Below are 57,671 nucleotides of genomic sequence, written 5' to 3' on the forward strand. Positions count from 1 at the left end.
TAGGTGGTTCTCCAGTCTTTATTAAGTCTGCTAAAGGTCCTTACTTACATGATGTAGATGGTAACACCTATTTGGATTTAATTGGCTCATGGGGACCGATGTTATTCGGTCATGCTCATCCCGTGATTGAAAATGCCTTAAGAGATGCTTTACCCAATAGTTTTTCTTTTGGGGCTCCTACTTACAATGAAATATTAATAGCAGAAAAAATCATTTCAATGGTTCCTTCCATTGAAAAGGTTCGATTGGTAAATTCAGGAACTGAGGCAACCATGGCGGCTATTCGATTAGCCCGTGCTTTTACTCAAAAAGATAAAATCATCAAATTTGAAGGTTGTTATCATGGTCATGGCGATTCATTTTTAATCGCTGCAGGATCGGGCGTAGCAACTTTAGGAACTCCAGATAGTCCAGGAGTCACAAAATCAACAGCGAACGATACGTTAACTGCGGTCTACAATAGTAATGACTCACTGAATCATTTATTCGAATCAAATCCTAATCAAATTGCCGCTGTCATTGTAGAACCAGTGGTAGGAAATATGGGTTTGGTATTGCCTACTGAAGGTTTTTTAGAGGCTGTTCAACAATTATGCAAAAAACACTCTGCCTTATTGATTTTTGATGAGGTAATGACAGGTTTTAGACTTTCTTCAGCTGGATATCAAGGACTAACTAAGGTACAGCCAGATCTTACCACTTTAGGCAAGATCATTGGTGGTGGTTTGCCGGTAGGTGCCTATGGCGGTAAAGAAGAAATCATGAATATGATTGCCCCTAGTGGACCTGTATATCAGGCTGGAACTTTATCTGGTAATCCCTTGGCAACAACAGCAGGTTTGGCTATGTTAAATTTAATCACAGACCATCCTGAAATATATGCTGAATTAGAGAGAAAAGGAAAGTATTTAAAAGTTGAAATAGAAAAACAATTGAATGAATTAGGATTACATTTTCAAGTAAATCAAATTGGTTCTATGTTCACCCTATTTTTTACCGATAAAAAAGTAGAGAATTTTTCGGATGCCAAAACTTCGAACACAGAATTGTTTGGCAAATACTTTCATTCGATGTTAAAACAAGGCATCTACTTACCTCCTTCTCAATATGAATCTTGGTTTTTATCAACTGCTCTAGAAGATATTCATTTAGATCAAATTTTAGAGGCCAGCCGAAATTCTTTAAAATCGATTTTATAGCCTGTGAATATGAAGTCTATATTTTTTAGTGTCATTATTCCCGTTTATAATCGCCCTGATGAATTAGATGAATTACTTCATTGTTTAACCCACCAAAATTATTCGAATTTCGAAATAGTGATTATTGAAGATGGCTCAAAACTTGATTCAAAGCACGTTATCGAAAAATATCAGCAAAAATTATCCATACAGTATTTTGTCAAAGAAAACGAAGGTCAAGGATTTGCTAGAAATGATGCATTTAAATTAGCTAAGGGAGATTTCTTTATTATACTTGATTCAGACGCTTTAATAGAGTCCAATTATTTAGAGACAGTCAATGCTGGTATTCAACAGCAAAACCTAGATTTGTTTGGAGGACCAGATAAGGATCATCCCAGTTTTACCTACATACAAAAAGCGATTAGTTTTAGTATGACAAGCTTTTTTACCACAGGTGGAATCAGAGGTAAAAAGAATAATTTAGGAGGACAATTTCATCCTAGAAGTTTTAATATGGGAATTTCTAGAAAAGTTTGGGAAGCGACCAATGGATTTAAAATAACGAGAATGGGTGAAGATATTGAATTTAGTATTCGTTGTATTTCACTTGGATTCAAATCTGGATTATTATCCGAGGCATTTATTTATCACAAACGCCGGACTTCTTTTATTCAATTCTACAAACAATTGCATTTCTTTGGCCGTGCTAGAATCAATATTAGTAGATTTTACCCTAAAGAATTGAAATTGGTTCACTACATCCCATTAGCATATTTTATATTCTTTTGGAATACAATTCTAATGAATATATTGTTTATAGATTTGGGTATCTATTTGAGTGGTATCCTAATATTCTATTGGTTACTCATCTTCATAGATGGATTGTTTCAATCTAAAAATTTGATTGTAGCATTTTTGGGAATAATCGCCGCTAATATACAATTACTCGCCTATGGTAAAGGTTTTTTGGAAGAAGGTATTCAGAAAATTACCAATACAAATTCTTAGCTAAATAATTTTGCACATAATCTTTCACCCCGTCTTCTAAAGAATAAAACTCTTTGGTATAACCAATACTGCGTAATTTATCCATATTAGCTTGAGTGTAATATTGATATTTATCACGAATATCTATAGGAGTGTCAATATATGTTATATTTGGTACCTTATTCAAGGCATTAAATGTAGAATTGGCTAATGCATTAAAAGAACGAGCTTTGCCTGTACCTAAATTATAAATACCAGAATTTTTTCGATGTTCCATTAAGAATATACATACATCGATCAAATCTTTTACATAAATAAAATCTCTTAATTGCTCACCATCTTTATAATCGGGATTATGAGAACGGAATAAATTGATACTTCCCTTTTCATTGATTTGACGAAAAGCATGAATAATCACAGAGGCCATTCTGCCCTTGTGGTACTCATTTGGACCATACACATTAAAAAACTTTAAACCTGCCCAAAAGAAAGGTTTTTCATCTTGTTGCAATGCCCAAATATCAAAATCATTCTTAGAATCTCCATATGGATTCAAGGGTTTTAATTGGGGAATCAAGGCCTCATTATCATCGTATCCTAACTCGCCTAAACCATAGGTAGCGGCAGAAGACGCATATACCAATGGAATTTGATATTCCACACACTTCTTCCAAACCGTTTTAGAATAATTAACATTTAACTCATCAAAAATTGATTTATCAAATTCGGTGGTATCTGTTCTAGCGCCTATATGAAAGAAAAACTCAACTTCGCGATAATTGTTATCTAACCAATCAAAAAATACGTTTCTTTCAACTTTTTCTTTGATTTTTTTACCTACAAGGTTTTTATTTTTTTCCTCATTGGAGAAATCATCTACAGCAATGATATAATTAAAATTTAATTCATTTAATTTTTGAATCAAACAACTTCCAATGAAGCCAGCAGCACCTGTAACAATTATCATAGTATAACGATATTAAGAATGCAAATTTAATGAGAATACCGATAGCTTTAGCTAACTTTGCAAAATTAAAGAAACTCTGCTAATGTTTTCCCAGAGATTCCATCACTTTTAAACTGAAAACAATGGTTTACGTTATCCGAAAGGAACATTTTAATGCGGCGCACCGCTTGTACAATCCAAATTGGTCTGAAGAAAAAAATGAAGAGGTTTTTGGTCCTTGTGCGAATAAAAATTGGCATGGTCATAATTTTGAATTAATCGTTACCGTTAAAGGTATCCCTGATTCTGAAACGGGTTTTGTGTACGATTTAAAAGATTTGGGAGATTTAATTAAAAGAGAAATTATCAATAAAGTCGATCATAAAAATTTAAATTTAGATGTGGATTTTATGATTGGTAAATTAGCTAGTTGCGAAATTTTAGTCATGGAATTTTGGAAAATTCTAGAGCCTATCATAAAAAAATCATCGCAAACTGCAACGCTCCACAAAATTCATTTGATAGAGACAAATAAAAATTCTGTTGAATATTACGGAGAATAATTCATGAAGTATTTCATCTTAGCTGGCGAAAAATCAGGCGATTTACATGGTTCTAATCTTATTAAGGAAATACTTAAAATAGATTCGAATGCAATCATTAAATCTTGGGGAGGAGATGAAATGCAGCGTGCAGGTGCTGATGTGCTCGTCCACCATACTGAATTGTCCATCATGGGTATTTTAGGAGTTCTTCAAAATATGAGTAAACTCAAAAATTTATTCAAGAAATTTAAAACAACCATTACTGATTTTAATCCCGATACAATCATATTTATTGATTATGGTGGGTTTAATTTGAAAGCTGCAAAAATCGCCAAATTACAAGGCTTTCATACGCAGTTTTATATAGCACCAAAAGTGTGGGCTTGGAATAAAAATCGTATTCATACGATAAAAAAATGGATTGATGAATTGTATGTTATCTTTCCTTTTGAAGAAAAGTTATTTCAAAATGAAAAAATATCTACCCATTACATAGGTAATCCATTAAATGATGCCATTAAACAATTTGAAAAAAATGAGTCATTTTTAATCGCCAATAACATTCAACAACCCTATATTGCATTATTGCCCGGTAGTCGTAAACAGGAAATCCTTTCTGCAATGCCGATATTTAGAGCTTTAATATTATTGAATCCAAAATATCGATTTATTATAAGTGGTTTGACCGAATTTAAAGAATTGTACCAAGGTTTTGATGTCATCTATGACGATACCTATAATCTCCTCTCAAATGCGAGATGTGCAGTTGTTACATCCGGTACCGCTACTTTAGAAACAGCTTTATTCGGGATTCCTCAAATTGTTGTTTACAAAACAGATTGGCTATTTTATTCTTTGGCCAAAATGGTCATAAAAATCAAATATATTTCTTTAGTCAATATTATTTTAGATAAGTTAGCTGTCCCTGAACTAATTCAAGGTGATTTTAATGCCCTACAAATTTCTGTTAAACTAGATGATTTAATGTTAGATTCGCTAGAAAGAAATCAACAATTAGAGAATTATCAATTGTTGAAAAATTTGATTGGAGAAGATGGGGCTTCTAAAAAAGCAGCTACATTAATTGTAAAAAGTGCAAAGGCTTATGCTAAATAATTTTTGATCCAAGACTTTTGAACGCCTGGAATACCCTCAAAAAATTTGGCAATAATCTTTTTATCTACTTCAAAATCGCCACTTGGCATAAATGGTTCATTCACGATAATTCTCTTATTGACATAGTCGAAGCCAACCATAATGATGGGAATATGCGCTTGTACAGCAATGTAATAAAATCCTGTTTTTAGTTCTTGTACATCCTTTCTAGTGCCTTCAGGAGCCAATACAGCATGAAATGAAGATTTTGAATTGTAAATATCAACGATTGATGAAACGAGGTTAGTATTTTTAGAACGGTCAACAGGGTATCCTCCTAATTTTTTGAACAACCAACCAAAACTTCCTTTGAAGAGCTCTTGTTTCCCCCAAAAATATATTTTCTTTTTTAATAAAGACCTAGCTCCTAGTCCAACTGGAAAATCGACCCAACTTGCATGAGGACAAACAATAACTATACTTTTCTGCAAATGATGAGGTATATTTCCTACTAACTTCCAGCCAGTTATTTTAAAAATAAAATTGAATATAGGATTGAACATTAACATAGTTTTTCGAGTATTTGATCGATCTGTATCAAGGATTGTGAAGGATCTGTTATTTGAAAAGCATGAATTCCAAGCTTTTGTGCAGCTTGAATATTATAGGCATTATCGTCAAAAAATATTAAATCTTGAGCAGACAATTCTAATTTATTCAAAACCAGTTGATAGATATTTTCATCAGGTTTAGTCAAGCCAAGTTCAAAAGAGTAAAAAATTTCAGAAAATAAGTGAAATAGACTCTCACCATTAGGACCTAAGGGAATCTTAGTAAAAATATTTGCATGAATTTCACTGGTATTACTTAATAAATGTATTGGGTAATTTTCAGAAACACTTTGTAACCAAGTATAGGTGTTTTGAGGAAAATCTAATAATAAAGCAGAAAATGCAGCATCGAATACAGAATCTGTACATTCAAGAAATAACTCTCCTCTTAGATAATCTCTAAATTCATTGTTGGATTGTAATCCTGCTTCATATTTTTGCCAAAGCGACTTTTCTTGCGTCAATATCTTTATTTGATCTGCATTGAACTCTGTAGATAAATCAGCAAAAGCTTGATAGGTTTTATCTAAGTCAATGGGTAATAACACATTACCTAAATCAAATAATAAAGATTTCTTTGACATCTTATTTATTCAATCACCACTCCCATTTTTCCAAATTTCTCAATTCTATTTAAGATTCGAGTTTGCGGATCAATAGTTGATAGAAGTTGTAATTCTTTCTTTAAAATATCTTTAATAATATTTGCGGCACCATCCATATCAAGATGTGCACCACCTAAAGGCTCTGGAATAATTCCATCAATCAATCCATTGCCTAGCATGTCATTGGCTGTTAATTTTAAGGCTTCGGCAGCTTGTTCTTTGTAGTTCCAACTTCTCCATAAAATAGAGGAACATGATTCAGGCGAAATAACAGAATACCAAGTGTTTTCCATCATTAATACTTTATCACCCACCGCAATTCCTAAAGCACCACCTGATGCTCCTTCACCAATAATAATACAAATCACAGGAACCTTTAACATAAACATATCTCTGATATTCCTTGCAATTGCTTCTCCTTGACCTCTTTCCTCAGCTTCTAAGCCTGGAAATGCGCCTGGTGTATCGATCAAACAAACGATTGGTTTATTGAATTTTTCAGCCATTTTCATCAATCGAAGGGCTTTTCTATAACCTTCTGGATTTGGCATTCCGAAATTTCTGTATTGACGTTGTTTGGTATTTCTTCCTTTTTGCTGCCCAATGAACATGACAGAAAATTCATCATCAATATTTCCAAAACCACCTACCATAGCTTTATCATCTGCTACCGAACGATCACCATGAATTTCTATAAATTCAGTACACATTTTTTCAATGTAATCAAATGTATAAGGTCTATCTGGATGTCTAGACAATTGAACACGCTGCCAGCGAGTTAAATTGGAAAATGTTTCCTGCTTCAATTCTAATATTTTTTCTGTTAAAGATTTAACAGCTTCAGTTACATCTACATTATTCTCAATCGCCAATTTACGCATTTCAATTAATTTGTCCTCTAATTCGGCAATTGGCTTTTCAAATTCTAATAATGTTTTCATATGTTTTATCAATTCTTTGCAAAAATAAAATTAAAGTACGAAACTTTCGTTCTTTGAAGGCAAAATTACATCCTTGAAACCTAATTGGTTCAAATCATCACTAAATTCCAACATACTTTCTTCTTCACCATGCGATAAAAAGATGTTTTTGATGTTTTTAGGATCTTGACTCTTAACAAAATCCAATAATCCATTTTTATCGGCGTGGCCAGAAAACACATCTATTTTACGAATATTTGCATTGACTCTATATTCTTTATCGCGTACTCGTATTAAGTTAGATCCTGCCAATAATTCTCTACCTAGTGTTCCTTCAGCTGCATAACCAATCAACAAAATAGTACAATAAGAATTACTAATATTATCTGCAATATGTTGCTCTACCCTACCACCAGAAATCATTCCTGAAGAAGAAATGATGATACATGGTTCATGGTAATTTTTAATGGCACGACTTTCTTTATCTGTTTGTAAAAACTTTAAATTTTCAAAATCGAACAAATCATCATATTCTTTATGAAATTCTCTAGCTTCTGAATTCAGATAACTTAGATATTTCGAATAAATCTTTGTAGAACTTTTACCCATTGGACTATCTGTAAATACACGAATAGCTGGGAAATTTCTTTCTTCAATCAATCGATTAAGTGTATAAAGCACAGCTTGCGTTCTACCCACAGAGAATGCTGGAATAATTAACCTACCTGGCATATCAATGCACGTTTCTTTAATTATTCTAGCTAATGCGTCAATAGGTTCTTCTTTATCCTCATGTATTCGATTCCCATAAGTTGTTTCACAAACTAAATAATCACAATGTGGAATGGGTTGTGGATCGATATGAAGCGGGTAATTTTTACGTCCCACGTCTCCACTAAAACAGATTGATTTTTTAACGCCGTTTTCTTCAACAGTAAAAAAAGCATGTGCTGCTCCCAATAAATGTCCAGCTGGATAAAAAGTAAGATCTAAACCTGGAATAATGGTGAATTTCTTATTGAAGGCTAAGGTGACAAAATGTTGAACAGAATTTTCAACATCTTTTTCTAAATATAAATCGCCTTTTTTCAAAAGTCGATCCATTTGTTTATGTTTTTTACGACTTTCACCTTGTGCAGCTTTAAGTCTCCTTAAATGCAAATGAGCAGAATCAATCAATAATAATTCAGCTAATTCAGCAGTTGGTGAAGTACATAAAACTTGTCCTTCAAAACCTTCCCTGTATAACATGGGTATATTTCCAGAATGATCAATGTGAGCGTGCGTTAATACAACTACGTTGATTAAAGAGGCATCAAAAGGAAAGAATGATTTATTTTCAAGTGGTTCAGAATAGTCAATATCCCTCTCCATATCAGTTCCGCAATCAATTAATACTTTATAATCATCAAGTTCTAGTAAATACATACTACCAGTAACTTGACGCGCGGCACCTAAAAAATGTAATTTCATATAAGCAAATAATTAGGGGCTCAAACGAGCCCCTGATAGCTTACAAAAATACAAGATATTTCTTTAATTACGAATTATTTAACATTCTTCGCGAAGTCAGATTGAAAAGAATCTAGTTCTTCTTTACTTAAATTTCGGTCAGCAATTAATGTTCTATAACGGAAAGTAACACTTTCTCCCTTTTTTAAAGTCAAGTTTCTTTCATCCTTTCCATTACTAAAGACTTTGGCTCCCAAAGGGTTAACAGCAAATAAGCCATAGCCTCTTGCATGCCAATAACTTGGATAACTCACATTAGAGGGATGGTCAAGAATAGCAATGTTAATCGGATGATTATCCATTTGTCCTGTTAAATTCATCCATTTAGCTCGAGTACTCCAAACAGCTTCTCCTTTAATACCTTCACTACTGATATAATTCCCACTAACGCCCGTATTATCCATTACGGGTACTTTGGTTTCTACTCCATGTGCATCTGTAAATACATCAGGTTTGTTAGAAGGTATTTCCAACTGGCGAGCCACGCGAATCGCAAACATGCCATCTTTTACATCTTTGAACAATACATTATCGGCAACAGCAGTCAATGTAGTAATTCGATCAATCGTTCTTAAATCTTTTGTGCCTGAAAAAACATAAGTCGTTTTTTCAACTAAAACTTTTGAACCTCTTCCATCATTATCAATCCAATTAGCACTAACTACTAATTCACCTGATTTACTACCATTTTTCATTGAAAGAACCTTTTCATGGACAATGGTTCCCATTTTATGGTTTTGGAGCGAGGAGACAATATTGTTCGAATTATTCCAATAATCAAATCCATTGACATCTTCATAATTTAACCACATTCCCACATGATGTGGATGATCGACGCGTTCACCTGCACGAGGTGCAATAGGATATCCACGAGTGATGGTTGTTCCTTGAGCTGAATTAATCGGAAAAAGAGAAGCTTTTTTCAATACAGCTTGGCCCGGTGCATAGTAGGAAGTGAAATATTTTCCTCCAACCAATACATCAATTTTCTTTTCTCCATCTACTTTTACAAAATTTACTTTTTGATCTTGAGCAAAAGTAGAAAAATGCGCCAAGATAAGTAATACAACGATTTTTTTCATAAAAACAGGTTTAAAGTAAAATTCCGAAGAAAAGCTCCCTCGGAATTTTACAAATTACAGAAATCAATTTAATATTAGTATCCTGAGTTTTGTGGAAAACCACCATTCTCAGATAAATCTACTTGTTTTTGAGGAATTGGACGAACATAATGCTTGTCTGTAATGGTAGTTGCTGCATCAGAGTTATATTGCTTCACTCTCTCAATCAAGTTACCCCAACGTTTTAAATCCATCCAACGTGTTTGCTCTCCCGCTAATTCACGAGCTCTTTCTTCCATGATTAAATTCATATCTACTTCAGATACTTTCATGTTTTCTTCTTTTCCTTTAGCAGCAGCACGCACACGTACCATGTTAATAGCAGCTACAGCTTCAGCTTGTTTTCCTAATTTGAATTGAGCTTCTGCTAACATTAAATAAGTATCAGCTAAACGATGTACAAAATAATCACGCGATCCATTTTCATAAGTCATATCCGGACGAAGTGGATCAAAGAATTTTTGTAAAGTTGGAAACAAAGCATAATTGTATAAACTTGGAACCAACACTTGATACTTCTTAGCAGCTCTTTCTGCTAATGGCATCTCATAACCTGGAATATAAATAGTAGTATCACCAGCTTTATAAGTTACGGTATTTTTAGACCCGTCAAAAGTTGTATTATACGTACCTGGCTTATTTGAATACCATGTATCTTTGAATGATTTTTTATAACGAGTATCATTCACACGATCAGCAAAAACTGTATTCAACAAATAAGGAGTTGGCTTTAGACGCTTAAATGGACGACCATTGTTCACATCACGTTGCATTCCAGGTTGTACATCATATTGCATTCCAAAATACAAGTGTAATTTATTACCTTGATTATCCACAACACCATTGGTTAACGGATCATTGGTATATTGAACAGCAAAAATTACTTCATCATTGATTTGGTTTCCTTGATCAAATACAGAAGCAAAATCAGTTAATAATTTAAATCCATAATTATTGATTACATTATTACATAAAGTTGCAGCATTTGCATAATCTGTCGACTCTGCGAATTTAGAAGATGCTCTAGTTAAATAAACTTTCGCTAACAAATTTTCTGCTGCCGCTTTGGTTGCACGACCATAATCAGATGATGCCTTTTTGTTCTCTAAAGCAGGAATAGCATCTAACAAATCTTTTACGATTTGAGCATAAACATCCTTTTCAGGAGTACGAATAGCAGTCTTTGTAGGTCCAGTTGTTTCCTTTAAACGCAAATCCAAAGGACCAAACTGTTGTACTAAGATAAAATAGTAATGAGCACGTAAATATTTCATTTCAGCAACTCTTTGAGCCTTTACTGCATCAGATAAACCTGTTACTGAAGGTGCTCTATCAATCACTGCATTGATTGTATTAATTCCTTTGTAGGTTTCATCCCACAATTGAGCCAAAATATCTACAGAAGAAGTTAATTGAGAATCATAAAAATGAAATCCTTTGTAAGATCCATCTGCACCGGCACTATAAATATCAGTACCATACTCAGACATCGTCAAACCTCTTTCAGTTGCATAAAATGAACGTAGAGGTGTGTATGCTGCATTTGTAGCTGCTACAAATCCTGGAGTTGTAGCGATATAGTCATTACTAATATTAGATACTACTGTCTCTTTTAGCAAATCGCTACAAGAAGCAGTGCCCAACATAATGGCTGAGGCAAGACCTAATGTTTTTAATGTATTTTTCATATATAAACTTTTCATTATTCGATCGATTAAAATTTAATATTTAAACCAAATGTTGTTACGCTTGTAGCTGGAGTAACGTTATTGTCAACATTTCCATTAGCTGTTTCAGGGTCAACACCATTCCATTTTGAACGATATTCAGAGAAGATAAATGGTTGTTGAATACTAGCATAAACTCTTAAAGACGACAAACCTAATTTCGCAGCAGTTTTTGCTGGGAAAGTATAACCCACATTGATGTTACGTACTTTGATAAATGAACCATCAAAATATGAAATTGCAGTATTATAAGCTGGGAACTCTTGGTTAAAGTTCGGACGAGGATAATATGCATTCGGATTATTTGGAGTCCAATAATCAACTTTAATTTGGTTATAACGACCTTGTAAGTAGTTTGAATTTTGGTGGTATTTAGACATAATCATTTGACCTTGTCTTGTAAAGATGAAGAATGACAAATCAAATCCTTTGTAAGAAAAACGATTGGTAATACCTCCAGTCCAAGATGGAACATCTGAACCTAATAAAATACGATCATCTGCCGTGATTTTACCATCACCATTTGAATCGGCTACTTTAATTTGACCTACAGTAAAGCCCATTGCTTTAGCCTGTGCAGCTTCAGCTGTTTGCCAAATACCAGCATACTTGTAATCATAGTATGAATTCAATGGTTGTCCAATGAACCAACGGTTACCTACGTCATCTTTAGCTCCATTGTATAATGACAAAATCGCTTCCGTATTCTTGTAGAAAGTGAAATCGGTAGTCCATTTAAACCCACTTTCCGAATCAACGTTTACTGTTGATAAAGAAACCTCAACACCTTTATTTTGAGTTTCTCCAACGTTACGAGTAACAGCAGCAAAACCAGTAGAAGTAGGTAATTGATCTGATAATAACAAATCGGTTGTATTTGTTTGGTAATATTCAATCGATCCAGCTACACGACCTCTTAAGATAGAGAAATCAGCACCAATATTTTTTGAAGTAGACGTTTCCCATTTCAAATCGGCATTACCAATTGTGTTTGGACGATATCCATAAGCAGCATTGTTATTCCATGCATAAGAAGTTCTACCTTCTAAACCTTGTGTTTGATAAGGTGAAAGTCCTTGGTTACCAACTTGCGCAAAAGAAGCACGAATTTTCAATTCATCTAACCAAGTTAAATCCTTCATGAAATCTTCTTGATGTAAATTCCAACCTAAAGCTACCCCTGGAAAATTACCCCACTTTGAATTTTCACCAAAACGAGATGAACCGTCACGACGAATAGTTGCTGTTAACAAATATTTACCTTTGTAATCATAATTCACACGAGCCATGTAAGAAGAGATCGTCCATTGAATTAAATTAGACCCCACTCCTTGAATAGAAGAAGCATTGGCTAAATTATAAAACTGTTGAGTTTCTACTGGAACACCTAAAACGCTCTGAGTGTATTGCTCAAAGTTATCTCGTTGCATAGATTGTAATAAGGTAACTCCCAAATTATGGTTTTTAAATTGCTTATTGTAAGTCAAGATATTTTCCAATGTATAATTGAATCCAAAACGATTATCTGTAGATGCCGTTGGATTACCACCTTTAATATCATTTGTCAAAGCACCATTAAAACGACCATTTCTTGAGATAGTAAAGTCAGGACCAAAGTTCAAACGATATTTAAACCCTTCTGCAATTTGATATTCTGCATAAATACTATTAAAAATACGGTATTTTTTTGTTTCATCCACCTTTGCACCAGGAACAATCTCATTCAATGGATTAGTTAATAATGCATCATCTGTTTGTTGGAAAATTAAATTTCCAGCATCATCATAAGCTCTTGCTAATGGATTTTGAGAAGATAAATATCCATAAGGATTCAAATTAGCTCCATTTGTATTTGCGTACATAAAATAAGATGACGCACCAATTTTTAAGTTTTTATTTACTTGGTGATCAACACTCACACGTAAAGAATAACGTGAAAAATCTAAACCTTCAATAATACCTTTATCTTGGAAATAACCTGCATTAATTGAGAACTGAGTTTTATCATTACCACCTTGAATACCTAAAGCATGGTTTTGTTGAAACCCTTTCTTAACCATCATATCTTGATAGTTAGTAGTTCTGTTCAATTTGATACCTTCCAATTCAACCGCAGTAAATAATTTTGAATCTGCAAATGCATCAATAACACCCGTTGGAACTAAGTTACCATTTGTGTCTTTATATGTACCAATTGTACGACGTGATTCACGCTTCATTTCTGCATATTCAGCTCCAGTAAATAAATTAATTTTATCTAAAGTTTGAGTTGAACCTACATAAGTATCATAAGAAATAACCGTTTTACCGTCTTTAGCACCACGTTTAGTCGTAATTAAAACCACACCATTCGCACCACGTGCACCATAAATAGCCGTTGCAGTTGCATCTTTTAAGATTTCCATAGATGCCACATCATTCGGATTCATATCTTCGTAACCACCAGCTAATGGAATACCATCTACTACATATAAAGGATCATTACCTGCATTAAATGAACGACGACCACGAATTAAGACTTTAGGAACAGTACCAGGCTTACTTCCTGACTGTGCAACGTCCACACCAGCTACCCTACCTTGCATTGCTTGGCCTAAGTTCGTAATTGGCATTTCAGTGATTTGCTTAGATGTTACTGAAGAAATAGCTCCTGTTGTTTGGCTTTTCTTTTGAGTACCATAACCTACAACCACTACCTCTGTCAAATCTTTGGTATCAGAAGCTAATGAAATGTTAATTTGAGTTTTTGAACCAACTGAAACTTCTTGAGGATTGAACCCAACAGAAGAAAATACCAAAACTGCAGATTGACCTACAGAAATCTTGTAATTACCATTGGCATCTGAAGATGTTCCTTTAGATGTACCTTTAACTGAAATTGTAGCACCAGGAATACCTGATCCATCATCTGATGCTGTTACTCGTCCCGTAACCATACGGTCCTGAGCAAAAATCTGAAAGCCTATCAGCATAAAAAACATACTTGATAGAACCTTTGAAAGTAATTGTTTTTTCATAGGGTGTTAAAAAATTAGTTAAATGATTGCAAAGATTTTTTAATTTTTTCCCATAATTCTTCGCTTTCAAAATGGGATAGCTGGTTAAATTCTACTTTCTTCCTACACCAGTACTTGGAAGAAAACTTTTCAAAAAGCTGAAAAACATCCTTTTTAAGTGATTTATCAACAAAAAATTTCCGTTTTTCAAGCATTTCAGTCAGTTCTACTTTATCTAATAACCTATAAAGCAGTACAGATTCTTTTTATACTCAAAAAAATACTCCAAAAAATACCATTAAAAGACCATTGATTCTTTTGAGAGATTAGATTTTAGTATTCTCAAGGCTCCAAAAATTAAATTGTAGACCGACTGATGATTAATTTTCATATAATCACTAATTTGTTCAGTGTCCATGTTTTGATAATATTTTAAAGAAATAGCTTCTCTTTGACGTTTGCTTAATTTAGACAAACTGCCATTTAACAAACGATGGGTACAATGCTCGTCCTCTGCTTTAATTAAATGAATCTCTTGAGAGTGATAATTTTCTACATTTTCAATACTATAATTCGTATAATGATTTAATGATCTTAATTGTCCATCTAATTGGCGAATCAATTTTCTTTTAATAGATGCCATCAAATAAAATTTAACACTTGTAGTAGGACCTAAATTGGCATGATTTTTCCAAAGCTCAACAAATAGATCATGAAGACAATCTTTGATTAACTCTTTATCATTGGTTATTCCCATGGAATAAGAATACAGCGGTTGCACAAAATTTTGATAAATTTCAGAAAATGCTCTTTCGTCCCCAGTCCTAAATTTTTCCCAAGCTAAAATTTCATTAAAATTCTTTTTCATATTTCTTATCAAGTGAAATTGTATTATTTAATAATTTGTTAAAAGCATTTATTTTTTTCTGCTTATTATTTGACTAAATATAAAGAGGTACAATATTAAAATTCAAAGAAATTCTTGAATTTATTTCCGTAAACGTTTACGGAAACGTTTACAATTTTTATTTTTTTTAATTACTGTCTAAAAACACCAAAAAAATGTCTAATCTTTAAATATTAATAGAAAAAATCAACAAATTTAAAAATTGTCTAATTTCAAGAATCCAATATAAAATGAATAAAAAATTATCCACATTAGATGCGACCCTATTAGTCATGGGGTCAATGATAGGTTCTGGTATATTTTTAGTTAGTAGTGAAGTTGGTAGATCAATCAATTCTGGATTTTGGTGGCTATCTACTTGGTTATTAACAAGTTTGTTGACAATTACAGGAGCCTATGCTTATGGTAAGTTATCTAGTATATTCCCAAAAACAGGTGGTCAGTATATCTATTTAAAAGAAGCTTACTCCCCTATGATCGGTTTTCTTTTTGGATGGTCTACCTTTTTAGTTATTCAAACGGGTACTATCGCCGCTGTAGCTGTAGCTTTTGCAAAATATACAAGCTTATTAATTCCGAATTGGATCAACGAAAATCCTCTTATCGGGAATTACATAGATACACAACAACTTTTAGCGGCATTTTTAATCATGTTGCTTACCTGGTTTAACTTAAGAGGCATTCAGTTTGCTTCTTTTATTCAGAACTTGTTTACGTTTACTAAAATCGGAGCGATTGTCATTTTAATTCTTATAGGCTTATATGTTGGTTTTCAGAATGATTGGATTCATTTTGAGCATTTTTTTAAAAGTCCAAAAAATTACAATCCCAATAGTAATAGTTTCGATTCATTAACAATGATTGGATTTGCTAGCATTTTTGGTGCCTCGTTAATTGGACCATTATTTTCATCTTCTGCATGGAATAATGTTACGTTCGCATCTAGTGATTTTCAAGATCCTCAAAAAACAATCGCTAAAGGTTTAGTATTTGGCTCAGCATTGGTTTGTTTACTCTATATTTTAACGAATATTTCCTATTTGGGCATTTTGCCATTGGAAGGCCATATAAATGGTGCTACAGCTTATGAACGGGGTATAATGTTCGCATCTCAAGATCGTTTGGGATCTGCTGCATTAGAAACAGTATTAGGAGGTATTGGAGCTAGCATTATGGCAGTATTGATTATGATATCAACTTTTGGTTGCAATAATGGAATAATATTAGCTGGTGGACGATTATTTGAGGCAATGGCAAAAGATCAATTGTTTTTTAGTAAAGCGGCTCAATTAAATAAAGTTGGTGTTCCAGCTAACTCACTTCTAATTCAAGGTTTTTGGGCAATTATTTTATGTTTTTCGGGTTCATATAGTGTTCTATTGGACTTCACCGTTTTTGCTATCCTCCTCTTTTATTTTCTAACTGTATTAGCATTGTTTAATAAAAAAATCAATACTCATAAATTACCTTGGACAGATAAATCCTTATTTATCGTTTATCTTATACTTTTAGCATTGATTTGTATCAACCTATTAATTGTTAAACCTGGTTCTTCATTGACAGGTTTATTCATTGTTCTATTAGGAATACCTTTTTATTATTTTATGAAATGGAAGAAAATTAAAGAATAGCTTGACTTTTAAACCATTCCGTTAAACTTTTAAACCAATCATCTTTAGTCGTTTTATTATTCAAACCGAAGCCATGACCTCCATTTGCAAAAACATGTAAATCTACTTTTACGTTATTATTAACTAAATTTTCAGCGTAGATTAAAGAATTTTTCAATGGTACTGCTTTATCATCTGATGCATGAACGATAAATGCTTGCGGAGTTTTAGCATTAATTTGTTCTTCATTTGAAAATAAATGCAATAAATCCTCTGGTGCATCTTTACCTACTAAATTGGTACGACTACCAGAATGAGTAAAATCTCTAAATGAGATAACAGGATATAACAAAATTTGAAAATCGGGTCTTAAATTGATTTGATCATTTATTCCTGTATAATCTTTATCAAAATGGGTTGCCGCACTAGATGCTAAATGTCCACCAGCAGAAAATCCCATGATTCCTACTTTGTTACTATCAATTCCCCAAATTTGAGCATTTTTTCTCACCAAACGAATGGCTTGTTGTGCATCTTGAAGAGGAGCTATTTTTTTATCCACTTGATTCGCAACGTTTGGAATTCGATAATATAAAACGAGAGCATGAATACCTATTTCGTTTAATTTTTGTGCAATATCAGAACCTTCATGAGAGGCAGCTAAAATACCGTAGCCCCCACCAGGACAAATAATGACACAAGGACGATTGTTTGCATTTCCTGAATTAGAAGGATAAAAATGATAGGTAGGTTTGCTAACTTTTGATATTCGTAAAATTCCATTCGTTACTTGACTCGTTTGTTCATTGGGTGCATCAATATAGTTGGGAATAGGACCGTCATATAGAGGGTTAAACTGCTGAGCCATTGATTTAGAGAAAGTTAACAAGGATAAAATTGCAACAAGCGTAAGGGAGAATTTCATAGGTTTAGACTTTTGATTTATCAGTTGTAATTAAAACAACTGCCAATAGTATAAAAAAACTTGCTAAAAGTAAAATAGAATGCAAAGTTTCATTTAAAATAATATTTCCTAATATCAATGCCAATACTGGATTAACATAGGTATAAGTAGCCACTAAAGTAGCATCACATACTTTTGATAAATATCCAAAAATAGAAAAACCCAACATGCTACCAACCAATGCTAAATAAATAAAAACAGCATAAGCTTTGAAAGGCAAAGAAGAAAAAATGATGGAATGGTGATCTTCTATCAAATAACTTACAATGAAGGCCAATAAAGAACCCGTAAGCATTTGTATCGAGCAAACTTGGGTGAAATGATATTTATTAGCTCCAGAATGTTGAATAGTAAAAACCCCTAAATTCCAGCATAAAACAGCTACACTTAAAAAAGCGATACCCTTCCAAAATTCAAATTCTTTACCGGGAATAGCTAAGTTTTTCTGAGATGCTAAAATAATGATACCTATTAAGCCCATAATTGTACCGAAAAACTTTCGCTTACTTGGCTTTTTCCCTACCATCCAAAAAAACACAACCAATAATAAGGGCCCTAAAGCCATGAATACAGAGGAAAAACCACTTGGAACGATGGAACCAGCCAAAGACATAAAACCATTGCCAAAGAATATCAGTAAAATACCCGCAAAAAAATGAATTTTCAGGTCATGAAAAGGCATTTTTATCCAATGTTTCCCGGCAATTGCCCAAATCAATAAAAGAGAACCAGCAACAAGATTTCGAGAAAATGTAATAAAAAGTGGGGGTAAATAGCCCAATAATATTCGAACGCTTAAGAAAGTAGAGCTCCATATTAAATACAAAGCACCTAGAGAAATAATTACTTTTAACGAAAGCGCATTTTTTTCTTTCATTATTTTAATAAATCAGGCCTTCTTTTTTTTGTACGTTCGATGGATTGCTCATATCTCCAAGCATCGATTTTTTTTTCATGACCAGAAAGCAATATCTCAGGAACATCCATTCCATCAAACGAGGCAGGACGAGTGTAAACAGGTGGTGCTAATAAACCGTCTTGAAAAGAATCCGTTAAAGCAGAGCTCTCATCTCCGATGGCACCCGGTATTAATCGAATGATGGAATCTGCACAAACAGCAGCTGCTAATTCACCTCCAGAAAGTACATAATCTCCAATAGATATTTCTAAAGTAACATACTTCTCTCTAATACGCTCATCTATTCCTTTGTAATGCCCACAAATGAACATCATATTATTTTTAAGACTTAATTGGTTAGATAGACCTTGGTTTAATACTTTTCCATCTGGACTAAAATAGATGATCTCATCATAAGAACGTTCATTTGTTAAAGATTTGATACAATTGGCTAATGGCTCAATGGCGATAACCATTCCCGCTCCCCCACCAAATTGATAATCGTCCACTTGACGAAATTTTTTAGTAGAATAATCATGAAGATCATGCAAATGAATTTCAACTAGTCCTGCATTAGCTGCACGCTTGCAAATAGAATGTTCAAAAAAACTATTCATTAAAGCAGGAACTACTGAAATAATATCAATTCTCATCATCTAAATACACTTCTAATAAACCTTCCGGTAAACAACTATGAACAATTTTATTTTTTTTATCCACTTTAGGAATAATTTCATCTGTAAGAGGAATTAATACCTCTTTGAATTTATAATTCATTACAATGACATCTTGAGCGCCAGTTGAATAAATTTCTTTTACTTCCCCTAAATCGCCGTATTTTTCATCCTTCACTTGATATCCAACTACTTCATGATAATAGAATTGATCATCTTTTAATTTTGGCAAAAAACTTAGGGGTAAAAACAATTTGTGTCCAACTAATTCTTTCGCAGCATCGATTGAATCAATACCTTCCAAGCTGATTAAGTTCAGATTCGTTTTCACTTGTAAATCATCTACAAAATAAGGTACCAATTCATTACCTATTTGTACGAAAACTGATTTTAAACCTTCGTATTCAAAAGGGTCATCCACATCTAGGTAAACATGTAGAGTTCCTTTTATACCATGTGGTTTAGAAAGAGTGCCTAATTCAAAATATTCTTGCTTTGCCATATATACAAAAAAAAATCATACAAATTTGATAAACAAATCTGTATGATTTTTCAAAATAAATAAAAATTATTCTGCTGCTGGTTCTTCAGCTGGAGCCTCTGGAGTAGCTTCTTCAACTGCTGGAGCTTCAGGAGCCGCTTCCTCAACTACGGGAGCTTCAGCAACTTCAGCTGCAACTTCTGTTGTTTCTTCTACTTCAACACCAGTAGCTTCTTCTTCCGCTTCATTGATAGCATCTACTACGCTAGCAACAATTGCTTCATCTTCTACTTTGTTTTTAGCAGCAATGGCCTCAGCTCTCGCAGCAGAAACTTTCGCTTCAGCAGCTAAAACTGCAGCTCTAGAAGCATCTTTAGATTTTTGTAAGCCAGTTGACTTAGTTTGAATCTTCACTTCTTTCTCTGCTTTCCAAGCCTCAAATTTCGCATCTGCTTGCTCTTGTGTAATTGCACCTTTGATAACACCTACTTGTAAATGTTTTTTGTACAAAATACCCTTGTAAGATAAAATAGCTTTTGCTGTATCTGTAGGTTGAGCACCATTCATAACCCATTTTAATGCATTTGCCTCATTCAATGTAATTGAAGCAGGATTTGTATTTGGGTTATAAGTTCCAATTTTCTCAATAAAACGACCATCACGTGGTGCACGTGCGTCTGATACTACTACATCGAAAATTGCTAATTTCTTGCGTCCACGACGCGCTAGTCTGATTTTAACAGCCATTTGAAATGGGTTTATGAAGGATCACGTCCTTCGGGTTTATAAAATGTCTGCAAAAATACATGAAATTGTACAAATTTGCAAACATAAAAAAAGAGAAAATAAATCTATAAGCCGAATTCTGTAAGTGTAAACACCCTCTTATCATTTATCTTGGATTTGCATCACTACAAACCTCTAGCAATCTACCCACTGACATCGGACGAGCAGCCCTTTTGTCTTTCGACAGTCAGCCTATTTGATCTTGCAACTCGTGAGGTTTACCTATGCCAAATTTGTCGCCAAATTTGCGGTGGGCTCTTACCCCACCTTTTCACCCTTACCCGAAGGCGGTAATTTTCTGTGGCACTATCTGTCAAACTTTACAGTTTTCCTTCCCGTTAGGAAGCACGATGCTCTATGTTGTTCGGACTTTCCTCTTTAAAAAAGCGATAAGACGATTTATTTTCTCGTTGCAAATTTACATTTATTTTTTAAGACTATACCGCCCTTCTACAACTCCTGCTAAATTAATCGACTGTTTATTCCAAGAAATAGTATTTAATTTCAATTGATAACCTTGATTCTCCACCAATTGATTACTAGCCAATAATGCTTCAATTTTCGAATTGATATCATATTCAAATAAATTCAATTGCTTGAAGATTCTTTTTTTAGCTGACTTTTTTAATAATGATGTAGGAAATGAAAAATCTTTTAGCTGTATAACTTGAGGCTGAACACCTAATTTACCCACAGATTTTATGGTAGGTACCCACTTTACTTGAAGAAGCGACTTCTCTCCTTTTATACCTGCCACCTCACACATTACGCCACTTGAATCAATCGTTCTAAAGTCGAAATTAATTTTTGATGATTTGTATTCAGCTTTCAAATTCTCAGCAATAATCTTTTTGATATACTCAAAACTGACATTTAAATTAAAATCAATTTTTGATATCGTATCTTCATTCAACTTCTCCAATCGAATATTTTGAGGCAAATTATAAGCTAGTACATTCAATTTATCAGTTAATTCAATGTGGGATTTGATGCGAATAGTTCCATTTAAACCTGAATTATTCAAGGCTAAATGACTTAAATCGACAGATGTATTGTAATTATGAAAAACAATATCTTGAAAAACAATGGGTTTCAAAAGCTCCGTAATCGATTTTTCCCATTGATTAAACTGTAATACACCATTGGAATAGTTATTGATATTATCAATAATCATTGATTTCTTAGATTTAATTAGTTGGTCTATTAATCCAGTAACATTTACTCCGAATCCCATCACTTTTATGTTCGGTTTTTCCAACCATTGATATTCCAATTCAGTTTCTTTTACATTCATTTGCTGAAAATTAGATAAATCAATTTGGGACTTTATTTGCAACTGCATTTTACCTCGAACAATACCAGCAGAAAACCCAGAAAGACTAGGTTCTGCTTCCCATGAAATAGGCACACTTAATTGAATTTTATTCCCAACAACTGAAACAACTCTAAATGGACCTTCTTGAATCAATTTCAAAGGAAATGCAGCATTTTTATCCAATTTTGAATTATACAATTCTTTCCCTTTTCCAAGCCCTATCCATTTAAATAAGGTGTCATAACTGATGCTAAAATCAACAATACTAGTCCCTAGAGAATGATGTGGAATGTTGGTTTGAAAAGTTCCTTCTGAGATTGTTGTATTTTCCAGTTTTTTACAAGAAAAAATACCAAACACCACAAACAAGAACCAAACATATTTTTTCATAGTAGATTAATTTTCTTTCTAAAAAACCACTCAGTAAACAATAAAACAAGTGTTATGATCCAAAATGCAGGAAATTCTATTACTGAAATATTTTTACTTTTTTGTACCATCTTAGTATCTGAAAAAGCATTTTTTACAGGATTTTGCAAAATTTTATCCATTTCAATCACCTCAATATTGTTAGATGAAACCATCCGATTAATAGTAATCATATTCCTCCCAACGTTTGATTCAGGAGAATATTTTCCTACAATAACTTGATCTAATTTCTTCAAAGCCTTCTTATCCTTTGAACGGACATATACTTGGTAAAGTCCCTCTGTTAATCCTTTTATGGAAAATTGATTAAACGCTTCAATCAAATTAAATTGATACATTTTATTCAACTTTGAATCTTTCTCATTGACAAATATTAAATCAATGATCGATTGGTTATCCATTGAGTATCTTTCTGCGTGAAAAATTAAATCTTCTTTTTCGTTTACCTGATTATTTTCAAAATAATACAAATCCTCTTCTTGGCTATTTTTCAAAAATGCCTCCGTCAACCAAGTCCTAACAATGGAATCTAGCTTCGTAGTTCGACCCAATTCAACATTTTCATTCATCTGTAATTTCCATAAATCATATTCGTTATGTTGAAATGGTGCTACATTTTTCTCCTTCGATGTATTAATTTCCAACAAACGAAAGTTATTTTGAGGATTTAACTTTTGTCCAAAATTTCCGTATAATAAAATATTTTTTCCTGTAAAATTTGGCTTATTCGTAAAGTTCCAATTTAAAGTAATATGCATTGATTTAGCAATTCTATTAATTACACCTAAATCAGGGTGTGGTGATGATGCATACGCATTGACAACTGCTTTTTCCTTCACAACTAGCCAAGAAATATTTTTAAATTGTTGGCCCGAAGGATTTTTGACAATAATTTGCACTTGATGTAAGCCCAATTTATTACTCTTAACAGAAAAGTGAAGGTTTTGATAAGGTTCCTTACTGTTTATATTTGTTTTTATGGTTGAGGTTAATTTTTTATCAATATAAATTTCACTCATAATTCCCTGTTGATTGAATGCATCACCCATCCCCAATGAAAGTGGTATCTGTATTTCCTCATTGGGAACACTAATAATTGTTTTTCTGGGAACATCTACTTCTAATTGCTTTTTAGCTTCTATTTTACCAAATGGTATCAAAACGATATGATACGGAGCATTCAATATATCCTCAATGTTTTCCAATTGAGCATCTGAAAAGAGGTAAATTGAAGCTAATGAGGATTTTTGAGAAATATTAAATATTATCTTTGAAACATTTGAAACCGTGGATTGAGCTTCATCAAAATTGATATTTTCTTCAAGAAGTAATTTCCCTGATAAAGAATAAATCAATATGTTTTGATTGGGATGCTTCTGCTTTATGATTTGAATTAAATCTTGAAATTCTCTTTTAGCCTTTTCAATTCCACCTGTTCGCATAGAAGTGGAATTATCAATGAGCAATAAAACTGACTCATTTAATTTAGGAGATGAACCCCAAAAAGCACCACCAAGAGCTGCATATACCAAAGATGTAATCAATAGACTACGTAAAAGAGAAACAAAAACTATTAGTAACTTACTTTTAGTTACCGAAAATTTCGTTTTATTAGTATATAATGTAAATAGTAAAGAGGTGATAAAAACAAACCCCAATGAAAGTAAAACTGACATTGAGGTTTGTTCAAAAAATTCCAAAACTGTATGATACATTAGGTCAATAAACCTCCATCTACTTGAATAACTTGGCCAGTTACATAAGACGACAAATGCGAACCTAAAAACAAGCAAACATTTGCTACTTCTTCAGCTTCTCCTCCTCTTTTTAAAGGAATAGATTTTTTCCATTCTTCAACCGTGGCCTCATTTAACTCACCCGTCATCTCCGTTTCTATGAAACCAGGCGCAATTGCATTACAACGTATATTTCGAGAACCTAATTCTAAAGCAACAGATTTAGTAAAACCAATAATTCCTGCTTTTGACGCCGAATAATTTGCTTGGCCCGCATTTCCTTTAATCCCTACAATTGACGTCAAATTAATGATAGAACCAGATTTAGCCTTCATCATTGGTTTGATACAAGCTTTCGTTAGATTAAATACCGACTTTAAATTGATTTGAATAACTTCGTCCCATTGCTCCTCACTCATTCTCATTAATAAACCATCGCGAGTAATTCCTGCGTTGTTGATCAATATATCAATTTTTCCAAAATCCGCTAGAACTGAATTAACCAATTCCTCTGATTCTGCAAATTTTGAAGCATCAGATCTGTAACCTTTAGCAATAATCCCATAGGTAGACAATTCTTTTTCTAAGGCTTGTCCTTTTTCTACAGATGATAAATAAGTAAAAGCAACATTTGCTCCAGCTTTCGCAAAAGAAGTTGCAATAGCTCTACCAATTCCTCTAGAGGCTCCAGTAACTAATACAACCTGATTTTGAACTAATTCCATGATATATTTTAAATTAATTATTTGATTTTTTTACGTGAAATGGATAATTCCTCTGCTCCATCTACAAAGTCTGCTTCAATTACCTCATTTTCTTTTAATTCTCCTTTTAAAATTTCTTCGGCCAAAGGATCTTCCAAATATCGCTGAATAGCTCTATTCAACGGTCTTGCACCGTATTGAGGATCATACCCTTTGTCAGCGATGAAATCTTTCGCTTTATCAGTTAACTGTACTTCATAGCCTAAGGAAACTAATCTGTTTTTCAATTTCACTAACATTAAATCAATGATTTGATGCAAATCGGTTCTTTCCAAACTATTAAAGACAATTATATCATCTAATCGATTAATAAATTCAGGTGCAAAAGCTTTTTTCAAAGCATTTTGTATGGTTGCCTTTGCTTGTTCATCTAAATTATCAACTTTAGATTTTGTTGAAAAACCAATTCCTGAACCAAAATCTTTTAAATCACGAGCACCAATGTTAGATGTCATAATGATAATCGTATTTCTAAAATCTACTCTTCTACCTAAGCCATCAGTCAAAATACCATCATCAAGAACTTGTAATAACAAATTAAATACATCTGGATGGGCTTTTTCAATTTCATCCAATAAAACTACTGAATAAGGTTTTCTTCGAACTTTTTCGGTTAGTTGTCCACCTTCTTCATAACCCACATATCCTGGAGGCGCTCCTACCAATCTAGAAACACTAAATTTCTCCATGTACTCACTCATATCTATTCTTACCAAAGCGTCTTCTTTGTCGAACAAATACGTAGCCAGCACCTTGGCCATTTCTGTTTTTCCCACACCCGTAGGGCCTAAGAAAATAAATGAACCAATGGGTTTTTTCGGATCTTTTAAACCTACACGTGTTCTCTGAATCGCTTTAACTAATTTCTTAATGGCATCGTTTTGTCCAATGACACTTTTTTGCAATTCTTGCTCCATTAAAAGCAATTTCTCACCTTCTTTGGTGGCAACTCTGTTAACTGGAATACCGGTCATTTGAGCAATCACTTCAGCAACACTCTCCTCATTAACCGTAAATTTCTGTTTTTTGGATTCCTCTTCCCAAATTACTTTTGCTTTCTCTAATTCATCTATCAATCGTTTTTCACGATCTCTCAACTGAGCTGCCTCTTCATATTTTTGAGATTTAACAACTTGATTCTTTTCTTTTTTGACCAATTCAATTTGTCCTTCCAATGCAACGATATCCTCAGGAACATTGATGTTCGAAATATGAACTCTAGCACCAACCTCATCCATCACATCGATGGCTTTATCTGGCAAGAAACGATCAGAAATATATCTATCTGACAATTTTACAGCAGCAATTATTGACTCGGCTGTATAATTGACATGATGATGTTCTTCGTATTTATCTTTGATATTATTTAAAATCTCGATGGTTTCATCCACTGTGGTCGCATCTACCATAACTGTTTGGAAACGTCTAGCTAATGCACCATCCTTTTCAATGTATTGACGATATTCATCTAAAGTTGTTGCTCCAATAACTTGTATATCACCCCTCGCTAAAGCGGGTTTAAACATATTAGAAGCATCCAACGAACCTGAAGCACCACCAGCACCCACAATCGTATGTAACTCATCAATGAATAGAATGACGTCTGTCGACTTTTCTAATTCATTCATAACCGCCTTCATTCTTTCTTCGAATTGACCTCTATATTTAGTTCCAGCTACCAAAGAGGCTATATCTAAAGTAACTACTCTTTTGCCAAATAATACTCTTGAAACCTTCTTTTGAACAATTCTAAGTGCCAAACCTTCTGCAATGGCAGTTTTACCCACACCTGGCTCACCGATCAAAATCGGATTGTTTTTCTTTCTACGAGATAAAATTTGAGCCACACGCTCAATTTCTTTTTCTCTTCCTACAATTGGGTCTAATTTACCATTTTCGGCAATTTTGGTTAAATCTCTTCCAAAATTATCTAAAACAGGAGTTTTACTTTTGTCTGCACTTTTTACATTTGAACTAGAACCGGAAGAACCGCTGGAAGAACCTCCAGAATACAAGCGGCTATCATCATCTGAATCATCCGTATCTGAGGAAGCTTTGGGATTAACATCTTGACCATTTCCAGATTGAAACTCAACCATTTCTTTGATCAAATCATAATAAACCTGGTATTTTTCCAAAATTTGAGTAGCCACATTATCTTCATCTCTTAAGATAGCCATCAACAAATGATCCGTTTCAACTAAATTAGTCTTAAAATACTTAGCTTCTAAATAAGTTAATCGAAGAACTTTTTCAGCTTGTTTGGTTAACGGAATATTTAATAAACTTTCACGGTCAAAACTTGATTTACTTGTAGATGAAGTTGAATGTTCAATGCTTTGACGCAATTGATCCAAAGAAACACCTGAACGCACTAATAAATTAATACCAGGCCCCTCTCCATCTCGTATCATACCCAACATCAAATGTTCTGTTCCAATGTAATCGTGGCCTAATCTAAGCGCTTCTTCCCTTGCCAATGAAATGACATCTTTTACTTTGTTTGAAAACTTCGCCTCCATATCTTAATAATTTTTATCACAAAACAAGCTTAATCTACTAATTGTTCAATTTACGAAAACTTTGGTCTAAAATGTCATTCATTTCTCTACCATAATTCATAAATAAATCTACTACAGACAAATTAGGTACAAATTCTGTGCCAAAAACTTGCCTATACGGACACTCTACATAATAAGCTCTTTCTTTCCAAGCAATTTTAGGACTCAAATGATTATAAAAAGATTCACTTTTCGATTCAATAAAGGTCTCAGTAAAAGAATAGTTCAACTTTCTCCCGGAAATTCTTTCAATCAATTTTAAGAAATCAATATTTAAATCTACTAAAAATTTATTTTTTTTCGCAAATATAGATGAAATTAAAGGTTCAAAATGTTCAAAATAAGGCGCTTTTCCATAAGCCGCATTGATACCACCTTTGTGCCTTCGAATCCAATCTTGAGAATAATCAATCTGAACATCTTTCATCTGCTGCTTTTTACCACTCAAATGAATAATTGGAACAGTCAGACTTTCCACCCCATTCGCGCCTAAAATCAATGTTCGATTTCGGAAAGATTGTTTGATGAAATTTTCTTCAACTTCAAATTCTATCGAATCGGAAGAATAAAGTAATGACATATATTCTAGACTGGGTAAATAATGTAATTCAATGTGCATTCCCAAAAATAAATAGGATATTTGCAAAACTAAAGGATTACAAAAAATAAATCAGAATTTGAAAATGATATTTTACCGATTGATTGGCAGATTACCCTTTTTTATTTTGTACGGAATTTCCAATTTTATTCAATTCCTTTTTTACTATGTTATTTCCTATCGTAAAAAAGTTATTACTACAAACTTGAAAAATTCTTTTCCTGATTTGAATACGAAAGAAATTAATCATCTATGTTATCAATTTTATGGTTATATGACCGATTTGTTAGTTGAATTTTTTAAAGGTTCAGCTATTTCGAAAGAGGAAATTTTAAAAAGAATTAATATCGTTAATCCGGAAGTCGTTCAAAACTATCTTGATCAAAACATTCCAGTGGTTTTAGTAGCAGGCCACCAAGGAAACTGGGAATGGGCCATACATCGTTTGGCATTAACAAAAAACATCAACGATGTCGTATATCAGAAGTTGAATAATCCAACATTTAATGAGTTCTCAAAACAGGTTCGATCTAGATTTGGGAATATTGTATTGATGGAAAAGAGAGAATCTATTTTATTAACCAAAGAACGTAAAAACATTCCAAGAACCATTTGTCTAGCGGCAGACCAAGCACCTCAAAAACCTGAATCGGCCTATTGGACACAATTTTTAAATCAAGACACAGCTTTTTTTACTGGAATGGAAAGATTTGCGAGAGAATACAATTACCCTGTCGTTTTTTGTGAATTGATTCGAACAAAAAGAGGTTATTACCAAATGACTTATCAAACAATTGCAGAAGCTCCTTTCGAAAACTTAGAAAAAGGTGAAATCATCCGACAATTTGCTTTAAATCTTGAAAAAGCGATTACTAAATATCCAGAACAATATTTATGGTCACATCGAAGATGGAAACACACGAAACCTGAAACGATTTCGATTAAGTGGAATTAAGAAAAATCAGCAATATCGCCTGCTCCTTCTCTAATAATTTCAAATTGATCATTTTCATCAATTTGAATAACACTGGAAGGATCAATAGCACCGTATCCTCCATCCAAAATCATATCAACTTGGTTTTTATATCGGTCAAATATTAAACTTGGATCCGTGTATTCTTCTAAAGCTAAATCGAGCGTAGGCAAAGAAGTTGTCAATAAGGGAACTCCTAATTCCTTGACAATTTCCAAAATGGGTAAATATTCCGGAATGCGGACTCCGACCGTTTTTTTTCCTTGCACCAAAATAGAAGGAACTTTAGAGCTTGCTGGTAAAATAAACGTATAAGGTCCTGGTAAATATCTTTTCAAGGTTTTAAATGCAAAATCACTTACCTTGGCATAGTTGGAAATCGCACTTAAATCATTACAAATAAAGGAAAATCTATTTTTGTTTGATTGAATATTTTTTATTTCACAAATACGATTAATGGCTTGTACAGAGTTAATGGAACAACCAAGGGCATACATGGTATCTGTGGGATAAATGATTACTCCATTTTTATTCAACACATTAACCACATTGGAAATGGTAACGAATGAGTTATTTTTATCATATAATTTAACTAATTGTGCTTCCATTATTTTTCAATATGTTTGATTTGAAAAAAATCTTCTTCCTCCACCTCTAATTCTTCTTCTGTTTTCACTTGATCTATTGTTGCGTTTATTTCAAAACCAACTAACAAAATCAATGCGATAAAATATAGCCATGCCATGAGCGCAATCAAAGAACCAATTGAACCATAAACTTTATTGTAAGTAGCGAAATTCACCAAATAATATGAGAAAAGATTAGAAACTAAAATGGTTAAAACGGAAGCTGTTATGGATCCAATATTGACAAATTTCCATCGTTTATGTATTGCTGGGGCATAATAATAAATAATAGAAATAGTAAAAAAGAAGACCGAAAATGTACTAAAATAGGTCAAGGTTTTAATTAGATAAAAGGTAAAATCATAATTCAACAGACCTTTACCTTGCAAATAATTCACGATTAAATTCCCTATAATAAAAACACTAAAAGCTATGATAAGCACAAATGTCAAAAGAAAATTTAGCGCTACGGCAATTAATCTTTCTTTGAAATAACCTCTATTTTCGTTGGTTTTGTAGGTCAAATTAAATGATCTAATTAAAGCCATAATTCCGCTTGTAGAAGCATACAAAGCAAAAATAAAACCGAATGATAAAAGCCCCCCACGTTTTTTATGGATAATTTCTAATAATAATTCTGTTAAGTCTTTTTGCAAATTTTTAGGAACATTTACCTTCAAAAAACTAATCATTTTCATATCAAAATTATCAATCGGCATATAAGCCAATAGGGAAAATAAAAAAATGATCGTTGGAAAAACGGCCAAGGTGAAATTATAAGCTACCGCCGCTGCTCGAACATCAATATCAAACAAAAAGATTTTTTTGTAGAGAATACGTAATATTTTGGCAAGAATATAATGTTCTTCCAATTGTTCCCAAAAAAGTTGAATTTCTTTTAAAATCCTTTTCCTTTTCATTTAAAAACAGATTTTAAAGCGGATGATATTGTTTCTGGAACACGAATGATTTTTTTATCTACCAAATTCATAAAGACCAATGTGGTTCTCCCCTCATTGATTAATTTACCTTCCTGATTCAAGATTTGATAATTAAAAATTATTCTTGCAGAAGGTAATTCATCTATTCGACAATTGACAGTCAATAAGTCATCATAAAGCGCAGGTGCATGAAATTTAGAATAATTGTCATATACCGGTAAACCAATCCCTATATCTTCTAAACTTTTGTAACTAACACCTAAACTTCTTAACATCTCTACTCGAGCTATTTCATAAAGCCTAGCATAGTTACCATAATACATATACCCCATTTGATCTGTATCTGCATAACAAACTCGATAAGTAGTAGAATGGCTATACATCTTATTTAATATTCAATTGATCCAATGCTTTTTGGTAGTTTGCGGCATTAACTAAATGTGCTGGATAACTTTCGGCAAATGAATGATAACCTGAAAAATCTTCTTTGGCACAAAAATATAAATACTTATGTTTTTCAAGATTCAATACTTTATCTATCACACTTGTGGAGGGTATCGAAATAGGCCCTGGAGGTAAACCCGTTACTCGATAAGTGTTGTAAGGGGAATTAATTGCAGTGTATTTTCCGGTTACACGCTTAATCGTAAAATCCTTCCAAGCAAAAACAATAGTTGGATCAGCTTGTAGAGGCATCTTTTGCTGCAAACGATTCCAATAAACCCCAGCAATTCTAGATTGCTCATCCGATTTTTTACTCTCCCCTTCGACAATTGAGGCTAAAATACTTACTTCTGTAGTGGTTAAACCTAATTCAGCAGCTTTCTTTTGACGATCGGAATTCCAAAACTTGGAAGATTGTTTACTCATTTTAGCCATAAAGTCTTCAAACGATGAAGTCCAAAATACTTCATACGTATTAGGTAAAAAGATGGCTGGAATAGTTTCTTTCGTAAATGAATATTTTGCAACAAAATCGGAAGAATCAAGCATTTTAAAGATATATACCGAATCAAAAGGTAATGTTTTACTCAATTTCCCTGCAATATCTTCTTTCAATCTCCAATTGTTTATTACCACTTTCAAGGCATCTTGTCGACCATTGCGTAATTTTCGTAAAACCTCCCAATTACCAGAAGTAGAATATATCAAATAACGACCTGCTTTAATCCTTTCCGGATATTTTAACACCTTTGTCAAAAATCGAAAACTTAACTGATCCCTTACAATATCATGCTTTTTTAAAGTATCCAAAACACTGTTAAAACTGGCATTTTTAGGTATTAAAAGTTCAAACTCCTTTCCTTCCTTCACATTAAAATTAGGAGTTTTGAACACTTGCCATGCATAATAAGAAAACATGGCTGTTACCAAGGAAAAAACTAAAATAAAAATCTTAAAACGCTTATTTTGTACCATAACTAAATAATATCAAATGATAGATTAAATCGATCTGCTAACACTTTTAAATCCTTCAAAACTGGGTCTATCAATGGAATTCCTTCATTTTTACGAATATTTTCCAACTCTCTTTCTGGATCACCAGGAATAATAACTTTTTGGCCTTCTACTGCATCTGCACTTCTAAATCTTTGAATCCATTTATCCATGTCTTTTTGAAAATCCAAAGCGGGTCTAAATGCATCAATACGCATAGCTCCTAAAAAATGCCCCGTTCCCACACCCACCGATTCAGTCGCGCTCATAAAACCTGCTGTTGCAAAGGGAGGAACCCAAGGTCCAAAATTTGCTCCGGAAAGAACTCCAGATAAAATATCAACAATGGCACCCAAGGCATACCCTTTGTGAGAACCATGTTCCCTATCGCCTCCTAATGGAAGTAAAGCTCCTCCATTTTTGATGGCGAAAGCATCATTACAAGGTTCCCCATTTTTATCTTGAACCCAACCTGATGGAGTATCTAGTCCTTTTCTTTGTAAAATTTCCAATTTCCCATAAGCAACTGCAGTCGATGCAAAATCAGCAACAAAAGCTGGCTCATTGAGAGCAGGAATAGCTACTGCAATGGGATTCGTTCCTAATAACTTTTCCTTCGAAAAAGTCGGAGTTACCAAAGGTGCAGCGTGAGTCATGGCCCAACCGATCATATTTTGATCCAAAGCCTTCATAGCATGATATCCAGCTATTCCAAAATGATTCGAATTTTGTACTGCCACCCAACCTGTACCAGCAATTGCGGCTTTTTCTTTAGCAATTTCCATAGCAAATGGAGCAACAACTAAACCTAATCCCCTATCACCATCAATCAAAGCTGTGGAAGGAGATTCATGTAAAATTTTAATCTTTGGATTTGGATTTAAACGGCCATGATCATACAAACGGACATATCCGGCCAAACGAGCCACACCATGTGAATCAATACCACGTGCATCGGCAGAAACCAAAACATCTGTTGCCAATTCAGCGTCTTGCTTACTACATCCTAGCGATTCAAAAACAGAGCAAACAAAAGATTGAAGTTTTAAATAGTCAACCATAAATTAATTTTCAAGCCACAAAGATAAACATTAGAATTAGGAATAAAATTTATAACTTAATTAACCGTTGTTAGTTTTAATAAAATCAACGCTAAAAAAATGAATACAATCGTTAATTCACTATTCCATTCCATTTGGTTTTGGATTTCTTTGATTATCCTACTTGTCATTATCCGAGATATTTTTTTACAAAAACGACATACAATTACCCACAATTTCCCCATAGTTGGACATTTTAGATATTGGCTAGAACAAATAGGACCTGAACTTAGACAATACATAGTTGCCAATAATAGAGAAGAGTTGCCATTTAATCGCCAGGAAAGATCGTGGATTTATGCTTCATCCAAAAACGAAAATAATTTACAAGGTTTTGGGTCTGATCAAGACTTTAACGCACCTGGCTATATATTTATCAAAAATGCAATGATGGGCTTTAATCCGCCAGCCAATCATGTATTCCGAAAGAATCCAGGAATTTTACCTGCCGCAAAGGTCATTGGTTTATATCATCAACGTAGAAGACCGTACAGACCCTATTCAATTGTCAATATCTCTGGAATGAGTTTCGGATCACTTTCAGCGGCAGCCATTGAAGCATTAAATAAAGGTGCTTTGCTATCAGGTTGTTATCACAATACAGGCGAAGGTTCCTTATCTCCATACCATCAATTTGGTTCAGATTTAATCCTTAATATTGGAACAGCATATTTTGGAGTTCGCGATTTGGATGGAAAATTTTCCATGGATAAATTGATCGAAAAGGTTGAGCAAAACCCTAATTTAAGAGCAATCGAAGTTAAGTTGTCGCAAGGAGCAAAACCTGGAAAAGGGGGAATGCTACCTGCTTCCAAAATAAATAAAGAAATTGCCACGATTAGAAATATCCCAATGGGGAAAGATGCAGTTTCACCTGCCTTTCATTCTGAATTTAATTCTATTGCACAACTAATTGATTTTGTTGAAAATATCGCTGATAATACAGGACTCCCTGTTGGAATTAAATCGGCGATAGGGAAATTAGAACAATGGGAAGAATTGGCTGCACTTATGGCAAAAACGGGTAAAGGACCCGATTTTATTACCATTGATGGTGGAGAAGGAGGTACTGGAGCGGCACCACATGCTTTTGCGGATCATGTATCCATGCCATTTACATTTGCATTTGCCAAAGTTTATCAGATATTTCAACGATATGATTTAAGTGATAAAATCTTTTTTATCGCCTCTGGCAAGTTGGGATTTCCTGAAAAGGCTTTAATGGCATTTGCTATGGGTGCAGATAGTATCAATATTGCACGTGAGGCCATGATGTCGATTGGTTGTATTCAAGCTCAAAAATGCCATACCAATCATTGCCCAACAGGTATTGCTACATCAAACAAATGGTTACAATCAGGGATCGATGTCACTTTAAAGAGTGAAAGATTTTACAAGTACCATCATACTTTGGTGAAAGAAATTGCTGAAATCACACATGCGGTTGGATATGAGCACCCTTGCCAATTAGGAATGGATGACATTGAGTTTTCAATGGGCGATAATAATAGAACCATTTCAATGGCTAAATCATTGGGATATCATAAAACACCGATCGTTTTTAATTCTTTTGATGATTTAATCCATTGTGCATACACAGGAGGGCAAGGAGCAAGAAATCGTTTATGATGAATTTAAATTGAGATTTTTTGAATTATCGATTATCTTTGTAGAATGCTTTCTATATCAAATTTAAATTTTTACTTCGGGAGTCGCGCACTTTACGAAAACGCCAATTTACATATCAAACCAAAAACCAAAATTGGGCTCGTTGGCGCAAATGGAACTGGAAAATCAACTTTACTTCGATTAATTTCGGGAGAATATTCACCAGATGGAGGTACTATTTCTAAATCTGGAGAATGTACCATTGGATTTTTAAATCAAGATCTCCTATCCTATCAAACAGATGAAAGCATTTTGCATGTGGCAATGCAAGCATTTGAACGTCAATTAGAACTTCAAAAGCAAATTGATATCGTTCTTCATAAAATGGAAACAAATTATGAAGACAAGGATGTCGATGAACTTTCAAAATACCAAGAGGAATTCGAACGATTAGATGGATATACCATACAATCAAGAACCGAAGAAATTTTAGAAGGCTTAGGATTTACAACCGATGATTTGGATAAGCCATTGCGTTTATTTTCTGGAGGTTGGAGAATGCGCGTTATGTTAGCAAAATTATTGTTACAAAAACCTGCCCTTTTATTATTAGATGAGCCTACCAACCACTTGGACTTACCTTCTATCGAATGGGTTGAAAAATATATCCATGATTATGAAGGTTCTATTGTGGTAGTTTCTCACGATCGATATTTTTTAGATCGAACCATCAATAATATCGCGGAAGTTTCGAATCAAAAAATCACATTGTACCCAGGTAATTATTCTTTTTATGTGGAAGAAAAAGCCTTAAGAAATGAAATTCAAAAAGGGGCGTATGAAAACCAACAAGCTCAGATAAGACAAACCGAACGTTTCATAGAACGTTTTAAAGCGAAGGCATCTAAAGCTAGACAAGTTCAATCGAGGGTGAAAGCTTTAGACCGCTTGGATGTGGTAGATGAAGTAATTGATGAAAAAGCTAAAGTGAATTTTAAATTCAATTTTGGAACTCAACCAGGTCGATTTATTTTGTTTTTGGAACATATTTCAAAAGCATTTGGTGAAAAAATAATATTAAAAAACACTTCTGCTACCATTAACCGCGGAGATAAAATTGCATTGATTGGAGCAAATGGAAAAGGTAAATCTACTTTATTAAGAATCATATCAGGTTCCGAAACAATTGAAGGTGAACGAAGAACAGGACATAATGTAATCGAATCATTTTTTGCTCAACATCAATTAGAAAGTTTACAAGTAGAAAACAGTTTATTAGAAGAATTAAAAGCAACTGGAACGGCGAAGACTGAAATGGAATTAAGAAGCATTTTAGGTTGCTTTTTGTTTTCTGGCGAAGAAGTGTTTAAAAAGATCAAGGTACTTTCAGGAGGAGAAAAATCTAGAGTTGCATTGGCCAAAGTATTAATTTCACAAGCCAACTTTTTGTTGCTGGATGAGCCAACCAACCACTTGGATATGCAATCCGTTAATATTTTAATTCAAGCTCTTCAACAATACGAAGGTACTTATGTAGTGGTTTCTCACGATAGATATTTTGTATCAAATATTGCCAATAAAATTTGGTATATAGAAGATTATGAAATCAAAGAATATCATGGAACCTTTGATGAATATGAAGTTTGGCAAGAAAGCAGAAAAGGAAGTCAAACACAAAAACCCCAAGAAAGTCAAAAATTAAGTGCTCCTGAAAAGGTAAAAAATACCACGGAAAAAGTGGTAGCAAAACCTTTAAATAATCAAAAGCAAATTGAAAAAATAGAACAGCAGATTTTTGAACTTGAAAATAAAAAATCTGACATTGAAAATAAAATGGCTGAAAAAGCTCAAAACAGCGATTTTGATGAATTGAAGAAATTAGAATTGGATTTAAAATCAGTTCAAGTTGAATTAAACAAAATAACAGAAGAGTGGGAAGCATTGATTGAATAAAATGAAATATAAAACATCCCTCTTATGGGTATTTTTTTCATTTTTGAACATGTCATTACATGCTCAAATTTACAATGCTATTCAAAAGGATTATATTCACAGTGCCTATTTAGTTAAAAATAAGCCCAAAGAAATCATTCAAGATAATCCTATCATTGAGATAAATCATCAAGGTGAATATGTACTTTCGTTTGATGATTTATCCCTTAAATATGCCAATTACCAATTAAGAATTATTCATTGTCAGGCCAATTGGGTTCCTTCCAACCTAAATGAAATCGAATACCTAAGCGACTTTAATGACATCCCCATTAGAGAAAATGCCAATTCCTTTGGAACAAAAATACCTTATCTGCATTATCAGATTTCCTTACCCAAAGTTAGAATTTCAGGAAATTATATTGCTCAAGTTTATCTCAACCGAAACAAAAAAGATACTGTTTTAACAAAAAGATTCTCTGTTGTTGAAAATGAATTAATCGTTGCTGGAAAAATTACTTTTGCCAAAAGAAATGAATTTAGACTAAGTCATCAAGCAATAGAACTTAATCTCTCCTACCCTGAAAATTTATTATTATCCGGCGATGAAAATTTAAAAATAATCGTTCAACGAAATTCAAATTCAGACAATTTACTTCCTCATTTACCACAACCTAGCATCAATGCATTTGATCGTAAAATTTCTTATTTATTTTTCGATAATGAAAATAATATCCCAGGAAGTAATGAATATCGAATGATAGATTTAAGAAGCACACAGCAAAAGCTAAATTTTGTGGCTAATATTCAAGCGTTGGAAAATTACACACAAATTACGACCTATCCTGAAACTCCTCAAGGTAACTATTCATACACACAAAAAATGGATATGAATGGTGCAATCGTAATAGAAAACTATGAAAATCCTGACAATAATTTACAAGCAGATTATGTTTGGTGCAATTTTATCTTAAAAAGCAGAAAGTGGGAGGACGAAGGTATATATGTGGGTATGTTACCTAACTCTTATCAATTAAAACCTGCATTTAAAATGGATTATGATGATTCCAATGGTATTTACACGAAAAAAATATTGCTTAAACAAGGTATTTATAATTACCATTATTTAAGCAATAATTTATCGAATACAAGCCTAGAAGGAAATTATTCTCAAACCGAAAATCAATATGAAATATTGGTTTATTTTAGAAAACCAGGTCAACGATATGATTCATTGATTGGTTACCAGAGAATTATTTATCCTTAAACGTTGAAACGGAAGTGCATGATATCGCCATCATGAACGATATAGTCCTTGCCTTCCACATTCATTTTCCCTGCCTCTTTGCAAGCTAATTCACTTTTATAAGTTTGATAATCGGCAAATTTGATTACCTCTGCGCGAATAAAACCACGTTCAAAATCGGTATGAATAACTCCAGCAGCTTGTGGGGCTTTCCAACCTTTTTGGATTGTCCAAGCACGAACCTCTTGTACGCCCGCTGTGAAATAAGTAATAAGATTTAATAAATAATAAGAACTACGAATTAACTTACTTAAACCCGACTCCTTTAATCCATATTCTTCTAAAAACATCATGCGCTCATCCAAATCTTCGATTTCAGAAATTTGTGCTTCTAGTGCTGCACAAACAACTATTACCTCCGCATTTTCCGCCTTAACATTTTCTTTTAACTGGTCTACAAATTGATTACCTCCGGCTGTTAGTGAAGCTTCATCAACATTTGCTACATAAATGACGGGTTTATCAGTCAATAAACACAACTCGCCAATAGCAGCCTCCCTTAAATCAGCATCCATTTCAACAGTTCTAGCCGACTTTCCTGCCTCTAACGTAGATTTAAATTGCAATAAAGCAGCCAATTCTTGTTTAGCTTTTGCATCACCTGCCTTTGCCGCGCGTTCTAATTTGGAAATCTTTTTGTCAACTGATTCAAGATCTTTTAATTGTAATTCCATATCAATGATTTCTTTATCACTGATTGGATTTACGCGACCTTCCACGTGAATAATATTTTCATCTTCAAAACATCTAACCACGTGAATAATAGCATCTACCTCACGAATATTAGCTAAGAATTTATTTCCTAATCCTGCTCCTTGCGAAGCACCTTTAACCAATCCTGCAATATCTGTAAATTCAATTACCGTAGGTAAGATTCTTTGAGGCTTAACAAATTCAGCTAATATATTTAAACGTTCATCAGGTACTGTAACAATACCAACATTAGGTTCAATTGTACAAAAAGGATAATTCGCCGCTTCTGCTTTGTTAGAAGAAATAGCACTAAATAAAGTTGATTTTCCAACATTTGGTAAACCTACAATTCCACAAGTTAATCCCATTATAATTTTGTCTGATTTTTAATGAAGTGCAAAAGTACGTATAAAATGAAAAAGCCTCTGTATAAACAGAGGCTTTTAAACTATTTTTTTTACAATTTATTCCCACTTTAAATCAGAATTACCACCAAACTCCTCATCATCACGATTAAACTGTGTAAAATCTACATCAGGCATCAATTCAGTCTTCACATGGTCAACTGCCTCCTTTAAACCTTCCATAAATTTATCGAAATCTTCTTTGTATAGAAACATCTTATGTTTTTCATAAACGAATCCATCTTCTTTTTGATGACGACGACTTTCTGTGATTGTAATGTAATAATCTTGTGAGCGTGTTGACTTTACATCAAAAAAATAAGTTCTTTTACCTGCTCTAATTCGTTTTGAAAATAATTCTTCTCTTTCTCTATCTTCCACTTTTAATAAAATTTTAAGTTATTAATTGCGTAAAGCTACTATATAATCTTAATCACTCAAAAAAAATAGACAAATTTTAAACAAACTTTTTATCAATTTATAGGATTATCTAATTAAAATATTAAATTCTATCCATAATGCTTAATAACAAAAACTTCTAGTAATTTTGTCTTATGCACAACTATTTCAAAACATTGACTTTTTTATTGGTTTTCCTATGCCAATTAGGTTATGGTCAAGATTTAGGGGAAGAAAGTTATGGGATTGCTTCATTTTATTCCAACGCATTTTATAATAAAAAAACGGCTAATCAGGAATTACTGAATAGAAAAGAACTAACCGCAGCCCATCGTTTATTACCATTTAATACACTTGTTGAAGTAACCAATATTTATAACAAAAGATCAATCATTGTTAGAATCAATGACAGAGGCCCATATAAATCTGGTAGAATTATTGATTTAACTGAAATTGGTGCCAAAAAACTAAATATTCGAAAAGTAGGATTGAGTAAAGTAAAATTAAAAATTATTGGTTTTGAAAATGAACAAATGTTGATTCCTTATCAACATTTAGAAATGGAAACAACTCCAAAGTTTAGTAAAAAGTTTTACCAAAAAACCCGACTTAAATACAAGAAAAAATACCGCTTAAAACGAAAAATTAAAAACAAAAAATACTTAAAGAAAGGAAAGAAAAAGTCGGTTCGAAAAAAGAAAAATGTTAGAAAAAAAAGTTCAAAGCGTAGAAAATAATCTTTTCGAAATTAATGCGGATTATATCGTCGATTGCCTTATTCATGGTAAACACAAAGGATCTTCCAAAGGATTTTCATCTGAATTCAAAGAATACAAAACATTTCAAACAGGCGAAAACATAAGAAGTATTGATTGGAAAATTTTTGGCAAAACAGACAAACTTTATACCAAGCATTTTTACAATGACGCATCAATGAATGTCTATTTCATATTGGATGCGTCATCTTCCATGTTTTACCCTTCTGTCGAACATTCAAAATTAAAAAGAGGGCTTGAAATAATTGCCGTTTTATGTAAGTTGCTTCATCAACAAAATGATGCTTTTTCTGTCATTGTAATATCGGACAAACTAGAAATAAACTCTCCTTTATCATCCTCTCTTGCGAATTTAAAATCCATTTATTCAAAATTGGAATTCTTTTATCAACATTCAGAAAATCAAATCGAAACTAAATACATCCAATGTATAGATGAAATCATTCCATCCATTAAACGAAAAAGTAAACTATTTTTCTTAACTGATCTAATGCTTTCTGGAGAAGATGCTGAACGAATGATTCATCAATTAGCCGAATTAAAATCATTGTCGCATGATGTTCAGTTATTACATATACATCACGATTCAGAAATAACCCAAAACGATGAAATTCAAATAGCTGAATTAATTGACTTAGAAAGTAGGATTACCTATCAGATCAATCCTAATGACTGGTCTCAATTTTTAGGTAAATTGAATGATTTTAAAAACAACGAAATTATTATCCCATTGTTGGAAAAAGGGATAAAAGTAAAATCAATCTTAACTAACAATTCTCTTTTAGAAAATATCCGGTCTATTTTTTAATTGAACTTAGGCTATACGATGCCATTTTTTTCTCATAAAACTCGAGATATTCTTTAATCTTGTCTACTGGTATTCTTTTGCCAATGATGCGTTTTGCTTTATCAACAATGTAAACAGTTGGAGTGGAATATACATCAAAACTATTACGAAAATCTGTGTAATATTCCTCTTTTCCATTATTGGGATTTTTATGAATATCAATTCCATTATAAAAAGATGCAATCTTAAATTCTGAAATAAAATTCAGCCATTTAGCTTTATCTCTCTCCATGGAAACAGCTAACACACTTACATTTTTTGACTTAAAAAAGTCATTTAATGCTAATAATTTGGGAGTCTCTTCTTTGCAATGATTACATTCCGGATCATAAATAAATATAACAGAATAGTTACCTGTAAGATTAGCAATGGTAAACTCCTTCCCTTCTGGATTTGTCAAGTACATTTCTGGAATTCTTTTACCATTTACCAAAGGTTTGATAATTTTAATTCTTTCCTTCATTCTTCTGACGGTAGAAGTATCCCAAAGTGCTGGTTCTCCGATATAATATTTCTCTGCTAAATATACAAAGGCTCCATCTGTCCCGACAATATTACTATTTTCATAAGTAGAAGCAATTTTATATACTACATATCTACGCATATCAGTAGATTTGATTTTTGATAATAAACGATCTGCTTCTTTGGTGATTGAATCTGATTCTTGTACAACTAAATCTTCAAAATATTTTTCAATTTTCTTTTGTAAAAATGGTGAGCGTAAAAAGCGATCATCATTCAAATTGAAATTGTCGAAATAATGCGCCTTATAATAATTGAACTGGTACTTATTGAAATCGCTACTATCTTTGGCAGTTTTTATTGCTTTTGTATAGGCTGGAATTTCAGGTTCCATCGTTGCTTTAATAAATTGGGCCGTTAATAAAGATTTATTCTTTTCTAACCATGCACTTTGATATGATTTAATGGAATTCCTTAGTTCATTAAGTTCTTTGGGAGCTAATTTAGAAGGGTCTGCCGTTTTTATTTTAGCCACTTTTTCAGACATCTCCTTTTGAAAAAGATAGAATTGACTATTATTTAACGAATTGCTAATTTTCATTGAGCCTATTAAATCCAAAGTATCCGTTTCAAATGAAAATTGTTTTTCGCCAATGATAAAATCTAAATATTTATTTTTCAAGAAAGAAATTAAATACAAACCTTCAGGCAAATCCTCTTTTCCTTTGAAAACAAAATGTCCTTTTTCATCTGCTACGACTGTATCTTTAATAACTTGTTGACTAGCACCAAAGTAATGCGCTAAAAACACTTCCGATTTACCGAGACCTTTAATTGTCCCAGCTATTTGATATCCATCAGATTTTGAAACCTTATTAACAGTGGTTTGACCTAAAAGATTAAATAAAGTACTTAAAAATAAAATTTGAATTAAAACTACTTTCATATTAAAGGCATATTTTTGTTAAAATTAAATAAAAATACAATGTTTTTTTCGCTATCTAAAATAATTGATTTTCTACTTTTACCAATTTGTTGGATTTTATTTTTTCTCATTTTTGCATACTTTCAAAAAGACCTTAAAAAGGTTAAAATCGGGATTTTATCCACTTTATTTTTATTGATTTTATTTACGAACGGATTCTTTACCAATCTATTGTATTCGAATTGGGAATTAGAAAAACCAAAAAATCTACCTAAAGGTGTATATATCTGGGGAATTGTATTGGGAGGAGGAATTATTCGTAATACTGGGCAAATAACCGAGGATTACACTTTTGCAGAATCTTCTGATCGATTGATGCAAACCATTTTATTACATAAAAAAGGAATAATCAAAAAAATATTAATTACGGGAGGAAATACAACTATTGGAGTTCTCATGAAAGATATGGCCAAGGAAAGTTATCAATCTAAGCAATTCATGATACAAATGGGAGTTCCATCCAAAGATATATTTATTGAAGAATTTGCTAAAAACACTTTTGAAAATGCCGTAAATTCTAAATTAGCTCTAAGAAAATACATTAAAAGTGATTCAATGCTTGTCATTACGTCTGCTTATCATAGCAGAAGAGCAAAAGCATGTTTTGAAAAGCAAGGCTTTCGATTCTCCATCTATCCAGTGGATCAATTACGGAAAGATGGAAATACGGGACTTTTACATCAAATCGTACCTGAAGAAAAAAACCTGTATCTATGCTCTAAAATTATTAGAGAGATAACAGGTTTTATCATTTATAAAATAATGGGTTATTGCTAATACTAGCTCGATAAAATTTCTACCATTCGGATTAAATCTTCTGAAACTGGTTTTTTCTTGGTAATAGTATCATGAAAAGGAGTGTAAACCAATTGGTTGTTAACTACACCGGCCATCACATTTTTCTCTCCTCTTAAAAGTCCTTCCAATGCTCCTAAACCTAATCGGCTAGCTAAAATTCGGTCATAAGCAGTTGGAACACCACCACGTTGAATATGTCCTAAAGTGGTTACTCTGATATCCATTTCAGTTGACATCAAACCTTTGATTTTTTGTGCCACTTTCTGTGCATTGCCTTCTTCATCACCTTCAGCAACAACTACAATAGAAGACGATTTAGCCTTTGCGATTCCTTTCTCAAGAATGCTAACAATTTCACTAACTGGAGTTAAATTCTCCGGAATCATGACAGCTTCAGCACCACCTGCAATACCACATTGAATGGCAATATAACCTGAATCACGACCCATTACCTCAATAAAAAAAACACGATCGTGAGAATCAGCAGTATCTCTAATTTTATCAATTGCATCCAATGCTGTATTCACTGCAGTATCGAATCCAATGGTATAGTCTGTTCCGTATAAATCATTATCAATAGTACCAGGAGCACCTACAGTTGGGATTTTATATTCGTTATAAAAAATCTCAGCACCGGTAAATGTACCATTCCCTCCTATTGCAATTAAACCTTCGATTCCTCTTTCTTGTAATTGCTTGTATGCTTTCGAACGTCCTTCTGTTGTGGTAAATTCCTTCGATCTAGCAGATTTAAGAATGGTACCCCCTCTTTGAATTATATTACTAACTGATTGTGAATTAAGAGGAATAATATCCCCTTTAATCATACCATTATAACCTCTTACTATTCCAAATACTTCAACTCCGTGGTAGGTAGCGCCTCTCACAATTGAACGAATACAAGAATTCATTCCTGGAGCATCACCACCTGATGTAAATACAGCTATTTTCTTCATCAAATATAATTTTAATAATCACTTGCTTTAAAAGCCTTCAAAAATACTACCTAAATTGTATAAAACCACAAAATTAAGTTTAAAATTGAAGCAAAAAAGATTAATTTATTTTTTTCCTAATAAAAAGATAATTTAAAGACAGCTTATTAACTTGCATCTTAAATAAAATTGAAAGAAATGGCAGATAAAGCAAATGAATTTTTATACAAGTATCTTAATAATGCATCCCCTACTGGATTTGAAGCTTCCGGACAGCAAATTTGGTTGGATTATTTAAAACCCTATTTAGATGAAAAAATAATTGATGTTTATGGAACAGCTGTGGCTGTCATAAACCCAGGACAAAAATACAAAGTAGTCATTGAAGCTCATGCGGATGAAATTTCTTGGTTTGTAAATTATATTGATGAGAACGGTTATTTATTCTTACGTAGAAATGGCGGATCTGACGCTTTAATCGCACCTTCTATGCGAGCAAATATCCATACAAAAGATAAAATTATTAAAGGTGTTTTTGGATGGCCGGCCATTCATGTTAGAGATATCACCAAAGATAAAGCACCAGGAATTTCTGATATTTTTATCGATTGTGGAGCTGCCAATAAACAAGAAGTGGAAGAAATGGGAATTCACGTAGGAACAGTGGTTACTTTCGAAGATGGCTTAATGGAATTAAACAATAAATATCTTGTGGGAAGGGCCTTGGATAATCGTATAGGTGGATATATGATTGCAGAAGTTGCTAGAAGATTAAAAGAAAATAATATTCAGTTACCATATACACTCTATGTTGTCAATTCAGTTCAGGAAGAAATTGGATTACGTGGTGCAGAAATGATTGTTAAACGCCTAAAACCTGATTTAGCATTTATTACAGATGTAACTCACGATACACAATCGCCTATGTATAACAAAAAAACACAAGGTGATATGGCTTGTGGAAAAGGACCCGTTATATGTTATGGTCCAGCAGTTCAGAATAACGTTAGAGACTTTATTATTGATGTCGCAAAAGAAAAGAGCATAGCATTCCAAAGACAAGCTGTTTCTAGGTCGACGGGTACAGATACTGACTCGTTTGCTTATGCAACAGAAGGAGTTGCATCAGCTTTGATTTCATTACCTTTAAAATATATGCATACGACCGTTGAAACAATTGCCAAAACAGATATGGAAGCGGTAATTGATTTAATTTATGAATGTTTGTTGAAAATTAATGGAGATGAGGATTTTAGATATTTCTCTTAATCTCTAGAAATAAAAAAGTCCTAGCCTTTAAAAGCTAGGACTTTTTATTTTATTCAAAATGAATCAATTATATCAATTTCAAAATTTCTTCACCAATTGCATCTGTTCCTAAAATCATAGAAGGATCTGTCGTCGAATCAGCAATATCTCTTGTTCTGAAACCTTTTTTCAAAACTTGATCAACAGCATTAATAACTACTTCCGACTCCTCTTTTAACCCGAAAGAAATATCTAATAATAAAGCAGCAGATAAAACTGAAGCCATTGGATTGGCTAATCCTTTTCCAGTGATATCGTGCGCAGAACCATGAATAGGCTCATAAACGCCCGTTCCATCTCCTATAGATGCTGATGCCAACATACCCATAGAACCAGCAATTTGAGAAGCTTCGTCTGTCAAAATATCACCAAATAAATTAGCTGTTACTACTACATCAAAGCGTTTTGGATCTTTGATTAATAACATAGCTGTAGCATCTACAAATTGGTATTCAACTTCTACATCTGGGTATTCTAAAGCTAACTTTTGAATTTCTTCTCTCCATAAACGCGAAGATTCCAAAACATTTGCCTTATCAACCGAAACTAATTTTTTATTACGTGTTCTTGCTGCCTCAAAAGCTTTACGTCCAATTCTTTCTACTTCATAACGGCTATATTCAGCCACATCATAAGCTGTATCTCCATTATTCTTTCTTCCTTTCTCTCCAAAATAAATATCACCAGTCAGTTCACGGAAGAACAAAATATCTGCTCCTTTTAAAATTTCAGGTTTGATACTAGAAGCACTTAACAACTCATCAAATAATTTAATCGGTCTTAAATTAGCATAAAGGCCTAATTCTTTACGCATTTTTAACAAACCTTGCTCAGGACGTACTTTCGCAGATGGATCATTGTCATATTTTGGATGCCCTACAGCACCAAATAAAACAGCATCCGAATTCTTCATTTTTTCCAAGGATTCAGCAGGAAGAGGATCACCTGTTGCTTCAATAGCCACGTGTCCGATTAATGCCTCATCATAGGTAAAATCATGATTAAATCGAGCAGCGATTTTATCTAATACCTTCTTACCAACTGCTGTTACTTCTTGTCCAATTCCGTCACCAGGGACGATTAAAATATGCTTTTTTGCCATTATATTATATGTATTTACTAAATCAAATTCAACATTTTCTGCGTCGCCTTAATAGCTGAAACAGTTTGATCACAATCTAAACCTCTTGTGATTAATTCTTTAGTGCCTGTATGCCAAGTAATAATTGTTTCACAAAGTGCATCCGATTCTCCTCCAGGAGGAATACGAACAGCATAATCTTTCAATTGAGGTAAAACTTTACCATTTTTTTGAAAAACAATTTGTAGTGCTTTCATAAAAGCATCATATTGACCGTCACCTTGAGCGTGTTCTTCAAAGGTTTCTCCATCTATGGAAATCTTTAACGTTACAGAAGGACGTAATTCTTTGGAGTGAGTCAAAACATAATTGATTACCTGTACTCTTTCGTTGATGGCATTACTGTCTAGCACATCTGAAATAATATAAGGTAAATCATTGGGAGTAACGACCTCTTTTTTATCGCCTAATTCAATGATTCTTTGAGTCACTTTTTTCAAATCCTCATCTGAAAGTTGAATTCCTAATTGCAATAAATTATTTTCAATATTTGCTTTACCACTCGTTTTGCCTAAGGCATATTTACGCTCGCGGCCAAATCGCTCTGGCATCAAATCGTTGTGGTATAAATTATTCTTTTTATCTCCATCTGCATGAATACCTGCAGTTTGAGTAAATACATTTTCTCCAACAACGGGTTTATTCACTGGGATTCTAAAACCAGAGAATGTTTCAACTAATTTACTAACAGTATAAAGAGATTTTTCTACTACATTGGTTTGCACATTTTTCATGTAATCATTTAAAACCGCAATAACACTAGCCAAAGGAGCATTTCCCGCTCTTTCGCCCATTCCGTTAATAGTTAAATGTAGACCATGACAACCACTTGCCACAGCTTCAATGGCATTGGCAGTTCCTAAATCATAATCATTGTGTGCATGAAAATCGAAATGAACACCCGGATAAAGTGCTACTAATTCAGTAATAAATTCGCGAACCTCTGAAGGAATTAAAACGCCTAATGTATCCGGCAATAAAACTCTTTTAATGGGTTGATCTTTTAGAAAATTCAAGTAATCAATCACATATTCCTTGCTATTTCGCATGCCATTGGACCAATCTTCCAAGTACACATTAACTTCTAAACCTTTCGATTTAGCAAGCTCTATGGTTTCTTTAATTTCCTTAAAATGTTGCTCAGGTGATTTCTTCAACTGATGTTTCAAATGATTGAGAGAACCTTTGGTTAAAAGATTCATCACTTTCGCACCAGCATCTAACATCCATTGAACAGATGTACCTCCATCAACAAATGTTAAAACTTCTACTTGATCTAAATACCCGTTTAATGAAGCCCATTCGGTTATTTTCTTCACTGCCAAAAATTCTCCTTCAGAAACACGAGCAGAGGCAATTTCAATCCGATCAACTTTCAATTCAGTTAACAATAATTGCGCAATGGTTAATTTTTCTGAGGCAGAAAAAGACACTCCGCTGGTTTGTTCACCATCTCGGAGTGTCGTATCCATTATTTCAATATGTCTTTTCAAAGGATTATCTATTGGAAGCAAATGTTTTGATTTCATCCTTCATTGCTTGAAGGTAATCGATATCATCAAAACCATTTAATAAATTATGTTTTTTGTACCCATTGATCGCAAAAGATTCACTAGCACCTGAAGCAAGAATGGTGATTTTTTGTTCTTCCAAGTTTACTTCAATTTCAGATTTAGGATCTTTTTCAATTTGAGTAAAGATTTGATCTAAAAATTCAGCGCTAACTTGAACAGGTAAAATACCTACGTTGATACAGTTATTTCTGAAAATATCTGCGAAGAAACTTGAAACAACACAACGGAAACCATAATCATATACAGCCCAAGCAGCATGCTCTCTACTTGAACCACTTCCAAAGTTTTTTCCACCCACTAAAATCTTTCCTGAATAAATAGGATTATTTAAGATAAAATCTGCTTTTGGTTGATCATTTGAATCATATCTCCAATCGCGAAATAAATTATCACCAAAACCTTTTCTTTCAGTTGCCTTCAAAAAACGAGCGGGTATGATTTGGTCGGTATCAACATTCTCAATGGGTAATGGTACTGCTGAACTTTTTAAAATTGTAAATTTATCGTAAGCCATGTCTAGCGTATTTAATTAATATTATAAAAACTCTCTTGGATCTGTTACAACTCCGTTAATAGCAGCTGCTGCAGCTACTAAAGGACTAGCTAATAGAGTTCTAGATCCAGGACCTTGACGTCCTTCAAAGTTTCTGTTTGAAGTACTAACAGCATATTTTCCTACAGGAATTTTATCATCATTCATGGCTAAACAAGCTGAACAACCTGGTTGACGTAATTCAAATCCTGCATCAATTAGGATATCATAGATTCCTTCATCTTTGATTTGTTTTTCAACGATATGAGAACCAGGAACTACCCAAGCAGTTACGTGATCCGCCTTTTTACGTCCTTTTACGATGGAAGCAAATGCTCTAAAATCCTCTATACGTCCATTGGTACAAGAACCAATAAATACATAATCCACTTTTTTACCAATCATCGAATCATCTTCTGAAAAGCCCATATATTGTAAGGATTTTTCATAAGTTGCTGCTCCACCTTCTACATCACCTGATTTTGGAATATGCTTAGAAATACCGATTCCCATTCCTGGATTTGTACCGTAGGTAATCATCGGTTCAATATCTGAAGCATTGAAATTGATTTCAGAATCAAATTGAGCACCAGTATCCGTTTTTAAAGTCTTCCAATAAGCTAATTGCTTATCCCAATCTGCCCCTTTAGGTGCTAATTCACGACCATCGATGTAATCAAAAGTAGTTTGATCAGGTGCAATCATTCCACCACGAGCTCCCATCTCAATACTTAAATTACAAACCGTCATACGGCCTTCCATCGACATTTTTTCAAAAACATCTCCAGCATATTCTACAAAATAACCAGTAGCACCTGAAGTTGTTAATTTAGCAATAATATATAAAGCCACATCTTTGGGTGTAACACCTTTACCCAATTGACCATTTACATTAATGCGCATTTTCTTCGGTTTTGGCTGCATAATGCATTGCGACGAAAGCACCATTTCCACCTCTGAAGTTCCAATACCAAAAGCAATTGCTCCGAAAGCACCGTGGGTAGATGTATGAGAATCACCACAAACAATGGTCATACCTGGTAATGTGATACCATTCTCTGGCCCTACTACGTGGACAATACCATTTTTGGGATTTCCTAAACCCCAATGAGAAATGCCATACTTAGCTGTATTGGTCTCTAATTGCTTTAATTGATTAGCCGACAAAGGATCTTCAACCGGTAAATGTTGATTGATTGTTGGAGTATTGTGATCTGCTGTTGCAAAAGTAAATTCAGGAAACATGACACCAATACCTCTTTGCTCTAAACCCAAAAAGGCAACTGGACTAGTTACTTCATGAATAAAATGGCGATCGATGAAAAATACATCAGGTCCATCTTCTATTTTACGAACTACATGCGAGTCCCACACTTTGTCGAATAAGGTTTTTGGAGAGTTACTCATTTTTATAATTTTATTATTATTTAAGCAAATACTTAAGAATCAAACAACAAAAATGCTATTTTTTTACGATTAAAACAAAATAATTAAGACATCTAATCCGCAAATTCCCAAATTTTATTAGGCAAATAGACAAGTTTGAATGGAAAATCAAATGGAATCTCTAGGAATTACTTTAAATGGATTTTCTATGTGCTCTTTCGAATTCCCTTTTATCAAATTCGCTACTGTAGAACCCAAATTAACAAAGTCGGTGGATATGGTTGTAATTCCTCTAAACAACAATCGTTTAAGCGGGGTTTCATTGTAGGATATAATGCCGACATCTTTACCAATTTCTAATTTTGATTCCAAAATTTTATCCAACAAAAGGATTAAATCGTTTTCCATGACACAAATGTACAATTCACCTTTTTTGGGAGTGATATCTTTCGCGGAGGATAAAATTTCTCTTTCAAAGCCATTATTTTGGCAAAAACGCATAAAACCATTGACAATTTCCAAAGGATAATAACTTGTATTCGGAAAAATGATTTTTAATATTCTATATTTTTTAAGCGAATCTGAAATTTGACTTAAAGCTTCGTAAATATCTTTTTCGAAATTTTCATAAACAGCACCAAAATTACCTTGAATATCAGGAATCAATTTATCCACTAAATACAATTTTTCCTTGGGCAAATGATTAATCAATTCGCGGGCATTCTCCTCTCCTTCTAAAAAATGTGGAATAATCACGATATGCGAGTAATCACGATCCCTAGACTGAATAATCTTTTTGAATAAATTAAAATCATTGTTGTAAATAAAAAAATCGACACTGGCATTTTCACCTAATTCCTCAACAAACGAATCGTATATGATTTTTTTGTGCTCACTTAGTTTATTAAACAATAAAAAAACTCTTAAATCGAACGTTAAATTATCTACATTAATGTAAAAACCTTTACCTCTAACTGATGCTATAATGCCTTTAGATTTTAGATAATTATAAGATTTTTCAACGGTTATTCTTGAAATATAATTTTCAAAGCTTAACTCATTGATGGAAGGTAATACATCACCTTTTTTAATCTTTTTAGTCCTTATCCCTTCTATAACAGAATTAGCAATTTGCAAATACTTAGGGGTAGACGAAAAAGCATCTATTTGAAGAAGATTAAAGAGATTTATATCGTTCATTTTAATTTAGAGAATTGCCAATGCCAACAATAATGACAGATAATAAAATTACAACAATTCCTGAGATAATGGTTCGCATGGTATTTTTGGAAACACCTTGCCATTCTTTAAAATAAATACCCCACACATTGGAAGTTAAAATAATAGTAGCCATGTGTAAAATCCAAGAACTAGCTCCATTGCCCAATTTACTTTCACCCATGCCATAAAAGAAAAATTGCAAAAACCAGGTTGTTCCAGCAACCGCAGCAAACAAATAATTCATTTTAAGAGGAGAATTTTGATTTAAATAATCGCCAAAAGTTTTATTAGAGAAATTCAAATACATACACCAAATGAAATTGGTTGTAAATCCGCCCCAAAGAACTACGATAAAAATAACATTATTTTGAAATAATGGATCGCATCCTTTGAGAATTGCATGATCCGCCATCAATTTACCAGCTTCTAAACCAAAATTAAAACAGGCAGATAATAAACCAGAAATTGTTGCAACTATTAATCCTTTGGTAAGGCTAAATTCTTTAATACTTAATTTCTTTTGCTCATCTGACAATTCATTTTCCTTCATCATTCCAGCTTTACCACACAAATAAATTCCTAAAAGGCATACCAAAATCCCAAAAAGCACCCATCTGCCACCAGTACTTCCTGCAATGGAGGAAATCGTATCACCAGCCACTCCAGTAATTTCTCTGTAAATTGGAGGCACAAGTGCTCCAAAAATACTACATAGACTTAATGCAATGGACATCCCCAAAGACATTCCCAAATACCGCATTGCTAAACCAAAAGTCAAACCACCAATTCCCCATAAAACACCAAAAGCATAGGTCCAAAATAAAATATCTGATTCTGTTTGTTGAATAATACCCATGAAATCAGGTATTGTTAAATAAGCAGCTAGAAAAGGAACCAAAATCCATGAAAAAACACCTCCTACAATCCAGGCACTTTCCCAAGACCAAACTTGAATTTTACGATATGGAATGTAAAAACTACCTGAGGCAAATCCTCCCAAGCTGTGAAATAATAATCCTAAAATTGCTCCCATGGTTAATAAGTTATAGATTTTGTTTTATAAAGTTTGTTTCAGATAAAATTTACTTATTCTAAGAATTAATTCAACAAAAATATACAATCTTCCATTTCTAACTATGATTCCTCATGTAAGGATAGTTATATCTCAAATCTTGAAAAGAATAATTTTTGACAAAATGTTTCCTAAAAGATTCATTTTGATTACTTTTGCACCACATTAGTGTTATTCTAATGAGGACTTGTAGCTCAGCTGGTTAGAGCACCTGACTCATAATCAGGGGGTCCATGGTTCGAGCCCATGCTGGTCCACACTTAATAATCAAACACTTATCAATTAATGATAAGTGTTTTTTTTTGATTTAATTTTAGTAATTTCCATTTTTAAACCTATCAAACTATCTCCTTTTTGAATGTCTCCTATTTCAAGTCAACTTGATATTCTAGGATTGTTGGGCCGTTGCCACCCAATTATGGTTCACTTACCCATAAGTTTATTATGGCTAGCTTTTGTTTTTGAAATCATTTCATTCAAACAAAAAAATGATCCTCTTCGACTAGCAATCTCATATACTATGTATATTTCAGCCATATCGGCTTTGATCTCCATTGGATTAGGTTTTATATTAATCAATCAGGAAGAATATACAAGTAATACCTCCAAGATACATTTGTGGTTAGGCGTTTTTACGGGTCTAATGGCTAGCATAAGTACCCTAGCTCATTTTTTTGATGAAAAAAAATCATTTCAATTAACCCTTTTAATCAGTGTTATTTCGGTAAGCTTAACAGGACATTACGGTGCCTTAATAACGCACGGTGAAAATTATTTATCACTAAAACCTGAAATACCGAAAGTAATCAAGAATGATTCTGCAGAAACTGATAGCGTGAATGAAAAAAAATCAATAAAAATTATAAATAAGGAAGATCAATTATCCATAGACGCAATCAAGATTATTAATCGTTATTGCATTGATTGCCACGGAAGTAAAAAAATAAAAGGAAAATTACGATTAGACACCCCATTTTATACGCTCAAAGGTGGCGAAAATGGACCTGTGATAGAAATTGGTCATCCTGAAAAAAGTGAATTGATTCGAAGAGTTTTACTCCCTGCTGACGATGAAGATGCTATGCCTATAAAGGGAAAGCGTTTGAACAAACATGAAATTTCCATTTTAAAATCTTGGATCAAAATGGGTGCCAAATGGCCAAATGTAAATAATACATTAAACATCAAGTCATCAAGCAATCAAAAAGAATATTTTGAAAATAATCCAAGGATTCAAAACAATACAGACTTATCAGAAAATCAAATTTCAACTAATACAACTCCAGATAATAAATTATCCGATAGTCAAATCGCTGAATTAAATATCAAAGTACGTACCATATTAGCCCATAATTGTTACAGCTGTCATGACGCCCAAAAGTCAAAAGGAGGTTTACGTTTGGACAAAAAAGAATTCATTTTTAAGGGTGGTAAAAACGGACCTATTTTAATTGCAGGTCAACCTGAAAACAGTGAATTAATTCGACGAATAAAATTGCCTGCGGATGATGAAGATGCTATGCCAACAAAAGGCAAAAGAATTCCAAAGGAAGAAATAGAATTATTATCTTTTTGGATTAAATCAGGTGCTCCATGGCCCTTAGGACCTGAAAAAAGCCTTTATAGAGTGGCTGATATGGCGCCTAGATTACCCGAAATACCTCAAAATCAAACGAAATTCAAAAATCCAATCGACTATTTTGTCAATCAGTATTTTCAAAAAAATAAAATTCAATGGAAAAATGATGTGGATGATCAGATTTTCTTACGAAGGATTTATTTAGATATTATAGGATTATTGCCGACTCCGCAGCAAAAAACAGAGTTCCTACAAGACAAAAATCCCAACAAAAGAACGATATTAGCTAAGAAATTATTGGATAATAATTCAGCATATACGCAACATTGGTTAAGCTTTTGGAACGATTTATTAAGAAATGATTATTCAGGAACAGGATATATCACGAATGGACGATTTGGAATTACAAAATGGTTATACCAATCGCTCAAATCGAATAAATCATACAATCAATTGGTCAAAGAATTAATTAATCCCAAAACAGAATCACAAGGATTTATTAAAGGTATTGCATGGAGAGGTACTATTAATTCTAGCCAAAGCACAGAAATGCAAGCAGCGCAAAATGTTTCTCAAGTATTTTTTGGTTTGAATTTAAAATGTGCTTCCTGCCATGATAGCTTTATCAATGATTGGAAATTAGAAGATGCTTACAATTTTGCCAATATTTTTGCTGAAAACAATCTTGAAATACATCATTGTGATGTTCCTACGGGTAAAATGGCTACTCGAAAGGTCTTATATCACAAAGAACTTGGTGAATTAAAAGAGTCGCCAATTACTTCAGAAAGACTTATTCAATTGTCCAATATTATTGTGCAGAAAAAAAATGGTCGACTATATCGAACATTTGTGAATCGAATTTGGGCACAATTAATGGGAAGAGGAATTGTGGAACCTGTAGATGCAATGGATAATGCTCCTTGGAGTCAAGATTTATTGGATTGGCTAGCTTATCAATTTTCAGAAAATGATGGAGATATCAAAAAATTAATCTATCAAATTGTTACCTCGAAAATATATCAGCAACCCAGTTTTGGCATAAAAGAAGCCCAAATGCTAACATCTTCTAATTTCATTTTTAAAGGAATGCTTAAAAGAAGGTTAACTGCAGAGCAATTTTCAGATGCCGTCAGTCAAACATTTTCACCATTATATTTAGAAAATAATTTGGAAGTCAAAAACTTACCCGATCAAATTAAAAATGAGATTCCATTTGTTCGAGCAAGTTTAGTAAGAAATGATGTATTCTTAACCTCCTTAGGTCGGCCAAATAGAGAAACAGTCAGTACAAGTAGAACTTCGCAAGCCAATTTATTGCAAGCTTTAGAATTGACCAATGGATCGAAATACAACCAAACATTGCAAACTGGCGCAAAAAAATGGATTGCTAGTTATCAAAATAGTTCATCATTAATTCAAGATCTATATGTTGCTATTTTAGGAAGAAAACCCAATAATAGAGAACTAAGAACGGCACTCAAATTTATGGGTAATAAACCCAAAGTGGATGGAATTCAAGATTTAGTTTGGGTGATTCAATTATTACCTGAATTTCAATTAATCATTTAATTTTAAATGTATCAATATGAAAACCCAATGGAATAGAAGGGAATTTTTACAGCATTCAAGTTTGGCAACCATAGCAGCGCTGGGTTACAACTCTCCTATTCAACAAGCAATTCATCAACCGCAAGATTCATTAAATAAAATTGCACCATCTGCAGATTCTGTCATTTTATTATGGATGGCTGGTGGTATGGCTCATACCGAAACATTTGATCCTAAAGCTTATACGCCCTATGAAAAAGGCATGGAAGGCAACAGAGTATTGAGTACATTTCAATCGGTACCTACCCAATTAGATGGAATTCATTTCTCAGAAGGTCTTGAATCTATTGGGCGAATCATGGACAAAGGAACATTGATCAGATCCTATGTGGCAGCCGATTTAGGGCATATTTTACATTCCAGACATCAATATAATTGGCATACTTGTTACGAGCCACCACAAACGGTAGCTGCTCCGCACATTGGAGCATGGATTGCCAAAGAATTAGGCCCAAAAAATCCAGTAATTCCTGCCTTTATAGATATTGGGCAACGATTTACCGTGGGCGAAGCAGAGGAATTAAAAGCATTTCATACCGCAGGATTCTTAGGCAATGAATTTGGACCATTTTTTATACCTGATCCAAGCCAAGGCTTAGAAAGTGTGAGACCACCTGTAGGAATGGATTTAAAAAGGTTTGAAAGTAGAAATAAACTTTACAATGAGTTAATGAAAAAAGGTCCATGGGAAGAATTTGGAAGTGATTATCAAAAAGAATCCTTGCGAAGATCCATGGAACAAGCCTACATTTTACTAAATTCACCCGAATCAAAAGCATTTAATTTATCTGATGAACCTAAAGAAAGCTATGATATTTACAATACAGGAAAATTTGGATTAGGTTGTCTTTTAGCAAGGCGCCTCATAGAACAAGGAGCTAGATTTATTTCAGTTACAACTGAATATGAGCCCTTTGTTGGATTTGATACACATGAAAATGGCCATACGAGAATGGCTGGAATGAAAAAACTGATTGATGCCCCCATTGCACAATTGATTAAAGATTTAGACAAAAGCGGCCGATTAGATAAAACATTAATCATTTTAGCTTCGGAATTTAGTCGAGATATGATGGTGGAAGGTCGTCCAGGTGCCAAGGTAAAAGAACAAGTGAATCAACCTGATATATTGAATGATATAAAATTTTACGGAATGCATCGGCATTTTACAGATGGTTGCTCCATGCTAATGTTTGGTGGAGGAATTAAAAAAGGACATGTTTATGGTAAAACATCCGACGAAAGACCTTGTAAAAGCATTGAAAATCCAATAAAAATCGCAGAAGTTCATCAAACCATTTATCATGCATTGGGCATTAAACCAGATACTCAATATGAAATCGAAAAAAGGCCATTTTATACAACACCCGATGGAAAAGGAAAAGTTGTCCAAGATTTATTGATTTAGTTGAAATCAATCCTAAGTTTCAACGTAAATTAATTCAATTTTGATATTTTTGTGTATTAATTTCAATGGATGCACCCAACCAAAATTATCAATGATCCTATTTATGGTTTTATTAAAATCAACAATCCTTTTTTGTTGAAATTAATTGACCACCCTTATTTTCAAAGACTAAAGCGGATTAAGCAATTAGGATTAGCTGAATTTGTTTACCCAGGCGCTCATCATACTCGATTTCATCACGCATTAGGTGCGATGCATTTAATGGATGAAGCATTAAATAATCTACAAGCGAAAGGATATATTATTTCAGATCCAGAAAGAGAAGCCGCAGAAATCGCCATTTTACTCCATGATATTGGTCATGGTCCTTTTTCGCATGTATTGGAATATACCCTTTTGAATGATGTTCATCACGAACAGGTGTCTAATTTAATTATGCACAAATTAAATGAGCACTTCCATGGGAAATTAGATTTAGCCATTCAGATGTTTTCTGACAAGTATCCAAGAAAATTCTTTCATCAATTAATTTCATCTCAATTGGATGTTGATAGATTGGATTATTTAAGTAGAGATTCATTTTATACGGGTGTAAGAGAAGGATTCATTGGATCTGAACGTTTGTTGAGCATGTTAGATTTGGTTAAT

50 protein-coding genes, 1 tRNA gene and 1 other RNA gene (2 of these 52 cut by a window edge) are annotated in these 57,671 nt (G+C 33.3%); 17 read left to right on the plus strand and 35 right to left on the minus strand.

Annotation, left to right across the window (positions count from 1 at the left end; all coding sequences use genetic code 11):
- Together hemL and V7S79_RS02520 are read left to right on the plus strand one after the other, a co-directional pair.
- Positions 1 to 1,199 carry the 3' portion of a glutamate-1-semialdehyde 2,1-aminomutase gene (gene hemL / locus V7S79_RS02515; protein ID WP_459488977.1) on the plus strand. Its footprint begins 88 nt before the window's first position, so the window shows 1,199 of its 1,287 coding nt (coding positions 89-1,287); the start codon falls outside the window, past its left edge; it ends in the stop codon at positions 1,197 to 1,199.
- Positions 1,200 to 1,208: 9 nt separating this feature from the next.
- Positions 1,209 to 2,189, plus strand: a complete 981-nt coding sequence (locus V7S79_RS02520) for a glycosyltransferase family 2 protein (RefSeq protein ID WP_459488978.1) — start codon at positions 1,209 to 1,211, stop codon at positions 2,187 to 2,189.
- Here V7S79_RS02520 and rfaD read toward each other — a convergent pair.
- Positions 2,170 to 3,135 (minus strand): ADP-glyceromanno-heptose 6-epimerase, encoded by a 966-nt coding sequence (gene rfaD / locus V7S79_RS02525; RefSeq protein WP_459488979.1) that lies wholly within the window; start codon positions 3,133 to 3,135, stop codon positions 2,170 to 2,172. The two genes, V7S79_RS02520 and rfaD, sit on opposite strands and share 20 nt — an antisense overlap.
- Positions 3,136 to 3,257: 122 nt before the next feature.
- On the opposite strand from rfaD, the gene V7S79_RS02530 reads away from it, so the two are divergent.
- Entirely contained in the window at positions 3,258 to 3,677 is a 420-nt protein-coding gene (locus tag V7S79_RS02530; protein WP_459488980.1) for a 6-pyruvoyl trahydropterin synthase family protein, read from the plus strand.
- 3 nt (positions 3,678 to 3,680) lie between these two features.
- Positions 3,681 to 4,775, plus strand: coding sequence for a lipid-A-disaccharide synthase (gene lpxB / locus V7S79_RS02535; protein ID WP_459488981.1), 1,095 nt, complete (start codon positions 3,681 to 3,683; stop codon positions 4,773 to 4,775).
- Here lpxB and V7S79_RS02540 read toward each other — a convergent pair.
- From V7S79_RS02540 to V7S79_RS02575, 8 genes are all read right to left on the minus strand, one after another.
- Positions 4,763 to 5,317 (minus strand): 1-acyl-sn-glycerol-3-phosphate acyltransferase, encoded by a 555-nt coding sequence (locus V7S79_RS02540; RefSeq protein WP_459488982.1) that lies wholly within the window; start codon positions 5,315 to 5,317, stop codon positions 4,763 to 4,765. The genes lpxB and V7S79_RS02540 overlap by 13 nt on opposite strands.
- A complete protein-coding gene (locus V7S79_RS02545; protein ID WP_459488983.1) occupies positions 5,317 to 5,949 on the minus strand; it encodes an HAD family hydrolase in 633 nt (210 codons plus the stop codon). Before V7S79_RS02545 ends, V7S79_RS02540 begins: the two co-directional genes overlap by 1 nt.
- A 5-nt stretch (positions 5,950 to 5,954) precedes the next feature.
- Positions 5,955 to 6,911 (minus strand): acetyl-CoA carboxylase carboxyltransferase subunit alpha, encoded by a 957-nt coding sequence (locus V7S79_RS02550; RefSeq protein WP_459488984.1) that lies wholly within the window; start codon positions 6,909 to 6,911, stop codon positions 5,955 to 5,957.
- A gap of 30 nt (positions 6,912 to 6,941) precedes the next feature.
- Positions 6,942 to 8,363 (minus strand): MBL fold metallo-hydrolase RNA specificity domain-containing protein, encoded by a 1,422-nt coding sequence (locus V7S79_RS02555; protein ID WP_459488985.1) that lies wholly within the window; start codon positions 8,361 to 8,363, stop codon positions 6,942 to 6,944.
- Between the two features lie 74 nt (positions 8,364 to 8,437).
- Positions 8,438 to 9,484, minus strand: a complete 1,047-nt coding sequence (locus V7S79_RS02560) for a DUF6807 domain-containing protein (protein ID WP_459488986.1) — start codon at positions 9,482 to 9,484, stop codon at positions 8,438 to 8,440.
- A gap of 74 nt (positions 9,485 to 9,558) precedes the next feature.
- Positions 9,559 to 11,226, minus strand: coding sequence for a RagB/SusD family nutrient uptake outer membrane protein (locus V7S79_RS02565; RefSeq protein WP_459488987.1), 1,668 nt, complete (start codon positions 11,224 to 11,226; stop codon positions 9,559 to 9,561).
- Between the two features lie 11 nt (positions 11,227 to 11,237).
- Complete coding sequence (locus tag V7S79_RS02570) at positions 11,238 to 14,231, minus strand: SusC/RagA family TonB-linked outer membrane protein (RefSeq protein WP_459489265.1); 2,994 nt, start codon at positions 14,229 to 14,231, stop codon at positions 11,238 to 11,240.
- A gap of 313 nt (positions 14,232 to 14,544) precedes the next feature.
- Complete coding sequence (locus V7S79_RS02575) at positions 14,545 to 15,114, minus strand: RNA polymerase sigma factor (protein ID WP_459488988.1); 570 nt, start codon at positions 15,112 to 15,114, stop codon at positions 14,545 to 14,547.
- A 269-nt stretch (positions 15,115 to 15,383) separates the two neighbouring features.
- Between V7S79_RS02575 and V7S79_RS02580 the strand changes: the two genes are divergently transcribed.
- Positions 15,384 to 16,784 carry an APC family permease gene (locus tag V7S79_RS02580; RefSeq protein WP_459488989.1) on the plus strand — a complete coding sequence of 467 codons (1,401 nt, stop codon included), beginning with the start codon at positions 15,384 to 15,386 and terminating at the stop codon, positions 16,782 to 16,784.
- Here the strand turns inward: V7S79_RS02580 and V7S79_RS02585 are convergent.
- The 11 genes from V7S79_RS02585 to V7S79_RS02635 all read right to left on the minus strand — a co-directional run bounded on the left by V7S79_RS02585 (position 16,774) and on the right by V7S79_RS02635 (position 27,990).
- Complete coding sequence (locus tag V7S79_RS02585) at positions 16,774 to 17,688, minus strand: alpha/beta hydrolase (RefSeq protein WP_459488990.1); 915 nt, start codon at positions 17,686 to 17,688, stop codon at positions 16,774 to 16,776. The genes V7S79_RS02580 and V7S79_RS02585 overlap by 11 nt on opposite strands.
- Before the next feature lie 4 nt (positions 17,689 to 17,692).
- The gene (locus V7S79_RS02590) at positions 17,693 to 18,604 is read right to left on the minus strand and encodes a DMT family transporter (protein ID WP_459488991.1); all 912 of its coding nucleotides are present in this window, start codon (positions 18,602 to 18,604) and stop codon (positions 17,693 to 17,695) included.
- Positions 18,604 to 19,278, minus strand: coding sequence for a tRNA (guanosine(37)-N1)-methyltransferase TrmD (gene trmD / locus V7S79_RS02595; protein ID WP_459489266.1), 675 nt, complete (start codon positions 19,276 to 19,278; stop codon positions 18,604 to 18,606). Before trmD ends, V7S79_RS02590 begins: the two co-directional genes overlap by 1 nt.
- Positions 19,268 to 19,801 (minus strand): ribosome maturation factor RimM, encoded by a 534-nt coding sequence (gene rimM, locus V7S79_RS02600; RefSeq protein WP_459488992.1) that lies wholly within the window; start codon positions 19,799 to 19,801, stop codon positions 19,268 to 19,270. Before rimM ends, trmD begins: the two co-directional genes overlap by 11 nt.
- Before the next feature lie 66 nt (positions 19,802 to 19,867).
- On the minus strand, positions 19,868 to 20,527 hold the full coding sequence (locus tag V7S79_RS02605) for a 30S ribosomal protein S16 (RefSeq protein WP_459488993.1): 660 nt from the start codon (positions 20,525 to 20,527) through the stop codon (positions 19,868 to 19,870).
- A gap of 91 nt (positions 20,528 to 20,618) precedes the next feature.
- An RNA gene (gene rnpB / locus V7S79_RS02610) (RNase P RNA component class A) lies at positions 20,619 to 20,972 on the minus strand.
- 18 nt (positions 20,973 to 20,990) lie between these two features.
- A complete protein-coding gene (locus V7S79_RS02615; protein WP_459488994.1) occupies positions 20,991 to 22,271 on the minus strand; it encodes a DUF4403 family protein in 1,281 nt (426 codons plus the stop codon).
- Entirely contained in the window at positions 22,268 to 23,986 is a 1,719-nt protein-coding gene (locus tag V7S79_RS02620) for a hypothetical protein (protein WP_459488995.1), read from the minus strand. Before V7S79_RS02620 ends, V7S79_RS02615 begins: the two co-directional genes overlap by 4 nt.
- A 38-nt stretch (positions 23,987 to 24,024) precedes the next feature.
- Positions 24,025 to 24,771, minus strand: a complete 747-nt coding sequence (gene fabG / locus V7S79_RS02625) for a 3-oxoacyl-[acyl-carrier-protein] reductase (RefSeq protein ID WP_459488996.1) — start codon at positions 24,769 to 24,771, stop codon at positions 24,025 to 24,027.
- 17 nt (positions 24,772 to 24,788) lie between these two features.
- Positions 24,789 to 27,332 (minus strand): ATP-dependent Clp protease ATP-binding subunit, encoded by a 2,544-nt coding sequence (locus V7S79_RS02630; RefSeq protein ID WP_459488997.1) that lies wholly within the window; start codon positions 27,330 to 27,332, stop codon positions 24,789 to 24,791.
- Between the two features lie 37 nt (positions 27,333 to 27,369).
- Positions 27,370 to 27,990 (minus strand): WbqC family protein, encoded by a 621-nt coding sequence (locus V7S79_RS02635; RefSeq protein WP_459488998.1) that lies wholly within the window; start codon positions 27,988 to 27,990, stop codon positions 27,370 to 27,372.
- A gap of 64 nt (positions 27,991 to 28,054) precedes the next feature.
- Between V7S79_RS02635 and V7S79_RS02640 the strand changes: the two genes are divergently transcribed.
- On the plus strand, positions 28,055 to 28,924 hold the full coding sequence (locus V7S79_RS02640) for a lysophospholipid acyltransferase family protein (protein ID WP_459488999.1): 870 nt from the start codon (positions 28,055 to 28,057) through the stop codon (positions 28,922 to 28,924).
- Here V7S79_RS02640 and V7S79_RS02645 read toward each other — a convergent pair.
- Genes V7S79_RS02645 through V7S79_RS02665 form a run of 5 tightly spaced genes read right to left on the minus strand, consistent with a single transcriptional unit; the run spans position 28,921 to position 33,007 of the window.
- Complete coding sequence (locus V7S79_RS02645) at positions 28,921 to 29,550, minus strand: L-threonylcarbamoyladenylate synthase (RefSeq protein WP_459489000.1); 630 nt, start codon at positions 29,548 to 29,550, stop codon at positions 28,921 to 28,923. The two genes, V7S79_RS02640 and V7S79_RS02645, sit on opposite strands and share 4 nt — an antisense overlap.
- Positions 29,550 to 30,488 carry a YihY/virulence factor BrkB family protein gene (locus tag V7S79_RS02650; RefSeq protein WP_459489001.1) on the minus strand — a complete coding sequence of 313 codons (939 nt, stop codon included), beginning with the start codon at positions 30,486 to 30,488 and terminating at the stop codon, positions 29,550 to 29,552. Before V7S79_RS02650 ends, V7S79_RS02645 begins: the two co-directional genes overlap by 1 nt.
- On the minus strand, positions 30,485 to 30,892 hold the full coding sequence (locus tag V7S79_RS02655) for an acyl-CoA thioesterase (RefSeq protein ID WP_459489002.1): 408 nt from the start codon (positions 30,890 to 30,892) through the stop codon (positions 30,485 to 30,487). The genes V7S79_RS02650 and V7S79_RS02655 overlap by 4 nt, the downstream gene beginning before the upstream one ends.
- A 1-nt stretch (position 30,893) precedes the next feature.
- Entirely contained in the window at positions 30,894 to 31,928 is a 1,035-nt protein-coding gene (gene mltG / locus V7S79_RS02660; RefSeq protein WP_459489003.1) for an endolytic transglycosylase MltG, read from the minus strand.
- A gap of 2 nt (positions 31,929 to 31,930) precedes the next feature.
- Positions 31,931 to 33,007, minus strand: coding sequence for an Ldh family oxidoreductase (locus V7S79_RS02665; protein WP_459489004.1), 1,077 nt, complete (start codon positions 33,005 to 33,007; stop codon positions 31,931 to 31,933).
- A 99-nt stretch (positions 33,008 to 33,106) separates the two neighbouring features.
- Between V7S79_RS02665 and V7S79_RS02670 the strand changes: the two genes are divergently transcribed.
- The 3 genes from V7S79_RS02670 to V7S79_RS02680 are packed head-to-tail and all read left to right on the plus strand — an operon-like array spanning position 33,107 to position 37,853.
- Complete coding sequence (locus V7S79_RS02670; protein ID WP_459489005.1) at positions 33,107 to 34,675, plus strand: FMN-binding glutamate synthase family protein; 1,569 nt, start codon at positions 33,107 to 33,109, stop codon at positions 34,673 to 34,675.
- Positions 34,676 to 34,720: 45 nt separating this feature from the next.
- A complete protein-coding gene (locus tag V7S79_RS02675) occupies positions 34,721 to 36,607 on the plus strand; it encodes an ABC-F family ATP-binding cassette domain-containing protein (RefSeq protein WP_459489006.1) in 1,887 nt (628 codons plus the stop codon).
- A 49-nt stretch (positions 36,608 to 36,656) separates the two neighbouring features.
- Positions 36,657 to 37,853: a type IX secretion system plug protein gene (locus tag V7S79_RS02680; RefSeq protein WP_459489007.1), complete on the plus strand. Its 1,197-nt coding sequence runs from the start codon at positions 36,657 to 36,659 to the stop codon at positions 37,851 to 37,853.
- Here the strand turns inward: V7S79_RS02680 and ychF are convergent.
- Together ychF and V7S79_RS02690 are read right to left on the minus strand one after the other, a co-directional pair.
- Positions 37,850 to 38,953: a redox-regulated ATPase YchF gene (gene ychF / locus V7S79_RS02685; RefSeq protein ID WP_459489008.1), complete on the minus strand. Its 1,104-nt coding sequence runs from the start codon at positions 38,951 to 38,953 to the stop codon at positions 37,850 to 37,852. The genes V7S79_RS02680 and ychF overlap by 4 nt on opposite strands.
- Before the next feature lie 96 nt (positions 38,954 to 39,049).
- Complete coding sequence (locus V7S79_RS02690; RefSeq protein ID WP_459489009.1) at positions 39,050 to 39,370, minus strand: DUF3276 family protein; 321 nt, start codon at positions 39,368 to 39,370, stop codon at positions 39,050 to 39,052.
- Positions 39,371 to 39,543: 173 nt separating this feature from the next.
- On the opposite strand from V7S79_RS02690, the gene V7S79_RS02695 reads away from it, so the two are divergent.
- Positions 39,544 to 40,125, plus strand: a complete 582-nt coding sequence (locus tag V7S79_RS02695) for a septal ring lytic transglycosylase RlpA family protein (RefSeq protein ID WP_459489010.1) — start codon at positions 39,544 to 39,546, stop codon at positions 40,123 to 40,125.
- Complete coding sequence (locus tag V7S79_RS02700; protein ID WP_459489011.1) at positions 40,091 to 40,972, plus strand: DUF58 domain-containing protein; 882 nt, start codon at positions 40,091 to 40,093, stop codon at positions 40,970 to 40,972. Before V7S79_RS02695 ends, V7S79_RS02700 begins: the two co-directional genes overlap by 35 nt.
- Here the strand turns inward: V7S79_RS02700 and V7S79_RS02705 are convergent.
- Positions 40,962 to 42,419, minus strand: coding sequence for a DUF4369 domain-containing protein (locus V7S79_RS02705; protein ID WP_459489012.1), 1,458 nt, complete (start codon positions 42,417 to 42,419; stop codon positions 40,962 to 40,964). The two genes, V7S79_RS02700 and V7S79_RS02705, sit on opposite strands and share 11 nt — an antisense overlap.
- A gap of 39 nt (positions 42,420 to 42,458) precedes the next feature.
- On the opposite strand from V7S79_RS02705, the gene V7S79_RS02710 reads away from it, so the two are divergent.
- A complete protein-coding gene (locus V7S79_RS02710) occupies positions 42,459 to 43,235 on the plus strand; it encodes a YdcF family protein (RefSeq protein WP_459489013.1) in 777 nt (258 codons plus the stop codon).
- A 2-nt stretch (positions 43,236 to 43,237) separates the two neighbouring features.
- Here the strand turns inward: V7S79_RS02710 and pfkA are convergent, their stop codons facing one another.
- The gene (gene pfkA, locus V7S79_RS02715) at positions 43,238 to 44,212 is read right to left on the minus strand and encodes a 6-phosphofructokinase (protein ID WP_459489014.1); all 975 of its coding nucleotides are present in this window, start codon (positions 44,210 to 44,212) and stop codon (positions 43,238 to 43,240) included.
- Between the two features lie 177 nt (positions 44,213 to 44,389).
- Here pfkA and V7S79_RS02720 point away from each other — a divergent pair, with 177 nt between their 5' ends.
- On the plus strand, positions 44,390 to 45,460 hold the full coding sequence (locus V7S79_RS02720) for a M42 family metallopeptidase (RefSeq protein WP_459489015.1): 1,071 nt from the start codon (positions 44,390 to 44,392) through the stop codon (positions 45,458 to 45,460).
- Positions 45,461 to 45,527: 67 nt separating this feature from the next.
- Here V7S79_RS02720 and leuB read toward each other — a convergent pair whose 3' ends face one another.
- The 6 genes from leuB to rhaT all read right to left on the minus strand — a co-directional run bounded on the left by leuB (position 45,528) and on the right by rhaT (position 52,386).
- Entirely contained in the window at positions 45,528 to 46,601 is a 1,074-nt protein-coding gene (gene leuB, locus V7S79_RS02725; RefSeq protein ID WP_459489016.1) for a 3-isopropylmalate dehydrogenase, read from the minus strand.
- A gap of 17 nt (positions 46,602 to 46,618) precedes the next feature.
- The gene (locus tag V7S79_RS02730; protein WP_459489017.1) at positions 46,619 to 48,169 is read right to left on the minus strand and encodes an alpha-isopropylmalate synthase regulatory domain-containing protein; all 1,551 of its coding nucleotides are present in this window, start codon (positions 48,167 to 48,169) and stop codon (positions 46,619 to 46,621) included.
- Positions 48,138 to 48,728, minus strand: a complete 591-nt coding sequence (leuD, locus tag V7S79_RS02735; RefSeq protein WP_459489018.1) for a 3-isopropylmalate dehydratase small subunit — start codon at positions 48,726 to 48,728, stop codon at positions 48,138 to 48,140. Before leuD ends, V7S79_RS02730 begins: the two co-directional genes overlap by 32 nt.
- Before the next feature lie 21 nt (positions 48,729 to 48,749).
- Positions 48,750 to 50,153 (minus strand): 3-isopropylmalate dehydratase large subunit, encoded by a 1,404-nt coding sequence (gene leuC / locus V7S79_RS02740; protein ID WP_459489019.1) that lies wholly within the window; start codon positions 50,151 to 50,153, stop codon positions 48,750 to 48,752.
- A 147-nt stretch (positions 50,154 to 50,300) separates the two neighbouring features.
- On the minus strand, positions 50,301 to 51,332 hold the full coding sequence (locus tag V7S79_RS02745; protein ID WP_459489020.1) for a GntR family transcriptional regulator: 1,032 nt from the start codon (positions 51,330 to 51,332) through the stop codon (positions 50,301 to 50,303).
- A gap of 1 nt (position 51,333) precedes the next feature.
- The gene (rhaT, locus tag V7S79_RS02750) at positions 51,334 to 52,386 is read right to left on the minus strand and encodes an L-rhamnose/proton symporter RhaT (protein WP_459489021.1); all 1,053 of its coding nucleotides are present in this window, start codon (positions 52,384 to 52,386) and stop codon (positions 51,334 to 51,336) included.
- 222 nt (positions 52,387 to 52,608) lie between these two features.
- Between rhaT and V7S79_RS02755 the strand changes: the two genes are divergently transcribed.
- From V7S79_RS02755 to V7S79_RS02770, 4 genes are all read left to right on the plus strand, one after another.
- Positions 52,609 to 52,682, plus strand: a tRNA-Ile gene (locus V7S79_RS02755).
- 101 nt (positions 52,683 to 52,783) lie between these two features.
- Positions 52,784 to 55,576 (plus strand): DUF1549 domain-containing protein, encoded by a 2,793-nt coding sequence (locus V7S79_RS02760; protein WP_459489022.1) that lies wholly within the window; start codon positions 52,784 to 52,786, stop codon positions 55,574 to 55,576.
- A gap of 16 nt (positions 55,577 to 55,592) precedes the next feature.
- On the plus strand, positions 55,593 to 57,023 hold the full coding sequence (locus V7S79_RS02765) for a DUF1501 domain-containing protein (RefSeq protein WP_459489023.1): 1,431 nt from the start codon (positions 55,593 to 55,595) through the stop codon (positions 57,021 to 57,023).
- 69 nt (positions 57,024 to 57,092) lie between these two features.
- Positions 57,093 to 57,671: the beginning of an HD domain-containing protein gene (locus V7S79_RS02770; RefSeq protein WP_459489024.1), read on the plus strand. Its footprint extends 681 nt past the window's final position; 579 of the gene's 1,260 nt are visible here — the first part of the coding sequence; its start codon is at positions 57,093 to 57,095; the stop codon falls past the right edge of the window.

It is taken from the genome of Aquirufa sp. ROCK-SH2 (assembly GCF_054558315.1).

Excerpts from the sequence above, each read along its gene's own strand:
- V7S79_RS02555 (WP_459488985.1), bottom strand. The coding sequence starts at position 8,363 with ATGAAATTACATTTTTTAGGTGCCGCGCGTCAAGTTACTGGTAGTATG.
- V7S79_RS02640 (WP_459488999.1), top strand. The coding sequence starts at position 28,055 with ATGATATTTTACCGATTGATTGGCAGATTACCCTTTTTTATTTTGTAC.
- V7S79_RS02635 (WP_459488998.1), bottom strand. The coding sequence starts at position 27,990 with ATGCACATTGAATTACATTATTTACCCAGTCTAGAATATATGTCATTA.
- V7S79_RS02580 (WP_459488989.1), top strand. The coding sequence starts at position 15,384 with ATGAATAAAAAATTATCCACATTAGATGCGACCCTATTAGTCATGGGG.
- rhaT (WP_459489021.1), bottom strand. The coding sequence starts at position 52,386 with ATGGGAGCAATTTTAGGATTATTATTTCACAGCTTGGGAGGATTTGCC.
- V7S79_RS02720 (WP_459489015.1), top strand. The coding sequence starts at position 44,390 with ATGGCAGATAAAGCAAATGAATTTTTATACAAGTATCTTAATAATGCA.
- leuB (WP_459489016.1), bottom strand. The coding sequence starts at position 46,601 with ATGGCAAAAAAGCATATTTTAATCGTCCCTGGTGACGGAATTGGACAA.
- fabG (WP_459488996.1), bottom strand. The coding sequence starts at position 24,771 with ATGGAATTAGTTCAAAATCAGGTTGTATTAGTTACTGGAGCCTCTAGA.
- V7S79_RS02675 (WP_459489006.1), top strand. The coding sequence starts at position 34,721 with ATGCTTTCTATATCAAATTTAAATTTTTACTTCGGGAGTCGCGCACTT.
- V7S79_RS02710 (WP_459489013.1), top strand. The coding sequence starts at position 42,459 with ATGTTTTTTTCGCTATCTAAAATAATTGATTTTCTACTTTTACCAATT.
- V7S79_RS02670 (WP_459489005.1), top strand. The coding sequence starts at position 33,107 with ATGAATACAATCGTTAATTCACTATTCCATTCCATTTGGTTTTGGATT.
- V7S79_RS02655 (WP_459489002.1), bottom strand. The coding sequence starts at position 30,892 with ATGTATAGCCATTCTACTACTTATCGAGTTTGTTATGCAGATACAGAT.
- V7S79_RS02680 (WP_459489007.1), top strand. The coding sequence starts at position 36,657 with ATGTCATTACATGCTCAAATTTACAATGCTATTCAAAAGGATTATATT.
- leuC (WP_459489019.1), bottom strand. The coding sequence starts at position 50,153 with ATGAGTAACTCTCCAAAAACCTTATTCGACAAAGTGTGGGACTCGCAT.
- V7S79_RS02765 (WP_459489023.1), top strand. The coding sequence starts at position 55,593 with ATGAAAACCCAATGGAATAGAAGGGAATTTTTACAGCATTCAAGTTTG.
- V7S79_RS02760 (WP_459489022.1), top strand. The coding sequence starts at position 52,784 with ATGTCTCCTATTTCAAGTCAACTTGATATTCTAGGATTGTTGGGCCGT.
- V7S79_RS02615 (WP_459488994.1), bottom strand. The coding sequence starts at position 22,271 with ATGAAAAAATATGTTTGGTTCTTGTTTGTGGTGTTTGGTATTTTTTCT.
- V7S79_RS02550 (WP_459488984.1), bottom strand. The coding sequence starts at position 6,911 with ATGAAAACATTATTAGAATTTGAAAAGCCAATTGCCGAATTAGAGGAC.
- lpxB (WP_459488981.1), top strand. The coding sequence starts at position 3,681 with ATGAAGTATTTCATCTTAGCTGGCGAAAAATCAGGCGATTTACATGGT.
- V7S79_RS02620 (WP_459488995.1), bottom strand. The coding sequence starts at position 23,986 with ATGTCAGTTTTACTTTCATTGGGGTTTGTTTTTATCACCTCTTTACTA.
- V7S79_RS02590 (WP_459488991.1), bottom strand. The coding sequence starts at position 18,604 with ATGAAAGAAAAAAATGCGCTTTCGTTAAAAGTAATTATTTCTCTAGGT.
- rimM (WP_459488992.1), bottom strand. The coding sequence starts at position 19,801 with ATGGCAAAGCAAGAATATTTTGAATTAGGCACTCTTTCTAAACCACAT.
- V7S79_RS02705 (WP_459489012.1), bottom strand. The coding sequence starts at position 42,419 with ATGAAAGTAGTTTTAATTCAAATTTTATTTTTAAGTACTTTATTTAAT.
- leuD (WP_459489018.1), bottom strand. The coding sequence starts at position 48,728 with ATGGCTTACGATAAATTTACAATTTTAAAAAGTTCAGCAGTACCATTA.
- pfkA (WP_459489014.1), bottom strand. The coding sequence starts at position 44,212 with ATGAAGAAAATAGCTGTATTTACATCAGGTGGTGATGCTCCAGGAATG.
- V7S79_RS02745 (WP_459489020.1), bottom strand. The coding sequence starts at position 51,332 with ATGAACGATATAAATCTCTTTAATCTTCTTCAAATAGATGCTTTTTCG.
- V7S79_RS02540 (WP_459488982.1), bottom strand. The coding sequence starts at position 5,317 with ATGTTCAATCCTATATTCAATTTTATTTTTAAAATAACTGGCTGGAAG.
- V7S79_RS02650 (WP_459489001.1), bottom strand. The coding sequence starts at position 30,488 with ATGAAAAGGAAAAGGATTTTAAAAGAAATTCAACTTTTTTGGGAACAA.
- rfaD (WP_459488979.1), bottom strand. The coding sequence starts at position 3,135 with ATGATAATTGTTACAGGTGCTGCTGGCTTCATTGGAAGTTGTTTGATT.
- V7S79_RS02565 (WP_459488987.1), bottom strand. The coding sequence starts at position 11,226 with ATGAAAAGTTTATATATGAAAAATACATTAAAAACATTAGGTCTTGCC.
- ychF (WP_459489008.1), bottom strand. The coding sequence starts at position 38,953 with ATGGGATTAACTTGTGGAATTGTAGGTTTACCAAATGTTGGAAAATCA.
- trmD (WP_459489266.1), bottom strand. The coding sequence starts at position 19,278 with ATGAGAATTGATATTATTTCAGTAGTTCCTGCTTTAATGAATAGTTTT.
- V7S79_RS02570 (WP_459489265.1), bottom strand. The coding sequence starts at position 14,231 with ATGTTTTTTATGCTGATAGGCTTTCAGATTTTTGCTCAGGACCGTATG.
- V7S79_RS02645 (WP_459489000.1), bottom strand. The coding sequence starts at position 29,550 with ATGGAAGCACAATTAGTTAAATTATATGATAAAAATAACTCATTCGTT.
- V7S79_RS02560 (WP_459488986.1), bottom strand. The coding sequence starts at position 9,484 with ATGAAAAAAATCGTTGTATTACTTATCTTGGCGCATTTTTCTACTTTT.
- V7S79_RS02585 (WP_459488990.1), bottom strand. The coding sequence starts at position 17,688 with ATGAAATTCTCCCTTACGCTTGTTGCAATTTTATCCTTGTTAACTTTC.
- V7S79_RS02700 (WP_459489011.1), top strand. The coding sequence starts at position 40,091 with ATGTTAGAAAAAAAAGTTCAAAGCGTAGAAAATAATCTTTTCGAAATT.
- V7S79_RS02605 (WP_459488993.1), bottom strand. The coding sequence starts at position 20,527 with ATGGCTGTTAAAATCAGACTAGCGCGTCGTGGACGCAAGAAATTAGCA.
- V7S79_RS02630 (WP_459488997.1), bottom strand. The coding sequence starts at position 27,332 with ATGGAGGCGAAGTTTTCAAACAAAGTAAAAGATGTCATTTCATTGGCA.
- V7S79_RS02730 (WP_459489017.1), bottom strand. The coding sequence starts at position 48,169 with ATGAAATCAAAACATTTGCTTCCAATAGATAATCCTTTGAAAAGACAT.
- V7S79_RS02575 (WP_459488988.1), bottom strand. The coding sequence starts at position 15,114 with ATGAAAAAGAATTTTAATGAAATTTTAGCTTGGGAAAAATTTAGGACT.
- V7S79_RS02520 (WP_459488978.1), top strand. The coding sequence starts at position 1,209 with ATGAAGTCTATATTTTTTAGTGTCATTATTCCCGTTTATAATCGCCCT.
- V7S79_RS02695 (WP_459489010.1), top strand. The coding sequence starts at position 39,544 with ATGCACAACTATTTCAAAACATTGACTTTTTTATTGGTTTTCCTATGC.
- mltG (WP_459489003.1), bottom strand. The coding sequence starts at position 31,928 with ATGGTACAAAATAAGCGTTTTAAGATTTTTATTTTAGTTTTTTCCTTG.
- V7S79_RS02665 (WP_459489004.1), bottom strand. The coding sequence starts at position 33,007 with ATGGTTGACTATTTAAAACTTCAATCTTTTGTTTGCTCTGTTTTTGAA.
- V7S79_RS02545 (WP_459488983.1), bottom strand. The coding sequence starts at position 5,949 with ATGTCAAAGAAATCTTTATTATTTGATTTAGGTAATGTGTTATTACCC.
- V7S79_RS02530 (WP_459488980.1), top strand. The coding sequence starts at position 3,258 with ATGGTTTACGTTATCCGAAAGGAACATTTTAATGCGGCGCACCGCTTG.